Source organism: Paucisalibacillus globulus DSM 18846, assembly GCF_000482485.1.
Lineage (GTDB): Bacteria > Bacillota > Bacilli > Bacillales > Amphibacillaceae > Ornithinibacillus > Ornithinibacillus globulus.
In genome coordinates, this window is the sequence record NZ_KI519438.1 from 200,457 (window position 1) to 258,127 (window position 57,671).

60 protein-coding genes (1 of these 60 only partly in view) are annotated in these 57,671 nt (G+C 36.3%); 15 read left to right on the top strand and 45 right to left on the bottom strand.

The features are described 5' to 3' along the window. The first annotated feature begins 151 nt into the window (after positions 1-151). Complete coding sequence (locus K332_RS0118155) at positions 152-739, top strand: TetR/AcrR family transcriptional regulator (protein ID WP_026908754.1); 588 nt, start codon at positions 152-154, stop codon at positions 737-739. Between the two features lie 141 nt (positions 740-880). Here the strand turns inward: K332_RS0118155 and K332_RS23375 are convergent, their stop codons facing one another. From K332_RS23375 to K332_RS0118180, 5 genes are all read right to left on the bottom strand, one after another. Next, on the bottom strand, positions 881-1,690 hold the full coding sequence (locus tag K332_RS23375) for a DUF4097 family beta strand repeat-containing protein (RefSeq protein WP_026908755.1): 810 nt from the start codon (positions 1,688-1,690) through the stop codon (positions 881-883). Continuing rightward, positions 1,683-2,243, bottom strand: coding sequence for an HAAS signaling domain-containing protein (locus K332_RS0118165; RefSeq protein WP_026908756.1), 561 nt, complete (start codon positions 2,241-2,243; stop codon positions 1,683-1,685). The genes K332_RS23375 and K332_RS0118165 overlap by 8 nt, the downstream gene beginning before the upstream one ends. Continuing rightward, positions 2,236-2,559, bottom strand: coding sequence for a PadR family transcriptional regulator (locus K332_RS0118170; RefSeq protein WP_026908757.1), 324 nt, complete (start codon positions 2,557-2,559; stop codon positions 2,236-2,238). Before K332_RS0118170 ends, K332_RS0118165 begins: the two co-directional genes overlap by 8 nt. A gap of 255 nt (positions 2,560-2,814) precedes the next feature. Further along, on the bottom strand, positions 2,815-3,327 hold the full coding sequence (locus K332_RS0118175; RefSeq protein WP_026908758.1) for a DUF2812 domain-containing protein: 513 nt from the start codon (positions 3,325-3,327) through the stop codon (positions 2,815-2,817). A 1-nt stretch (position 3,328) separates the two neighbouring features. Then, positions 3,329-3,664, bottom strand: a complete 336-nt coding sequence (locus K332_RS0118180; protein WP_026908759.1) for a PadR family transcriptional regulator — start codon at positions 3,662-3,664, stop codon at positions 3,329-3,331. A gap of 245 nt (positions 3,665-3,909) precedes the next feature. On the opposite strand from K332_RS0118180, the gene K332_RS0118185 reads away from it, so the two are divergent. From K332_RS0118185 to K332_RS0118195, 3 genes are read left to right on the top strand one after another with little or no spacing between them, the layout of a single operon-like run. Further along, the gene (locus tag K332_RS0118185; RefSeq protein WP_026908760.1) at positions 3,910-4,665 is read left to right on the top strand and encodes a GTP cyclohydrolase II; all 756 of its coding nucleotides are present in this window, start codon (positions 3,910-3,912) and stop codon (positions 4,663-4,665) included. After that, on the top strand, positions 4,658-5,764 hold the full coding sequence (gene ribD, locus K332_RS0118190) for a bifunctional diaminohydroxyphosphoribosylaminopyrimidine deaminase/5-amino-6-(5-phosphoribosylamino)uracil reductase RibD (RefSeq protein ID WP_026908761.1): 1,107 nt from the start codon (positions 4,658-4,660) through the stop codon (positions 5,762-5,764). Before K332_RS0118185 ends, ribD begins: the two co-directional genes overlap by 8 nt. Continuing rightward, on the top strand, positions 5,761-6,318 hold the full coding sequence (locus K332_RS0118195) for a 5' nucleotidase, NT5C type (RefSeq protein WP_026908762.1): 558 nt from the start codon (positions 5,761-5,763) through the stop codon (positions 6,316-6,318). The genes ribD and K332_RS0118195 overlap by 4 nt, the downstream gene beginning before the upstream one ends. 46 nt (positions 6,319-6,364) lie before the next feature. Here the strand turns inward: K332_RS0118195 and K332_RS0118200 are convergent, their stop codons facing one another. The 6 genes from K332_RS0118200 to K332_RS0118225 all read right to left on the bottom strand — a co-directional run bounded on the left by K332_RS0118200 (position 6,365) and on the right by K332_RS0118225 (position 11,493). After that, complete coding sequence (locus K332_RS0118200; RefSeq protein WP_026908763.1) at positions 6,365-6,823, bottom strand: MarR family winged helix-turn-helix transcriptional regulator; 459 nt, start codon at positions 6,821-6,823, stop codon at positions 6,365-6,367. 156 nt (positions 6,824-6,979) lie between these two features. Continuing rightward, positions 6,980-9,091: a heavy metal translocating P-type ATPase gene (locus K332_RS0118205; protein WP_026908764.1), complete on the bottom strand. Its 2,112-nt coding sequence runs from the start codon at positions 9,089-9,091 to the stop codon at positions 6,980-6,982. After that, positions 9,078-9,467 carry an ArsR/SmtB family transcription factor gene (locus K332_RS0118210; protein ID WP_026908765.1) on the bottom strand — a complete coding sequence of 130 codons (390 nt, stop codon included), beginning with the start codon at positions 9,465-9,467 and terminating at the stop codon, positions 9,078-9,080. Before K332_RS0118210 ends, K332_RS0118205 begins: the two co-directional genes overlap by 14 nt. Positions 9,468-9,668: 201 nt before the next feature. Next, positions 9,669-10,427 carry a GNAT family N-acetyltransferase gene (locus K332_RS0118215; RefSeq protein ID WP_026908766.1) on the bottom strand — a complete coding sequence of 253 codons (759 nt, stop codon included), beginning with the start codon at positions 10,425-10,427 and terminating at the stop codon, positions 9,669-9,671. A gap of 18 nt (positions 10,428-10,445) precedes the next feature. Next, complete coding sequence (locus tag K332_RS0118220; RefSeq protein ID WP_026908767.1) at positions 10,446-10,820, bottom strand: VOC family protein; 375 nt, start codon at positions 10,818-10,820, stop codon at positions 10,446-10,448. A 64-nt stretch (positions 10,821-10,884) separates the two neighbouring features. Further along, positions 10,885-11,493 (bottom strand): methyltransferase domain-containing protein, encoded by a 609-nt coding sequence (locus tag K332_RS0118225; RefSeq protein WP_026908768.1) that lies wholly within the window; start codon positions 11,491-11,493, stop codon positions 10,885-10,887. A gap of 213 nt (positions 11,494-11,706) precedes the next feature. On the opposite strand from K332_RS0118225, the gene K332_RS0118230 reads away from it, so the two are divergent. Next, the gene (locus tag K332_RS0118230; protein WP_026908769.1) at positions 11,707-12,864 is read left to right on the top strand and encodes an MFS transporter; all 1,158 of its coding nucleotides are present in this window, start codon (positions 11,707-11,709) and stop codon (positions 12,862-12,864) included. A 225-nt stretch (positions 12,865-13,089) separates the two neighbouring features. On the opposite strand, the gene copZ is transcribed toward K332_RS0118230, so the two are convergent. The 3 genes from copZ to K332_RS0118250 all read right to left on the bottom strand — a co-directional run bounded on the left by copZ (position 13,090) and on the right by K332_RS0118250 (position 16,070). After that, entirely contained in the window at positions 13,090-13,296 is a 207-nt protein-coding gene (gene copZ / locus K332_RS0118240) for a copper chaperone CopZ (RefSeq protein WP_026908770.1), read from the bottom strand. Positions 13,297-13,368: 72 nt separating this feature from the next. Continuing rightward, a complete protein-coding gene (locus K332_RS0118245; RefSeq protein ID WP_026908771.1) occupies positions 13,369-15,753 on the bottom strand; it encodes a heavy metal translocating P-type ATPase in 2,385 nt (794 codons plus the stop codon). Between the two features lie 14 nt (positions 15,754-15,767). Next, positions 15,768-16,070 (bottom strand): metal-sensing transcriptional repressor, encoded by a 303-nt coding sequence (locus K332_RS0118250; protein ID WP_026908772.1) that lies wholly within the window; start codon positions 16,068-16,070, stop codon positions 15,768-15,770. A 358-nt stretch (positions 16,071-16,428) separates the two neighbouring features. On the opposite strand from K332_RS0118250, the gene K332_RS0118255 reads away from it, so the two are divergent. The 3 genes from K332_RS0118255 to K332_RS0118265 all read left to right on the top strand — a co-directional run bounded on the left by K332_RS0118255 (position 16,429) and on the right by K332_RS0118265 (position 18,637). After that, a complete protein-coding gene (locus tag K332_RS0118255; protein ID WP_026908773.1) occupies positions 16,429-17,205 on the top strand; it encodes a transporter substrate-binding domain-containing protein in 777 nt (258 codons plus the stop codon). 62 nt (positions 17,206-17,267) lie between these two features. Further along, positions 17,268-17,912, top strand: coding sequence for an amino acid ABC transporter permease (locus tag K332_RS0118260; protein ID WP_026908774.1), 645 nt, complete (start codon positions 17,268-17,270; stop codon positions 17,910-17,912). After that, positions 17,909-18,637 carry an amino acid ABC transporter ATP-binding protein gene (locus K332_RS0118265; protein ID WP_026908775.1) on the top strand — a complete coding sequence of 243 codons (729 nt, stop codon included), beginning with the start codon at positions 17,909-17,911 and terminating at the stop codon, positions 18,635-18,637. Before K332_RS0118260 ends, K332_RS0118265 begins: the two co-directional genes overlap by 4 nt. A 143-nt stretch (positions 18,638-18,780) precedes the next feature. Here K332_RS0118265 and K332_RS0118270 read toward each other — a convergent pair whose 3' ends face one another. Then, the gene (locus tag K332_RS0118270; protein WP_026908776.1) at positions 18,781-19,851 is read right to left on the bottom strand and encodes a C45 family autoproteolytic acyltransferase/hydrolase; all 1,071 of its coding nucleotides are present in this window, start codon (positions 19,849-19,851) and stop codon (positions 18,781-18,783) included. Positions 19,852-19,970: 119 nt separating this feature from the next. Here K332_RS0118270 and K332_RS0118275 point away from each other — a divergent pair, with 119 nt between their 5' ends. From K332_RS0118275 to K332_RS0118285, 3 genes are all read left to right on the top strand, one after another. After that, on the top strand, positions 19,971-20,183 hold the full coding sequence (locus tag K332_RS0118275) for a hypothetical protein (RefSeq protein ID WP_026908777.1): 213 nt from the start codon (positions 19,971-19,973) through the stop codon (positions 20,181-20,183). 103 nt (positions 20,184-20,286) lie between these two features. Then, a complete protein-coding gene (locus K332_RS0118280; RefSeq protein WP_026908778.1) occupies positions 20,287-20,538 on the top strand; it encodes an AbrB/MazE/SpoVT family DNA-binding domain-containing protein in 252 nt (83 codons plus the stop codon). After that, complete coding sequence (locus K332_RS0118285) at positions 20,535-20,939, top strand: type II toxin-antitoxin system death-on-curing family toxin (RefSeq protein WP_026908779.1); 405 nt, start codon at positions 20,535-20,537, stop codon at positions 20,937-20,939. The genes K332_RS0118280 and K332_RS0118285 overlap by 4 nt, the downstream gene beginning before the upstream one ends. 245 nt (positions 20,940-21,184) lie before the next feature. On the opposite strand, the gene K332_RS0118290 is transcribed toward K332_RS0118285, so the two are convergent. The 5 genes from K332_RS0118290 to K332_RS0118310 all read right to left on the bottom strand — a co-directional run bounded on the left by K332_RS0118290 (position 21,185) and on the right by K332_RS0118310 (position 25,173). After that, the gene (locus tag K332_RS0118290) at positions 21,185-22,123 is read right to left on the bottom strand and encodes a nucleoside hydrolase (protein WP_026908780.1); all 939 of its coding nucleotides are present in this window, start codon (positions 22,121-22,123) and stop codon (positions 21,185-21,187) included. Positions 22,124-22,392: 269 nt separating this feature from the next. Continuing rightward, the gene (locus tag K332_RS0118295; protein WP_026908781.1) at positions 22,393-22,932 is read right to left on the bottom strand and encodes a cupin domain-containing protein; all 540 of its coding nucleotides are present in this window, start codon (positions 22,930-22,932) and stop codon (positions 22,393-22,395) included. Between the two features lie 111 nt (positions 22,933-23,043). Further along, entirely contained in the window at positions 23,044-23,706 is a 663-nt protein-coding gene (locus K332_RS0118300; protein WP_026908782.1) for an HAD family hydrolase, read from the bottom strand. Continuing rightward, positions 23,699-24,220 carry an NUDIX hydrolase gene (locus K332_RS0118305; RefSeq protein WP_026908783.1) on the bottom strand — a complete coding sequence of 174 codons (522 nt, stop codon included), beginning with the start codon at positions 24,218-24,220 and terminating at the stop codon, positions 23,699-23,701. The genes K332_RS0118300 and K332_RS0118305 overlap by 8 nt, the downstream gene beginning before the upstream one ends. A gap of 71 nt (positions 24,221-24,291) precedes the next feature. Next, on the bottom strand, positions 24,292-25,173 hold the full coding sequence (locus K332_RS0118310) for a hypothetical protein (protein ID WP_036689278.1): 882 nt from the start codon (positions 25,171-25,173) through the stop codon (positions 24,292-24,294). 204 nt (positions 25,174-25,377) lie between these two features. Here K332_RS0118310 and K332_RS0118315 point away from each other — a divergent pair, with 204 nt between their 5' ends. After that, entirely contained in the window at positions 25,378-26,721 is a 1,344-nt protein-coding gene (locus K332_RS0118315; protein WP_026908785.1) for a sodium-dependent transporter, read from the top strand. 230 nt (positions 26,722-26,951) lie between these two features. Next, positions 26,952-28,007: a C40 family peptidase gene (locus K332_RS0118320; RefSeq protein ID WP_036689281.1), complete on the top strand. Its 1,056-nt coding sequence runs from the start codon at positions 26,952-26,954 to the stop codon at positions 28,005-28,007. Between the two features lie 196 nt (positions 28,008-28,203). On the opposite strand, the gene K332_RS0118325 is transcribed toward K332_RS0118320, so the two are convergent. The 6 genes from K332_RS0118325 to yidA form a co-directional block, all read right to left on the bottom strand. Beyond that, positions 28,204-28,911 (bottom strand): FAD-dependent oxidoreductase, encoded by a 708-nt coding sequence (locus tag K332_RS0118325; protein WP_026908787.1) that lies wholly within the window; start codon positions 28,909-28,911, stop codon positions 28,204-28,206. 54 nt (positions 28,912-28,965) lie between these two features. Continuing rightward, entirely contained in the window at positions 28,966-29,337 is a 372-nt protein-coding gene (locus K332_RS0118330; RefSeq protein WP_026908788.1) for an iron chaperone, read from the bottom strand. Between the two features lie 81 nt (positions 29,338-29,418). Next, on the bottom strand, positions 29,419-29,811 hold the full coding sequence (locus tag K332_RS0118335; RefSeq protein ID WP_026908789.1) for an SRPBCC family protein: 393 nt from the start codon (positions 29,809-29,811) through the stop codon (positions 29,419-29,421). A gap of 3 nt (positions 29,812-29,814) precedes the next feature. Continuing rightward, complete coding sequence (locus tag K332_RS0118340) at positions 29,815-30,135, bottom strand: ArsR/SmtB family transcription factor (protein WP_026908790.1); 321 nt, start codon at positions 30,133-30,135, stop codon at positions 29,815-29,817. 240 nt (positions 30,136-30,375) lie between these two features. Further along, on the bottom strand, positions 30,376-30,957 hold the full coding sequence (locus K332_RS0118345; protein WP_026908791.1) for a DapH/DapD/GlmU-related protein: 582 nt from the start codon (positions 30,955-30,957) through the stop codon (positions 30,376-30,378). 87 nt (positions 30,958-31,044) lie between these two features. Then, complete coding sequence (gene yidA, locus K332_RS0118350; RefSeq protein WP_026908792.1) at positions 31,045-31,857, bottom strand: sugar-phosphatase; 813 nt, start codon at positions 31,855-31,857, stop codon at positions 31,045-31,047. Positions 31,858-32,037: 180 nt separating this feature from the next. Between yidA and K332_RS0118355 the strand changes: the two genes are divergently transcribed. Next, positions 32,038-32,931, top strand: coding sequence for a LysR family transcriptional regulator (locus tag K332_RS0118355; protein WP_026908793.1), 894 nt, complete (start codon positions 32,038-32,040; stop codon positions 32,929-32,931). 192 nt (positions 32,932-33,123) lie between these two features. Here K332_RS0118355 and K332_RS0118360 read toward each other — a convergent pair whose 3' ends face one another. The 14 genes from K332_RS0118360 to sigW all read right to left on the bottom strand — a co-directional run bounded on the left by K332_RS0118360 (position 33,124) and on the right by sigW (position 52,523). Then, positions 33,124-34,218: a PQQ-dependent sugar dehydrogenase gene (locus K332_RS0118360; RefSeq protein WP_026908794.1), complete on the bottom strand. Its 1,095-nt coding sequence runs from the start codon at positions 34,216-34,218 to the stop codon at positions 33,124-33,126. A gap of 76 nt (positions 34,219-34,294) precedes the next feature. Continuing rightward, positions 34,295-34,642: a bacillithiol system redox-active protein YtxJ gene (gene ytxJ, locus K332_RS0118365; protein ID WP_026908795.1), complete on the bottom strand. Its 348-nt coding sequence runs from the start codon at positions 34,640-34,642 to the stop codon at positions 34,295-34,297. A 126-nt stretch (positions 34,643-34,768) separates the two neighbouring features. Further along, positions 34,769-35,671 carry an ABC transporter ATP-binding protein gene (locus tag K332_RS0118370; protein WP_026908796.1) on the bottom strand — a complete coding sequence of 301 codons (903 nt, stop codon included), beginning with the start codon at positions 35,669-35,671 and terminating at the stop codon, positions 34,769-34,771. 24 nt (positions 35,672-35,695) lie between these two features. Next, positions 35,696-36,889: a hypothetical protein gene (locus K332_RS0118375; protein ID WP_036689284.1), complete on the bottom strand. Its 1,194-nt coding sequence runs from the start codon at positions 36,887-36,889 to the stop codon at positions 35,696-35,698. Then, positions 36,889-38,037: an ABC transporter permease gene (locus tag K332_RS0118380; RefSeq protein ID WP_026908798.1), complete on the bottom strand. Its 1,149-nt coding sequence runs from the start codon at positions 38,035-38,037 to the stop codon at positions 36,889-36,891. The genes K332_RS0118375 and K332_RS0118380 overlap by 1 nt, the downstream gene beginning before the upstream one ends. 629 nt (positions 38,038-38,666) lie before the next feature. After that, a complete protein-coding gene (locus K332_RS22870) occupies positions 38,667-41,954 on the bottom strand; it encodes an ABC transporter permease (RefSeq protein ID WP_051359524.1) in 3,288 nt (1,095 codons plus the stop codon). Beyond that, positions 41,951-42,643 (bottom strand): ABC transporter ATP-binding protein, encoded by a 693-nt coding sequence (locus K332_RS0118390; RefSeq protein WP_026908799.1) that lies wholly within the window; start codon positions 42,641-42,643, stop codon positions 41,951-41,953. Before K332_RS0118390 ends, K332_RS22870 begins: the two co-directional genes overlap by 4 nt. A 513-nt stretch (positions 42,644-43,156) precedes the next feature. Beyond that, the gene (gene glmS, locus K332_RS0118395) at positions 43,157-44,959 is read right to left on the bottom strand and encodes a glutamine--fructose-6-phosphate transaminase (isomerizing) (RefSeq protein ID WP_026908800.1); all 1,803 of its coding nucleotides are present in this window, start codon (positions 44,957-44,959) and stop codon (positions 43,157-43,159) included. Positions 44,960-45,476: 517 nt separating this feature from the next. Further along, positions 45,477-47,267: a S9 family peptidase gene (locus K332_RS0118400; protein WP_026908801.1), complete on the bottom strand. Its 1,791-nt coding sequence runs from the start codon at positions 47,265-47,267 to the stop codon at positions 45,477-45,479. 267 nt (positions 47,268-47,534) lie between these two features. Further along, a complete protein-coding gene (glmM, locus tag K332_RS0118405; RefSeq protein WP_026908802.1) occupies positions 47,535-48,881 on the bottom strand; it encodes a phosphoglucosamine mutase in 1,347 nt (448 codons plus the stop codon). Between the two features lie 75 nt (positions 48,882-48,956). After that, a complete protein-coding gene (locus K332_RS0118410; protein WP_026908803.1) occupies positions 48,957-50,201 on the bottom strand; it encodes a CdaR family protein in 1,245 nt (414 codons plus the stop codon). Then, a complete protein-coding gene (cdaA, locus tag K332_RS0118415; protein ID WP_026908804.1) occupies positions 50,194-51,015 on the bottom strand; it encodes a diadenylate cyclase CdaA in 822 nt (273 codons plus the stop codon). The genes K332_RS0118410 and cdaA overlap by 8 nt, the downstream gene beginning before the upstream one ends. Before the next feature lie 290 nt (positions 51,016-51,305). After that, complete coding sequence (locus K332_RS0118420; protein ID WP_026908805.1) at positions 51,306-51,944, bottom strand: zf-HC2 domain-containing protein; 639 nt, start codon at positions 51,942-51,944, stop codon at positions 51,306-51,308. A gap of 15 nt (positions 51,945-51,959) precedes the next feature. Beyond that, on the bottom strand, positions 51,960-52,523 hold the full coding sequence (gene sigW / locus K332_RS0118425) for an RNA polymerase sigma factor SigW (protein WP_026908806.1): 564 nt from the start codon (positions 52,521-52,523) through the stop codon (positions 51,960-51,962). A 271-nt stretch (positions 52,524-52,794) separates the two neighbouring features. Between sigW and K332_RS23755 the strand changes: the two genes are divergently transcribed. Next, complete coding sequence (locus K332_RS23755; protein ID WP_084288121.1) at positions 52,795-52,947, top strand: aspartyl-phosphate phosphatase Spo0E family protein; 153 nt, start codon at positions 52,795-52,797, stop codon at positions 52,945-52,947. Positions 52,948-52,987: 40 nt separating this feature from the next. On the opposite strand, the gene rocF is transcribed toward K332_RS23755, so the two are convergent. The 5 genes from rocF to K332_RS0118455 all read right to left on the bottom strand — a co-directional run. Next, entirely contained in the window at positions 52,988-53,887 is a 900-nt protein-coding gene (gene rocF / locus K332_RS0118435; protein WP_026908807.1) for an arginase, read from the bottom strand. A 156-nt stretch (positions 53,888-54,043) separates the two neighbouring features. Continuing rightward, positions 54,044-55,135: a phosphomevalonate kinase gene (locus K332_RS0118440; RefSeq protein WP_026908808.1), complete on the bottom strand. Its 1,092-nt coding sequence runs from the start codon at positions 55,133-55,135 to the stop codon at positions 54,044-54,046. Next, positions 55,128-56,120 carry a diphosphomevalonate decarboxylase gene (gene mvaD / locus K332_RS0118445; protein WP_026908809.1) on the bottom strand — a complete coding sequence of 331 codons (993 nt, stop codon included), beginning with the start codon at positions 56,118-56,120 and terminating at the stop codon, positions 55,128-55,130. The genes K332_RS0118440 and mvaD overlap by 8 nt, the downstream gene beginning before the upstream one ends. A 31-nt stretch (positions 56,121-56,151) precedes the next feature. After that, complete coding sequence (mvk, locus tag K332_RS0118450) at positions 56,152-57,132, bottom strand: mevalonate kinase (protein ID WP_026908810.1); 981 nt, start codon at positions 57,130-57,132, stop codon at positions 56,152-56,154. Continuing rightward, on the bottom strand, positions 57,129-57,671 hold the final stretch of the coding sequence (locus K332_RS0118455; RefSeq protein WP_026908811.1) for a hydroxymethylglutaryl-CoA reductase, degradative. It continues 747 nt past the right edge of the window; 543 of the gene's 1,290 nt are visible here — the last part of the coding sequence; the start codon falls outside the window, past its right edge; the stop codon is at positions 57,129-57,131. Before K332_RS0118455 ends, mvk begins: the two co-directional genes overlap by 4 nt.

Below are 57,671 nucleotides of genomic sequence, written 5' to 3' on the forward strand. Positions count from 1 at the left end.
TCGAAAAAGAGATTAAGAGTTAAGTTTTGAAATATTTTTACCCTTCTAGTTCATAATATAAAAAATACTGTTTGCAAGCAATAGTTTTTTGAATTATTTACATTGTTATATTTCAAAACTTTTATTAAACTATACTATGAGGTGAACAACAATGGATGGTTTTAAACGAAGAAGTGAATTAAAAAAGACTAGTATACTAAGTGCTGCACTAGATCTTTTTATGAAATATGGTATTAAAAAAGTTTCTGTAGCTGAAATTGCAAAAGCTGCCAGTGTATCACAAGTAACGATTTATAATTACTTTGGGAGTAAAGATAAATTAGTTGATGAGGTTATTACTTATTATATTGATGATGTATGGAATGAATATGAAGAAATAATAAAAAGTGATGTGGACTTTTCTAAAAAAATAAGCCAGTTCATTTTCAACAAAAAAATGTCAGCAAGCTCCATTCATAAAGAAATTTATAATTATATTATGGTAGAATTTACTTCAGGAGAAAAAAGTTACATTGAGGAGTTTTATACAGATAAGGCTCTTCCTGAAATGATTAAGCTATTTGAACAAGCTAAGAAAGAAGGCCAAATTGACCCAACCATTTCTAATGAAGCTATTTTAGCCTATATCCAGATGTATCGAGAATTTCTGCAACAAAAGGATGTCTATGAGCATATTTTACCGTTAACAGAGGATCTAACCAAACTTTTCTTTTATGGCATTGTTGGAAGTAGGAAATAACTCCATCATACGTTAGAAAAACTCGCATTCGCTCAGTCCCAAGCGAATGTGTTAGTTTTTCTTATGTCGGCGGAAAGTTTTTTATACTTTCCTAACTACTTAAAAAGGGTAGAGACCGACTTTTAGCCTCTACCCTTCATACTACTTTCCAACCGTTATACTACCATTTACGGTCTTTAAATTAATCTTATTCTCACCATCTCCAATAACAGCGGACCTTGAGTCATTCCCAAATAGATTCACTTTACCATTTACTACACTAACTTCAATCGTCGCATTCGTTGGCTCTTGTGCAGTTTGTACTGTTATTTTTCCATTAACCGATTCTAAATCGATAAAACGGTCTAAATGATTAGTAATAAGTGTCGTGCCACCATTCACAACATCACTTGTAATCCTGCCATTCACGTTTTCAATCGTAATACCACCATTTTCAGAACTTACAGTAGTCGACTTTGTTTCCAATTCCTTTAATACGATTCGACCATTAATTGTGTTAACCTCAACTTCATCAACAGTGATACCTTCCACATCAATTTTCCCGTTGACTACATCAATTTCTAAGTCTTCATATTGCTTTTCCGGTAAGTACACCTTAATTTTGGGACCAGAAAAGTCAAAATCAAAATCAAAACTCAAAAATTGTAGTGTCTTTTCGTCTAATTCTATGGAAAGAGATTCTCCCTCTTCTTCAATTTCTAATTTATATTTATTATATTTTGACTCTGTAGCTGTAAATTCCACTGTAATCTGGTCTTCATTCGTAGGCATTACTTCAATTGTCGCATTTGTCGATTCAACAGATATTTCGGTTATATCAGGATTATGAATCGCCTCTGTTTGGCTAATTTCCTCTCCTGCACCTGATGTCTTATACGTAAAGAGAACACCTACCATACCAATAATAACAAAACTAGTTGCAATAACTAGTAACAGTTTACGTTTAGGCATGCTTCATTCCTCCCTTAACCATTCTCATATTAAAGTTCAAATACTTCACAAAACCTTTGAACAACCAGCGGGTTACATAAAACATTCCGATTGCAATAAATATCCCTACCCCAGATAGAAATAAAGCAAAGAACAAATCATACCATGCAAATATTTCTGGATAGATTACGACATTAATCAGATAAAGTATCGGGGAAACAATAAACGACACTCCTGCAAGCCATCCAGATAACACGAATCCAGCTAAAGCAATGAATGGCCCTAAAACAATTACTAAATTAAAGAAGCCTAATCCAATAACAGCCCAAACTGCACGTAGCACATTTCCAGTAGATGCCGATTCCGTTACTTGCTCTAGTCGGTAAGTCGCAACCATTTCCTTAGCAATCTGTTGGGGAGAACCAAGCCCATTGGCAACTTCCTCTTCTGTCTTTCCCTCACTGATTCCTATTTCAAAATGCTCTCTAAAGTCCTGCAAAATATCTTCCCGTTCAGAAGAAGGTATACGCTTTAGAGCATCATTTAATTTGGCCAAAAACTGTTCTTTATTCATCCCTTACACCTTCCTTTATTAATTGATTCACACCATTCGTGAACTTCTCCCAATCGGCTAGAAGTTCCCCAAGGTAACTTCTTCCTTCTTCAGTTAGAGCATAATACTTCCGCGAAGGTCCCTCTGAAGATTCTTTTAAGTAAGTAGTAAAATATCCTTCTTTGGTTAACCTTCTTAATAATGGATACACCGATCCTTCCGAAATAGCTATTTGGTCCGAAATTTTCTGAACCAACTCATAGCCATACCGGTCTTGTTTATCTAATAAAACGAGCACACAAAGCTCTAATACACCTTTTTTGAATTGTACATTCAAGACTTTCACCTCTTTGATTTTTTACAAGCTTAACTATTATACATTATATAGTACTGGTCTATAATTTATACCTTTAGCTATAATTTAACATACACTACTGTTCATTGCAAGGTACTATTATAAAATAGTAGTATTAGAAAAACTCGCATTAGCTCAGTCCCAAGCGAATGTGTTAGTTTTTCTTATGTCGGCGGAAAGTTTTGTATACTTTCCTAACTACAAATAAATAAAAGGCCCGGGAAACTCCCCGAGCTTTTACCTCCTTCTATAAAAGTTAATCCGTTTATTAAACGCATAAAACATATAAAGATAAAGTGCTACAATTACTATATCCACTACAACCATCATGTATTGGAGAAGGTAGCCTTTCCATGTTATAAATACTCCCACTTGTGAGACAAGGAATAGAATAAATATTAACCAGTAAAATCCAAACATCCTTCTATAGGAGTCGTGTATCGATTCTTTATCCGAATATAACTTTGGAATAGTTGATTTTGTAGCATTTGTGCGAAAGTAGTAGAAAGAACTGAGTGCATTCGTCATATATTCCCAACCCGCATCTTCATATAATTGGAAATAGTCCTTTTTGGCATCTTGTCTAAAATCAATTTGGTAAACATATGATTTACCTGGGTCTTCCTCAAACACATACATAAAATATTGATATTTTATTAGATGTAGCCCTTGACGAGACATTTCATTTAGCCATTGCTCCTCCTTCTCAACATCTGGAGCTAAAAATAGCTTAAACTTTTTTACCGTCATATTACTTCCCCTCCATCTCCTTAATAAACACATTTGAATTTTCCACTAAAGATTTTAACCGTATAAATTCCAATTGTAAGACCTCTTTACCTAGTTCAGTAAGTTGATAATATTTCCGACGATCATCATCCTGTACCAAAGCCTTTTCAATGACCTTCTGTTTCTCAAGTTTACTTAATGCCCCGTATAATGTTCCCGGCCCCAAGATCACTTCACCCAAACTCACTACCTCTACATCCTGCATGATACCGTAGCCATGCCGCACTTCTCTAAGAGATAATAGAATATAGTAAGTAGCTTGAGATAATGGTAAAAACGCTTCCGGTTGCTTAGTCATAATTTCACCACCACTTTATATCACCTTCCGATGTATCTATTCACGATATATCGTATGACGATATAATAACATGAATAGTTTATCAGTACAATATGTTTTCAAATAATTTTCTTAGAATACAATCTTCCTAACGTAAGAAAACATATTTTAATACCAAATGACTAATTACCTTTAATTCCGAGAAAGATAAATTGAAGCAATTATCGTTTTTCATTATACTAGGGACAGTGAAAGGGGTAAGAATTATGGAACAAACAAAATTAGAATCAAAAGTACTGTCTGTTTTACAGAATAAGATACAATCCATCAAGACACCAGAGGGAGCTATTTACTTAGTAGGACCTATTCGCCTTCCTGTTAATTTATACGGAGAGACTGTAGAGTTTAAATGGTATAGTTGGCTAAACTGTGAGGAAGTGACCGATGATTATCAAAAAATCATTGATAACCTATCCGCTCAAAACTTAGCAGAATACCAACAATCCAGTGTATTAGTTTATGGCGATTTTGAAAATGATGATGATGCATTAATCCGTATGCACTCCATCTGCCACACTGGCGACATTTTTGGTAGTAAGCGTTGTGATTGTGGATTTCAACTAAAAGAATCCATGCATAAAATTAAAGAACACGGTACTGGAGCAATCTTCTATCTAGCAAACCATGAAGGCAGAGGAATTGGATTATTCTCTAAAGCAATGGCTTATATCTTACAGGAAAATGGCTATGACACAGTGGAAGCAAATGAAGCATTAGGTTTTGTGAATGACTCAAGAAATTATAGTGATGCTATTCAAGTGCTTAAACAATTACGTTCAAAGCCGGTAACATTGATTACAAACAATCCATTGAAACTGGAAGCGATGCAAAATGCTGGCCTGACACTATCTGGTCGTGTTCCTCTTTGGGGAGATGTTTCGGAATATAATGAACGTTACTTAAAGACGAAAGTAGAAAAATCAGGACATATGGAGGAGGAAAGGAACTGCTCCAATGACTAATCATGAATTTTATATGGATCTAGCACTACAAAATGCAACGGCAATGAAAGGACAAACTGATCCGAATCCTCTTGTTGGTTCTGTAATTGTTAATGATAATCGTATTGTTGGGGTTGGTACCCATTTAAAAGCAGGCGAACCACATGCAGAAGTTCATGCACTTAGAATGGCCGGTGAGAAGGCTAAAGGAGCTACTATTTATGTTACCTTAGAGCCTTGCTCCCACCACGGGCGTACTGGTCCATGTGCTGAAGCAATTGTTCAAGCGGGGATTAAAAAGGTTGTCATTGCTACTCTGGACCCTAATCCAATAGTAGCTGGAAATGGTGTAAAGATTTTAGAGGATGCAGGGATTGAAGTTGTCACAGGAGTTAGAGAACAAGAGTCCATTCAAATGAACGAAGTATTTAATAAGTTCATTGTGAAGAAGCAGCCATTTGTTACCATGAAGGCAGGAGTATCCCTAGATGGAAAAGTAGCAACACATAGCTTTAGTAGTCAATGGATTACTTCAGAGGAAGCTAGACTTGATGTTCATCAACTTAGAAATGAACATATGGCAATTCTGGTTGGGATTAATACAGTTTTAAAAGACAATCCATCCTTAACGACAAGAATTCCTATTGGACGTAATCCACTTCGAGTAATTATGGACTCTTCTTTAAGAACTCCATTAGATGCTAATGTCGTAACAGATAGGCAAGCTGAGACCTGGATATTTACTAGTAAGAATGTTGATGAAAGTAAAAAACAAGCGCTTGAGGGACATGGGGTTCGAGTATTTATGACTTCTAGCGAAAACACGGTTAATCCAAACGATGTGATAGCTATTTTAGGAGAACATCTTATATCTTCTGTATTTATTGAAGGCGGTGGTAATATCCATGCCACGTTCCTTGAAAATGAATTAGTAGATAAGGTTGTCCTTTATTTTGCACCGAAGCTAGTTGGTGGTAAGGATGCCCCAACATTCTTAGAGGGTACAGGTGTTGGCGATATGGCCGACGCTATCGAACTTTCGGATACGGACATCGAGAAGATTGGTAAAGACTTTAAGTTTACTGGTTATCCAGTATACAAGACCAGAGGGATATCATGAGGTTTGGATTTGATATCGATGATACGTTAATTAACTTACGTGAACATGCGTTTAATATTTATAAGAAGAAACTAAATAAAGATGTTCCTCAGAAAGAATTTTATGAATTAGATAGAGTGGAAATTCACGAACCATTTGGTTTATCGGATGATGAGGGTAGTGCAATGTGGAATAGTTCCCTTGTGGAGATTTATTACACCGACTGCCCCCCATTCCAAGGTGCTGTAGAAACGTTAAATAAGTTAGTAGAAAATGGTCATGAAATTTTCTATATAACAGCTAGACCTAAGGAGCATGGTGAAGGAACAAAAAGGTGGCTAAGGGAACAAGGCTTCCCTGTCCAAGATAATCATTTCTTCTACGGAATGCAAGATCATGAAAAGGTTCATATTATTAAGGATTTAAACCTAGATTATTATGTAGATGATAAGCCAGCTATTCTTGATACGCTATCAGAAGAACCTGTGAAGCTTTACTTAATGGATCAATCCTACAATCGTGCACATTCGTTTAATAGAATACTAAATTGGTCAGATTTTATAAAAGAAATATAAAGAAAAGGTATTGCTAAAAATGCAGCAATACCTTTTTTTCGAATAGTTACTCTAAGTTTTGAGCAAATAAACCTAGTTTCTTTATCTGGTTTACCGCTACTTTTTTCTCCTCAACGGAAAGGCCACCCATAATCTCACTCATTGCAGTTGCATGCTGAGGGAAAATTTCATTCATCAATTTCGTACCCTCTTCAGAAATAACTGCATATGTAACCCTTCTATCTGTTGGGCACGCTTCTCTAATTAAGTATTTCTTTTCTTCCAATTTATCAACTACATATGTAATACTACTACTTGCAAGCAATACTTTTTGCCCAATTTTCTGGATAGGTTGTCCACCTTTATGATATAACAATTCAAGTACACCAAATTCAGTTAAGTTAAGTCCATAACTTTTAATATTTTGAGTAACCTGCTTTTCAATTGCCTCAATTGCTCTTGTTAAAACCACAAAAAGTTTCAACGAAAGCTCTTGGTCTTCATTAAAATGATTCGAAATGACCACAAATATCAATCCTTTTACTTATTGTTATTAAGTTGAATATAGTATATCCTATATTGTTAGGATTTTCTATGAATTTAATAATAGCTAATTTCTTACTTTGTTCATGAAAAAAGGAAATTTATTGACCTTTAAAAGGATATACTACAAGGGCCAGCCCTATAGTACATCCTTTTTGATTAGTCGCATAGAATTAAGAACAACAATTAGTGTCGCACCCATATCAGCGAATATAGCAATCCATAAGGTTAACCATCCTGGAATAACTAATAATAGTGCAATAATTTTTAGGATTAAAGCGAATGTGATGTTTTCTTTAATAATAGATAATGTCTTTCTGCTTAACGAAATTGTAAACGGTAATTTTTCTAAGTCATCAGCCATCAAAGCAATATCTGCTGTTTCAAGTGCAGCGTCCGTTCCCGCACCACCCATTGCAATACCAACATTCGCAGTTGCAAGTGCCGGTGCATCATTGATTCCATCTCCAACCATCGCGACATTGCCGTATTTCTCTGCTAATTTTTTGATTTCTAATAATTTATCTTCGGGTAATAGCTCTGACTTTGTTTCTGTTAAACCAAGACTTAATCCAATTGCATTTCCAGTTAACTTATTATCACCTGTTAACATAACGGTCTTTTTGATTCCGAGTTCATGTAGCTTTTGAATGATGGATTTGCTTGATTCTCGAATTTGGTCAGCTACAGCGATAAGGGCGTCAACATTATGTTCTGTTCCTAGTAGCATGACTGTCTTACCTTCCGATTGCAGATATCTAATTTTTTCTTTCACTTCATTATTCATATCTAACATACCCTCAAATAGGATAGGACTTCCAATGAAATATTCTATTCCCAGTACAGTAGCCATTGCACCTTTTCCAGTGATAGAAGTAAATCCATCCGCCTCATATGCTTCTGCATGAATCCGGTTCGCTTTCCGGGCAATTGCAGAAGCAAGCGGATGTTGAGAAAATTGTTCAATTGCCTGTGCAATGTTTAAAACCTCTTGCTCACCTTTATCGGTTAACAAAACAATATCAGTTACTTCCGGTTTCCCTTCTGTAAGTGTTCCTGTTTTATCGAAGGCAATTGCTTTAATTTGTCCTGTTTCCTCTAAATAAATTCCACCTTTAATCAATACACCGTTCCTAGCAGCATTACCAATTGCGGTTACAATTGCAACAGGGGTTGAAACAACTAATGCACAAGGACAACCAACCACTAATACAGCGAGACCACTATAGATCCACTCAGACCAGACACCTCCAAATAATAGTGGAGGAATGATAGCAACTAATAAAGCAATTACCATAATAGCTGGGGTATAATATTTTGCGAATCGATCAACGAACTGCTGGGATGGAGCTTTTTCAGCTTGTGCCTCTTCAACGAGATGGATTATTTTAGCAATTGTCGTATCTTCTACTCGTTTCGTAACGCGAACTTCCAATGATCCTTCCTCATTCATTGTTCCAGCGAATACTTCATCACCAGCTGTTTTATGAACAGGAATAGATTCCCCGGTGATGGCAGCTTGGTTGATAGAAGATTGGCCTTTTACAACCTCACCATCCATCGCTATCTTTTGACCCGGTTTTATTAACAAAATATCACCTATCTGAACCTCTTCCACATCAATTTCCATGGTCCTATTACCACGCCTAATGATGGCCATCTTCGGAGCGATGTCCATTAATGACTTAATGGACTGACGAGCCTTATCCATAGAATAACTTTCTAAAGCTTCACTCAAAGCAAATAAGAATACAACTACCGCACCCTCTGCCCATTCTCCTATAATTGCTGCTCCAATAATTGCAATCGTCATCAACGTCTTCATATCAAACTGAAGCTTAGCTAGGTTTTTTAATCCAACTTTGAATAGACTATATCCACCTATAAGAATTGCGCCTAAAAATGATCCAACTGTAGCCGGGTGGCTTTCGTCCATTACAAAGAAAAAAATATATCCTAAAGCAGTAAATAATAACGATATCAACGTAGTAATGTTTTCACGTTTCTTCCATATGGATTGCTTTTCCACAGACTCACGACGATTTTCTGGATATACTTTGATGCCATCAAATGCTCCAGCTTTTTCTAATTGTTCAATGGTTGCCAAACCTTGTACCGTTAACTTCGCAGCCCCAAAGTTCAATTGAACATCTTCTACACTCGTGATGCCCCGGATGTTTTTTTCAAACTTAGCTGCACAATTAGTACAGGAAAGTCCCTGAAGCCGATATACTTGTTTATTTTCCTCCAACAAAGACACCTTCCTTCGAGTGTTCCATCGCAACAGAGACTAGCTGATGAACGTGATGGTCCTTCAACGAATAGAAAACTAGTTTTCCTTCTTTGCGGTATTTTGCTAGCCCCATATTACGAAGGAGTCTCAAATGATGGGAGGCGGTCGCTGTTGTTGAACCGATAATATTGGCAACATCACAAACACATAATTCCTCTTCTAGGGTAAGAGCATACGTAATCTTCAAGCGTGTTGCATCTGATAATGCCTTGAATATCAATTCGACCCCAGAAACTTCTTCTACTTGTGGTTGTATTCGATTGACCTTTTCTTCATCAAAACAAAATGTATCACATGTGTCTTTTTCTACTTTCTTTACTTCTGTACTAGACATGTTATCGCCTCATTCTAATATTCGTTTGATTATTAATATTATATGCTTTGTATGAAAATTTTGCTAATCATATTATTCTAATAATCACTTGAATATAAAAGTGATATGAACCTACCATCTTAGTTTGACCTATAGATTAGCTTTAACTAGGACTGTAGACTTTAAGTAATGACAAAAGGACAGGTTCCCCCTGTCCTTTTGCTACTCATTATAGACTTTCAGGACTTCATATTGAAATCCCAAGTATTGATAATTTTGTCTCTGATACATCTCTCTAGGGGTATCATCCCCATCAGCAACTAAAATAACTTTTCTATCTTTATAGGTATCCATGACGAATTTCTGCAATATGCTGCCAATTCCTTTTCGTTGGAGCGATTCCAATACAAATAAATTATCAATTTCTGCAAATTCCTCTGTTAGGATAACATCCACTGCACCAGCAGGCATGTCCTTATAGTAAGCGATAATCTGTATGACATTTTCATTGTTATAATTGCGTTTCATTAGATCTTGTTTCTCATTAGCAAAGTTCTCACCATACTGTAAATCCAGTTCATACTGTATTCGTAGATATTCCATCAACCTCACTGAATCTACCTTTTCAACACAAATATCTTTATCCACTTTGACTTCTGGAAATTCACTTGGATTGATCACATATAACTCATTCTTTTCAATAGAGTAATCCTGATTGTTCAGATGCTCAATTAATTCAACCGCTATCTCCTTATCCTGAGGAAAAACAAATTCAACATGATATTGCCCATTTTTCAAATGAAAGTCCCTCATAAACTGTTCTGCTTCTAATAACTCATTAAGCGTTGGCATTATTTTAAACTCGATAAAATTGCTAGAATACCGACTCAACATTTCCGGGTAGTGATAGTGTTTGTATAGCTCATTCTCATTAATTACATTCCCTATAATGTCAATATTCTCAAATGATATATTCATCATTATCTCCTGTTCTCCTTATTATCCTGTACAAACCATAATAACGTTCCCGTCTGGGTCACGTACTGTAAAAAATGAAAGATCATCAAATCTGATAATTTCAGAGTTGATATCGTAGTTTAATTGTTTAATATAATCATAGGCTTCGTCAATATCATTCGTGTGGAAGTTAAACAACGGATAATCTAAACCACCAAGTCTTTTAGATCTGTTAGCCGGACCAGCATCCAGAGTGATTCCTACTTGTTGGTTCACTTGTAAGTTATACACCGGTCTTTTGACTGAAGACAAATCGTAAACCTGTCCCAACAAATTACAATACCACTCCACTGAGCGTTCCAAATCACTTACATGAATGAAAAAAGTGTTTACCTTACTTAGAATGGGGCTTTTCATACAATCACTCTCCTCATCAAATTAACCTTACTTTATCTATTCGACAACTTCTTATAAATTCCTTTTAAAAATTTCTAAGTCGATAAATTAAAAACCGTTCATTTGAATTCTTTTTATAAAGGTTAGGTATCTTAATTTCCCGGAGTAGTTCAAAAGCAGTGTCATTTTCTAAATAAAAAATATATTCCATGGAAGGATAATACAAGATTATATCAACTTCTCTTGGAAACGCCTCTACTGATAAAAGTATTCGATTTACAACCTTTTGGAAAATGTGGACAGAGAATGGATTAAAGAAATAAAAACAATTATCTATGGGAGTGATTTCATATTCCTCTGCACGGCAACATCTAAACTCAATATTTTGTATGGGATTCTTCGTATTTCTAGCATATTGTTCCCGGTTTCGGAGTGCCTTCCTATGAGATATTTCATTCATCTCAACACCAACTACGGATGCATGATGGAAAAAGTGAATATAAAAATTTAATCTTCCTAGACCACAACCAAAATCAACAACATGGTCACTGCTTTTCACTTCATATTGTTCAAACAGCGTCTCTAACGCTACATACGGTGTTGGCTCGTAGGGATAATAATGACTAAGCTGAATAGGGACGCCCTGCCCGTTTGTATGTATGTTTAGAAGTTTATCGTAAGTGTATTCGTTCATTTAAATTCATCCTAGTTCGTCTATTTATAGTCTCATATTACGATGGCTTTCTTGTTAATACAAGGGCTTAGGAAAAGCTTGTGATTAGTTTTCCTTGTCTTCTGAGGAATTAGGTCAACCTTCATAATTTTCCTATTTTCATCCCTATATTAAACTTGTTTTCCTTCTTCAACACCGTTATCATTAAAATGGTATTTAGAAAGGACGTACTTCATGGACAAACGTGTTTACTTTTTAATGATTGTTTCATTTATAGTTGGAATGGTTGAGTTAATCATCAGTGGATTATTAGATTTAATTGCGGAGGACCTTAACGTAACCCTAGGGGCCGCTGGTTTCTTGGTAACCATTTTTTCATTAATATTTGCAATCGCTTCACCAATTCTCTTATTAGTGACTGCAAATATTGAACGTAAAAAATTAACATTGAACTTTTTGATTCTATTCTTAATCGGAAATATAATTTCCGTAATTAGTCCGACGTATAGCATTCTTTTAGTTGGTCGCATCATCTCTGCTTTTAGTGGGGCACTACTAATCATTCTCTGTCTAGTAATGGCACCGAGACTTGTAGAACAAAAATACCGTGGACGAGCAATTGGAATTGTATCCATGGGGGTAAGTGGTTCATTAGTACTCGGTGTACCAATCGGATTAATGCTAGGGGAAATGTTTAGTTGGCGTGCTCCTTTTGTATTAATCGCCATTTTTACGGTGCTTTCTATTATTGGTGTTTATTTTTGGATGGATCGGGTAGAGCCAAACCCACCTGTACCACTAGGTGTACAGCTCGCTACTCTGAAAAACCGTAAAATACTTTTCGCTCATATAACGACGTTCCTATATATGACCGGACACTCTGTACTTTATACTTATTTAAAGCCTTTTGTACAGGAATCGATGGATTTAGGAGCAACATGGATTAGTGTTATCTTTTTCATTTTTGGAGTTGCAGCAGTAAGTGGTGGCGGAATTGGTGGTACATTTGCGGATACCCTTGGCACAAAGAGAACCGTGGTTTCAGCAATTATTACTTTTGGTGCCATTATGATGGTTATTCCTTTCACAACCAGTATAATGCCGATATTCTTAATTGCATTAATCATATGGGGAATCATGAGTTGGGCCATTTCACCAGCAATGCAAAGCTATTTAATTGAAAGCTCGCCCGAAACATCAGATATTCAACAAAGCTTAAGTAATTCCTCCTTACATTTTGGAATTGCAGTTGGTGCTTTCTTCGGAGGCATTATCATTGGACAATACTCCACTAATGCCAATGCATTTATTGGAGGAATATTAATTATTGCATCACTTGGAACCATGTATATATCAATGAAAAGCAAACAATTAAGTCCTTCTACTAATTAACTTTTGAGTAGATAACAGCCAGTAAGTCCTAGCTGTTATCTATTTTTATTATTTATTCATTTGTGAGTTGGGAATTAGTAGTGAAATGACCCTTGGGAACGTGTTACGAGTCATTTCGGATTGGATTCACTGTCAATATGACCCGCAAGGCCTTCATAACAAGGATGATAGTTATCTACAAAAAAAACACCCATAAGAGGATTTCTCCTCCATGGGTGTCTCACATTATGCTACATCATAGCCTTGATCTTCAACCGCTTCTTGCATTTTTTCTAATGTAACTTTTGATTCGTCGTATGTTACATTTACTTTACCAGTAGCTAAATCTACTTCAACATTAGATACACCTTCTAATGTATTAAGAGCACCTTCTACTGACATTTTGCAATGACCACAAGTCATCCCTCTTACATCTAGAGTTAAAGTTTGCATGAATTATATATCCCCTTTCTAAAAATTCAAGTATAGTATTGGGGACTGGACTTGCTACCGTCCCCAATACGCTTATATTTTAACTCGCTTCAAACGAAGGGAGTTTGTAACAACACTTACAGAACTAAATGCCATCGCCGCACCTGCAATCCATGGAGCTAGAAGTCCTAAAGCCGCAATTGGAATCCCGGCTGTATTATAACCGAAAGCCCAGAACAAGTTTTGACGAATATTTTTAATTGTTGCCTTACTGATTTTAATTGCTTGTGGAATTAAAAGTAACTCACCACCTAAGATGGTTACATCAGCCGCTTCAATTGCAACTTCTGTACCAGTACCAATCGCAATACCAATATCTGCTACCGCAAGTGCTGGTGCATCATTTACACCATCACCAACCATCGCTACCTTTTTACCTTGTAATTGAATTTCTTTAACTCGGTTTGCCTTTTCTTCTGGCAATACTTGTGCAATGACACGGTCAATCCCAACTTGCTTGGCAATTGCTTTTGCCGTTCGTTCGTTATCACCGGTAAGCATGATTACTTCTAGACCAAGTTCCTTTAATTCTTTAATTGCTTGTGTGGCAGTTTCTTTCACTGTATCTGCTACAGCAACAATTCCTTTGAATACGCCATCAACAGCGATTAACATTGCCGTATTACCGTTTGTTTCATATCCAACAAGCTCTTTCTCCACGTCGGCGACTGAAATTTGATGGTCATTCATTAATTTTCTAGTACCCACCAATACATTTTTGCCGTCAATGACTGCTTCAATACCATGGCCAGGTATTGCATTGAAATCATCTGTTTCTACAATAGGAACGCCTTTCTCTGTTGCATAGGCAACAATTGCTTCTGCTAATGGATGTTCAGAACCTTTTTCAGCACTAGCCAGCAAAGATAGTGTTTCTTCATCTGCAGTATAGTGTGTCACTTCCGGTTTACCTTTAGTGATGGTTCCCGTTTTATCAAGAACGATTGCATTTAATTGGTGCGTACGTTCTAAGTGTTCTCCACCTTTAAATAGTATTCCACTTTCAGCAGCACGTCCTGAACCAACCATGATAGAGGTTGGTGTTGCTAGTCCTAAAGCACAAGGACAAGCAATAACTAATACTGCAATCGAGGCAACCAGTGCTGGTTCGAACTCTCCCGGTGTTACGAAAATAATCCAAACTAGGAATGTTATAAACGCGATTCCTACTACAATTGGAACAAAATATCCTGAAATCACATCGGCTAAACGTTGGATTGGAGCTTTAGAACCCTGAGCATCCTCTACTACTTTAATAATTGATGCAAGAGCTGTGTCTTTCCCAACTTTTGTTGCTTCCATTTCAATCGTACCGTTTTTATTAATAGTTGAACCAATAACACTTGCATTCACATCTTTTTCAATTGGAATAGATTCCCCGGTAATCATCGATTCATCAATGGAAGTTCTGCCTTTTACCACAATACCATCCACCGGTATTTTCTCTCCTGGTTTTACAATTAGTCTATCGCCAACGATAACCTCTTCAATCGGAATCATCATTTCTTCCCCGTTACGTAATACCCTAGCTTGCTTAGCTTGTAAGTTGAGAAGCTTCGATATCGCAACAGTTGTGCGACTCTTTGCACTTGTTTCTAAATACTTACCAAATAATATCAATGTAATTAAAATGGCACTTGTTTCAAAATATAAATGTGGCATATATCCTGGATTACCAATTGTTTTTAACCCCTCATATAGACTGTAGAAATAAGCAGCACTAGTACCCAAGGCAACTAGAACATCCATGTTGGCTCCGCCATTACGTAAATTCTTATAAGCCCCAACGTAAAATTGCCATCCGATAATAAATTGGACTGGTGTTGCAAGTGCAAACTGGAACCATGGATTCATGAATATAGCTGGTATATTCATTCCACCCAAATGAACGAACATCGTTACTAATAATGGGGCAGATAATACAGCAGAAATAATTAGCTTTGTCTTCATTGTTTGAAGTTGCTTTTCCTTCTGCGTTTGTTTTTCCTCTTTATCCGCTTTTCTCTTTGCATCATAACCTAACTTTTGAATCCTTCCAATTAAGTCTAGTTCTTCAATAAGTCCAGGATTGTATTCAATGGAGGCACTTTCTGTAGCCAAGTTTACAGTTGCATGCTTGACACCTTCTTGTTTATTTAATACTTTTTCTATTCGAGTTGAACAAGCTGCACAAGTCATGCCATATACATCAAATTCAACCTTCTCCATTTCAACACCGTATCCAAGTTTTTCAATCTTAGTAGTTATATCTTGAACGGAGACTGCCGCTGGATCATAATCAACAGTTGCCTTTTCCGTTGTTAAATTAACCTGTGCTTCCACACCATCCATTTTATTTAAGACCTTTTCAATTCGATTAGAACATGCTGCACAGGTCATACCGGTTACACCAACCGTAATATGTTGTGATTCATTCATTAGAAATACCCCCCTTACTTAGAGAATTGCTTCATAATCTCTATTAACTCATCTATCGCTGCGTCACCTTCACCCGATTTAACAGCACTACTTACACAATGTTTCATATGTCTTTCGGTAACCTGGTAACCAACCTTTTTTAAGGCTGCATTAATTGCACTAATTTGAACTAATATATCTGCACAATAGCGATCATCTTCAATCATTTTCTGTATACCTCGAACCTGTCCCTCGATTCGCTTCAGTCGATTGACCACTGCTTGTTTCTCTGAGTCTGTTCTTGGTGTAACTGGGTGATCATGCAAAAAGTGATCCATGTGAACACCTTCCTTCGTTAACTTTAATTATACTATACCCCCCTATAGTATAATTGTCAATATAAAGATTTGATTCTACTTCGGAGTAATTACTTAAGCTATTACAAAATCAGTATACCCCCCTCAGGTAAATTAATTCCTATAAAACATAAATTTAACTAGTATCCCTGTCTGTTGAAAATATCACAAATAATTATTTCAACGTTTTAACATACCTCCAAAACCCCTGCAATTTAAAGCAACTAATACTGGTATTACATTCCCTATCTCTTCCTTTTAAAGGAATTTTTCACTTGTATTTATTCATATAAAATACTGGACATGAATACGTTTTAATAAAACGAGGGAGGTATTATACATGAAAAAAGTTATATTACTGGGGCTAATAATTACATTTACTCTCCTACTTGCTGCTTGCGGAAGTGACGATTCAGAAACAGACTCAAGTGGTAATGGAGATAGCACGATTTATACAGTTGGAGTTGATGTTACATATCCGCCATTTGAATTTCAAGAGGACGGTGAAATGAAGGGAATCGATATTGATTTAATAAATGCTATAGCTGAAGACCAAGGTTTTGAAATTAAGATTGAAGCAATGGACTTTAGTGGCATCATTCCTGCAATGCAAGCTGGTGAACTTGATATTGGTATGGGGGGAATGAGTATTACAGAAGATCGTAAAGATACGGTGGATTTTTCCGATCCTTATTTTGAATCTGGTTTGTCGTTAGTGGTTGCTAAAGACAATTCGGATATTTCTAGCATGGAAGACCTAGAAGGAAAAACTATTGCTGTTAAAAATGGAACAACTGGCGCAAATTATGCCAATGAAAATAAAGATGCGTACGGATATGAGGTTATCCAAGTTAAAGACAGTACGTCCATGTTTCAAGAAGTTGCAAATGAGAATGCTGACGCTTTATTAGAAGATTACCCAGTAATCATGTATGCCATTGCCACAAGTGACCTTGAACTACAAGTTGCAGGGGATAAGTTAAATGGAGATAACTATGGAATCTCCGTATTAAAAGGAGAAAATGATGAGCTATTAAAGAAAATAAATGATGGCTTAGCTAATTTAAAAGAAAGTGGAAAATACGATGAAATTATTGAAAAGTATTTAGGCGAGTAAGAAACATGGATTCCAGCGCGCACGTTTTTTAGCGCGCTTTCTTGTTTAAAGGAGCTGAATAAATGGAAGCAATAATTAATGCCCTCCCATACCTCTTGGAGGGATTAAAAGTAACTATCTATATATTTGTTATCGCTATTATTCTTGGTTTTATTATAGGCCTTATTATTGCGTTATTCCGTCTATCACCAATAAGAGTATTAAATTGGATTGCTAAAATATTTATTGATGCCATTCGTGGAACTCCTATACTAGTCCAATTATTTTTCTTCTATTACGGTCTAAATTCCCTTGATTTTATATCTTTTGACCGTACGACAGCAGGTATTATTACCGTTGCCATTAATGCAGGAGCCTATTTTGCTGAGATAATTCGTGCTGGTATTCAATCCATGGACAAGGGGCAATCCGAAGCAGCACGGTCTTTAGGTTTAACGAGCACCCAAAACATGCGCCATATCATACTCCCCCAAGCTTTTAGAAGAATGCTCCCAACCTTTACAAACCAAGCAATTATTAGTTTAAAAGATACATCATTACTTTCTGTTATTGGGATTGCTGATTTAACACAACAAGGTCATATAACGATCGCTTCCTCATTCAAAGCTTTTGAAATATGGTTTGCAGTAGGTGCTATGTATTTCATGATGATTTACTTATTATCGCTATTAACTAGTTTCATGGAAAGGAGATTTGAACTACGATGACAATGATTACAGTGAAAAACTTAAGGAAATCTTTTGGTAATCTAGAAGTCTTGAGAGATATTAGTGTAGAGATTAAAGAAAAGGAAGTTGTCTGCGTCATCGGTGCATCTGGTTCTGGAAAAAGTACATTTCTTCGTTGCCTAAATAAACTGGAGGATATTACAGATGGTCATGTGATAATAGATGGCCAAGATATAACTGCAAAGGAAGCCAATATTAATAAAATACGCCAGGAAGTGGGGATGGTATTTCAGCAATTTAATTTATTCCCACATAAAACGGTACTAGAAAATATCATTTTGGCACCCATGAAGGCACGAGGAACAGTAAAAGAGGAAGCCATCGAAACAGCAATGGAATTACTGGAAAAGGTAGGGTTAAAAGAAAAAGCAGATAGTTATCCTGGTGAATTATCTGGCGGCCAGAAGCAACGTGTTGCTATAGCAAGAGCATTAGCAATGAACCCAAAAATAATGCTATTTGACGAGCCTACATCTGCCCTAGACCCTGAAATGGTCGGGGATGTGCTAGCAGTCATGAAACAGCTTGCCCGAGAAGGAATGACAATGGTGGTAGTAACACATGAAATGGGCTTTGCCCGTGAGGTTAGTGATAGGGTATTATTTATCGATAATGGTATTATTGCAGAGCAAAATGTGCCTGGGGAATTATTTGCCAATCCAAGGAATGCGCGTACACAGGCTTTTTTGAGTAAGGTATTGTAATAACTATTCTTATAGACAGAGTTTCGGATTTTCCACTAACTCTGTCTTTTAGTATCAGTCTTATAGACAGAGTTCCGGGCTTTCCCATCAACGCTGTCTTTTATACATTCTTATATGAAAATCCACTATGTTTCCAGATCATTTTACATCATAATACTGGGACTTTCGAGAATCTCCATGTTAACAAATGAAGAATTTGAATTAAGCTTCCCTTTTACTTTCTTAATAAATACCCTTTCCCCATCTAGCCACTTACGAAAATCAAAAATCACCGGCTTCTGATTTCCACCTATAGAAAACCAAGCTTTCATTTCTCTTGGAAAATACGCAGCGGTATGTAAAGTCCCTGCCCATGCACCATATTTCTCGGAAAACACCCCTTTTTCCGTATCATTCATCATTTTAAATGCAGAATAAGCATCCTGTACATTAGCACCTTGAGTACGTATGGCTTCCTGCCTGTTCATGGACTCATCCATTCTATATCGATTTTCTTCTATCAGTTTTTCAAAATGATTGGTACAAACATTGCCATAGTGTACATCGACTCTACGTGGCGAAGCTTCAATTACATAGGTTTGGCCTGTTTTATCCAAAAGTACATAGTTAAATGAATGCCTATGGGGTATCTCTTTTAACAGATCCACTGCTTCTTCAACTGATGCACAAGTCTCCAAAATAATTCGTCCAAGCATATTACACACAAAACCACTACCCGACTTTTTTCTATTAACAAAGTTGTATCCCATCGCAAGTCCTTTTTCATTTAGTCCATCTATCCTACCTGTTATTTGCATCGAAGGACCCACAACAGCATACCCCCGGTCGGTCGGTAGATAAAACATATATCGCCCCTCATATGAAGCAGGATGGTTATCATAGTTCCGAATCATATAATCGTTTCCTGTAAAAATAGAGCAACCGCTTCTACCATACTCCATATAATATCCACCAAATTCACGGATAGCATCCTGCAAATTCATTTCTAGCGCATCAGAGAGCCCCTCTATTTCCTCCCAAATTCCAGGGGAAAACTTCAAAATAACATCTTTCACTTCCCGTTCTTCGATTGAAAAATGATACTTCCTTTTTGACCCCCATTGTTTCTCACGATTAGAGAGAATGGGGGACTCTTTTAATAATTTCCCTTGCATATGACCAAAGTCAAAATGGCTACCACGAAACTGGATAATATCACTATATACTTGTTTCACCTTGGATCTCCCCCTCTCATTTACCACTAGTTTAGGTTATTTTTGATGAGATATAAAAATTTATGCCTAACCGTATAAAAGAATCATCATAAGACAGTCTACTTATTGAGGTGATAAGAATGACAAAAGAAGATGGGAAAAAGAAATTTGAAGTGCCAACCCAGGCAAATATAGACGGAGAATTTGGCGTCCAGAACGGACTTCGGAAAAATTACCCTTTTGATTATCAGAACAAGATGGTCGGAGATTCTGTAAAGGAACACAAGGAACTTGAGGCAGCTAATAAAATTATTGCTGAAAAGGAAATAGGACAGAGTTTTAATAACTCATAGATAAAAAATTCTCTCAAGGAAAGTTGTTGAGGGAATTTTTTGTCCTTGTAACACCGTTATAATATGTTATAATGATTATAACAGTATTACAAGGGGTGTTATAATGAGTATGCATGAGAGAAAACTAACTAAGATTGGTAACAGTTACGGAATTACTTTTCCCAAAGAAATATTAAAAGAAGCTGGAATAACGTATGGGGATAGTGTACAGATGGAATTTAAAGAAGGCAAAATTACCCTTCAAAAAAAAGAGGAAATTATCCTTCCGGAAGGTGTAGATCAGGAGTTTATGTCTGTATTAACTGATGTCATCAAAGAACATGATATCGCATTCAAAGGACTGGTGGACAAATGACGGATGAAAAGGTTATATACTTAAATTCAAACCAGGTCATTGCCATTAACACCATGCAAATAAAATTGTATTCACCGGCCGAGCAAATTGGTGTTAAAGAACCAGCTTTATTAGATTCAGCAATTAACCGTCCTAAACAAACTATATTTGGTAAAGACGCATATCCCACCATCTATGAAAAAGCTGCGGCATTAACGGAATCCTTAGCGAAAAATCATGCATTCCACAATGCAAACAAACGTACAGCACTAGCAGCGTTAATTATCTTTTTAAAACTAAATCAATATGAATGGACAATGGATGTTATTAAAGAACAGGATTTCATTGTAGATTTGGTTACTAATAAAATTTCGTTTGAAAAAATGATATCTATCATTCAAGAATACACTGAAAAACTCTAAGTTCATCAGAGTTAGCAAGGTACGAAATAAGCTACATAAAAAAACAAAATGGTGCCTAGTCATAAGCCAAAGCACCATTTCTATTTCTTCTATTTTAAAGTTCACCCATTTTCCACTACAAAACGGTTAAATTTAATTGGACTTCATTCATCCTGCTAATGATAATGTCTTTAACGTTCAAACCACACTAATACGCGACCCCACTTAGTGGAGTCTCTTAGTTATATTCTTAATCATTCATTCTATTAACCCTTCAAGACTTCTAATAAGTCCACCTTAAATCCTTCTCTATCCACTACTTCACAAACTCTCACATTAGGTGCCTTCCCACTACGATTATTAATATCCACCATATTATAGCCTCTTGTAATCTCACCCTTTGTTTCCACATCCACATAATACATATTCGACTTGGTCATCAGCTTTTCATTCGCCGCAATTGCAACCAATACTGTATCCGGATGTGTCGTACCGTTAATCTTATGTACTTCCCGGTTAAACTTAAGAACAACCCGGTTAATATCCATAAAAAATTTTGAGCGATCCGTACCTAACTTTTCGATATCCCTATGATCTTCATCAGCCATAACAGAGAACTGTGTACACATATCCCAGCCAACCATAGTAATAGGAATTCCAGAATGGAGCACTATCTTCGCTGCTTCTGGATCCACATAAAAGTTATACTCAGCCGCTGCAGTAATATTTCCAAGGGAATTATTTGTACCTCCCATAATATAAATATGTGGAATATCTTTTGCAATCGAAGGATCCTTCTTAAGTGCCATGGCAATATTGGTAAGTGGTGCTATCGCTAATAATTCTATCACTCCTGGATTCGCTTTAACGGTTTCAATGATAAAATCTACCGCATGCTTTTCTTCCGGAAGTTGCTTCGCCTTTTCAAAGAAAGAATCTCCCATACCATCCTTCCCATGAACATCTTCTACAGTAACATGCCCCTCCTGGTTCCCTAATATTGGACCTTCATATCCTTTAAAAACAGGGACATGATAATCGGGATTGAATACCTGGATCGTATACAACGCATTTTCAACCTCTTGATCAAAATCCACATTTCCACCTGTAATCGTCACGCCTTCTACTTTAAAATGATGAAGTGCCGTCAAAATAGCAATTGTATCATCACCTGCAGTATCCGTATCAATAATAACTCTTCTCATCTGTCTTCCCCCTATGCCAGCCATGGTTAAAGTACTTTTCCCCGTTATATTCACTTACTTAAATGGTTACCCTGATTTTACACAATAATTATAAACTACTTTCATTTCATAATGCTAGTGAATATATTTTTAAAGAAACATTAGAAAAACTAACACATTCGCTTGTCCTTTTGCGAATGTGTTAGTTTTTCTTATGGCGGCGGAAAGGTTTTTATACTTTCCTAACTACTAAGAAAAAGCACAACTCCTAAGAATTGCGCCTTTGTTTACTACTCTTCTTCTGTCATAGCCTCTGCTTTAGTTCGTTGAACCGTTCCATGTGGATGGTGAGGTGGAGCATAAATAGTATAAAGCTTAATCGGCTCATTACCTGTATTAATGACATTATGCCAAGTTCCTGCTGGCACCATAATTGCCGAGTCTTCCCTAACCCTTCTCTCAAAACTTAAGTTATTTTGACTCATACCCATTCGAACAATACCTCTGCCCTCTTCAATACGTAAGAACTGATCTGTATCATGGTGAACTTCTAAACCAATATCTCCTCCTACTGGTATACTCATAACAGTAACTTGGAGATGCTTACCAGTCCATAGCGCAGTGCGGTAATTTTTATTCTGCTCGCTCGCCGCCTCAATATCTACAACAAACGGATTTGGTCCATAATCATTAAATTGAACTCTAGCCTTTAACTTTTCTGCTTGCCAATAACCCCATCTCATATCTGGAGATTGATGGTTCCCTAGATTTGTATATGTTGGAACATAATATGGGGCTGGGTATGGATAACCATATGGAATATAGTACATTTTTTTCCATCCTTTCATAGAAATACTAAACTATTCTATGCAAGAAGATGGGTAAGTGTACTACGATGTTTTCCTTCTCCCTGAAATACTATATTTACTAAGTGTTCCTAGTTATCCGTTTAGCCTTTCCAGTATCATTGGAAGCTCACTTAAGTCATCAATGACAAAATCTGCCCCAACAGAATCCCTGTAATTTTCTTTCTTCCACACTCCATACATGCCCACAGCTTGTGCACCCTGTACATCATTTTCTGGATGATCACCTACATACAAACTCTCATGCGGTGAAACCTCCATTTGTTTTAAAGCCCTTCGAAAAATATCCGGATTAGGCTTTTTGATTCCTTCCCATTCAGAGACCAGTATCGTATCAAAATAAGTTACAATCCCTAATGCCTTCATATTCTTTATTTGAAAAAGTCCTCTTCCATTCGTAATGATTCCCAAACGACACGATCTACTCTTCACACTTTCTAACATATTGAACAAATTAGCAAAAGGTATGCAGCAATTTTGGAATTCGTCTATGTAATCTTGAAGTAATTGTTGCCAGGTTATGTTTATATTGAATTCTTGCACTAACTGTTGGTAAACCTTATCTTTCCAGACATACCCTTTAGCGTCCAACTCTGTGAATCTAGAAATATAAAGTTCTTTCGGTATATGTCCCAGCCATTCATGTAACCTATGATATTGCCATTCTATAAATTGTTTGACAGAAGCGTCCCTGTTCAATAGTGTCCCATCTAAATCAAACAAAACTGCCTTAATTATTTTCTTCTACCTCCCGCCTTCCTATTTGACGAGTAGTCTTGACATCCCACTTATCATAACGTTCCGCTTCTATTCCTAGATTTTGGGTCTTCATCCAATCAAATGCCTTCAATACTAGTGGTGAAGCATTATCCGATGATACCTCATATTCTGAAACCCACAGAGCACCAAGCGAATCCTGTCCCTCAAATTGTTCTGGGATACTTATCTCTCCAACGACTTTCCTCACTAAATAATAAACAGCCGTATGGTGAACATGAGTATACCCTTTCCAATCCCAAGGTAGCATAAAGTCAATGACACCAATATTCCTGATGATTTCAATTTCAATTCCTGTCTCTTCTTGGAACTCCCTCTTCATCGCTTCAGCCAAGCTCTCCCCTTCTTCTAAACTACCACCAGGTAGGTCAAAGCGATTCTTATATGGACCACCATTCTTATGAATAACCAAAAGCCTATTATCATCCTCATAAATCCCATAAACACCAAAAGCACGATGGTATTTCTTCATCATTAATCATCCCCCTTTAGAGCCGCGGGGACAGGTACCTTGGCTTCAGCCGAGGTACCTGTCCCCATGGCTCTTTATAAATAGCAAAGAATGGATTTTTCTATCCAATACATAAATTCTGTAGTTGGAGATTGTTTTTCATGTTTCTTCATTTTTAAATACATGTCGATTCCATCGGAAACATCGTGCCATAAATCTGTGAATACGAAGTCGTATTTTCCATCATGCATTTTATTTTGTGCATATTCGAATGCATCTGTTTTAACAATATTAATCTTATGAGAGTTTTCAAATTGAGGTAATATATGGTTTTTAAACAGATTGATCACATCATCATTACTATCTACTATCGTAACACGTTCAACATTCTTCTTCTCTGAAGCCATATAGGCAAAATAACCAAGACCAAGTCCGTAAGTAAGTACATTCCCAGAAGCCCGCTCAATTGGTTCTTTCATTGTCTCCACTTCATTCGGCGTAACAGTCATCCAAATCCGGCCATTCTCTAGAACCGCCGGATAAACAAACTCCATATCAAAGAATCCTATTTGTGGAATCTGTCTACCTTCCCTTGTTTGGATAATGTCATCGCAAACAAATCCTTCAAAGGGCTTGTACCTTTCATATTTCAATTCACTACTACCTATTTTTAAAGTTGGGATCTTTATATTCTTATAATAAGGATTGCTATTATATTCTGCTTCATCTAGATGATGAATCATTTTCTCAAAATAGTGGTTAAAAAAGGTCTTGTCCTCCGCATTATCCACAATATCAAGTCCAAACGCAGCAGCTAGAATGACGGAGAAAGCATACTCATAAGAAATACCACCCTGAACAAACTCGTCCATTTCCTCTTTTTCCACATAGTCAGGTGCATTGTTTAAATAATTGCTTAACAAAGAAAATACTTTATTGTTATCATTTTTAGCTTTTTCATCTAATAAGTTAATCATTTAATCGTTCTCCCGTTCCAACATTAATGGGACAGGATTATTGTCCCTGAAAAAACTGACAATATAAGGTTCCTGTTCCTTAACCCAAAAACTAAGGTTTACTATATATCCCATGATATCCAATTTGAAAGCAGATTTCTATTGACAAGAATCCCTCTTATCATAGAAAATTGGAAACATTACTACAGTAGGAGGAATCATATTTTGGATCAACGAGAGCAGTTTTCTACTAAATTGGGATTTATTTTAACTGCAGCTGGTTCTGCAATTGGACTTGGTGCAATTTGGAAGTTTCCTTATATTGCCGGTCAAAATGGTGGTGGAGCTTTTTTAATTATCTTTCTTTTATTTACCATTATTCTTGGGCTTCCACTTCTTATGGCGGAGTTTACAATTGGAAGAACCGCCCAGAAAGACGCTATTTCTTCCTTTAAGCACCTAGCACCTGGGACAAAATGGTACTATATTGGAGCGTTAGGTATGGTTACCTGCTTTATTCTACTATCATTTTATAGTGTTATTGGTGGTTGGATTATCACCTACTTGATAAAAGCAATCACAGGAGGATTGAGCAACCTTGACGGTCAACAGTTTGAATCTGTGTTTAATGAAACCATTTCGAACCCCATTGGTAGTTTAACAGTTCAATTCGTGTTTATATTATTCACTATTATTGTTGTAGCAAAAGGACTGCAAAAAGGTATTGAACGTGCGAGTAGCATTATGATGCCAGCTTTAACTATCCTATTTATCATGCTAGTCATCCGTTCCGTTACATTAGACGGCGCTGCAAACGGGATTTCTTTTTTATTTCAACCTGATTGGTCAAAAGTTACATCAAAGACCATATTAGAAGCAATGGGACAATCATTTTTCACACTGAGCATTGGCGTGTCAGTAATGATTACATATAGTTCTTATTTACCAAAACATCAAAGTTTACCTAAATCTGCATTATCCATTGTGGGTATGAATATTACCATTGTACTTTTAGCAGGTTTGGCAATTTTCCCAGCTGTATTTTCATTTGGTCTCTCACCAGATGCTGGACCAGTACTACTTTTCAATGTTCTTCCTACGATTTTTAGCCAGTTGCCGTTTGGTATGTTATTTTTTGTATCTTTTCTAATTATATTTCTATTTGCTGCATTGACATCTGCCTTCTCGATGTTGGAAATTATCGTTTCTGTCATAGCCAAGGGAAACAAGGCTAAACGAAGTAAAGCATCGTGGATAATCGGTATTTCTATTTTTATTTTCGGTATCCCTTCTGCGCTATCATTTGGACCATTAAACGATTTTACTATATTTAACAAAACCTTTTTTGATCTTGCAGACTTCACAGTAAGTAATATTCTCATGCCAATCGGTTCATTTCTGATGGCTATATTTGTTTCATTTAAAATGAAGAAGTCAGCTCTGTTCGAAGAGATAAAACGTGGTAGTAAAATTAATCAAGCAATTTTTCACATTTGGTTTATCCTAATACGATATGTTGCGCCAATTTTAATCCTAGCAGTAATGCTTGATGTTTTAGGAGTTTGGTAGGACTGAGAATGTTCTTGTTTTCAATATAAAGCACATGTATGAGAAACACCTTTCTTTTACATGTGCTTTATTTCTGTTTTTTTAGTGGATGCTTTGCAAGATACTATGTAGACCGGCACCTTCAAAAAAGAACTAAATTTATACACATAGATTAGAACAATGGGGAAGAATAAAATCAAGGTCGAAAGCCATCATGACCTTTAATCCATAAAATTAATAAGGAGGAAACAATGAAGAAGTTTCTACAGATGACCACTGTTTTAATATTGGTGTTTGGCATTTGTTTAAGTGGAACTACAGCTGCAAACGCACAAATTGATTACGTTCCTAATGCAGGTGTCTATATCAATGGGAAATTGGTCAATGGAATTAATCCAATTATTGAAGATGGCGTGTATTACTTGCCATTCGTCGACCTAGCAAAAATATTGAATTATAACAGCGTTAAATTTGAGGAAAAAACAAAAACCTACGAGATAACAGACGGTTCAACGGTTATCCGAGTGACGATGGGTGGGACAAGAGCAAAAAAAGGTAACGAATATATAAACATTAAGCCTCCAAGATGGATTAATGAATCAGCATATATTTCTTTACATGCTGGTGGTGCTTTGTTCAACTCATATATTACATTTAAAAAGGAAAATGGATCGATTCAAATCCAAAATCCTGCCACAAAGTATGCGGTTCATAAGGGCGATACATTATACAACATTTCTCGCATTCACCATATCAGCGTTGATGAATTAAAACGTGTGAACAATCTTTCATCAAACGTGATTAAAGATGGGCAGATATTAAAGTTACCTAATGCTGATACATCTAAAGGAGAAATGGAACCTATAAAAGAGAAAGAGCCAGTTAAGAACAACAGCAATGCGTCCATTCAGGATCAAGCAAATAAAATACTTGAGGAAGCAAAGAAGTACATTGGTGCAAAGTATAAGTTTGGAGCAACTCTTGCAGAAGCCCCTAACTTATTTGATTGTTCTTCCTATACACAATTTGTATTTGGAAAAGCTGGTGTTCAGCTTCCAAGGGTTTCTAGAGACCAAGCAAGTAAAGGGGTGGCGGTATCCACTTCTAACCTAAAGGCAGGGGACTTATTGTTCTTTACAATGAAAGACACATATACCGACGGAAGGGTAGCCCACGTTGGTATTTATATGGGCGATGGAAGTATGATTCATGCTTCAACATCAAAAGGTGTTATGATCACCAGCAATGTCTTACAAAATCCTTATTGGTCAAAGAACTATCTATTTTCAAAGCGTATTCTTCAATAACTTTTGCTTCAATATTGTTGCATAGAGAACTCTAATCAGAGTTCTCTTTTTTCCAATAAGATAAGCATTGGAATGCCCCGATAATAATTTTATATATATAGAATAAGGGACATTTAATTATCCCCTCAAAAGGTCAGGAGCACGACAATTGCTCTTCTCACCACAATAACATGAATATAGAAGTATACACACCAAACTAATAACCAAAAAAGGAATCCTTTTTAATGTTCCGTTTTGAAATATTATCTTTCTGTAAATAACTTGAAATAGACTCTACCATTGACTTTGGTCCTGCGATAAAATACTTGCCTTCGTTCTTATATTTGCTGGTAAACTTATCTATTTCCTCATGCAAGTCATCCCTTGAACCAAGATAAGTTACATGTACTGAATGGTTGTTAGCTATTTCATTAAGCTCATCTTTAAAAATATAGGAATTATTGCTATCCAGATAAAGGAGAGTTATTGGTTGAACAGCCCCTTTTCCTTCCGCTTCTATTTGTTTTAAGATTGCCCGAAATGGTGTTATTCCAATTCCACCTGCAATCAGGAGTGAAGGGATGTTATCAGTCACACTAAAACTCCCTACTGGCCCAGCTATTCTAATTCTCATACCCGGTTTCAATTCTAACAATGCTTTCTTAAAATCACTTGGTTCCGCACTAATAGTAGTTGTTATTCGAACAACATTCTCTGTGGGTGCTGATGCTACACTAAATGGCCGGGTATTGTTTTTTATTTTTTTATGAATAATCGTAAACAAACCATATTGGCCAGTTTTCCAAGATAATGTCTTATCTTTTTCGAATAGAAATGTATACACATTTTCTGTTTCCTTGTAGCTTTCTAGAAATAATAGATCTTTCTTCTTAAACATGGATAATGCGTCTTGTATAAACCCCATTTTTTCACTCCTTTTTAAAAAGTATGATATATTTTCTAAGACAAACCCATATTCCTATTTCCGCCAAAAACTCGAACAGTTTGCCTTGTCCCAAATATTGAACTCAATAATTTTCTCAAGTAAAGAGTAGTCAACCTTACTATTCCAAGGGATACGTATTAGCTCCTTTGTATAGTCATATCCTGCCTTCACAATATCATCTTCAACATGTGTAATCGTTACACTTTCAGGGGCAACTGCTAGATGCTTTTTGGATAAACTAAAGCCAATAATGAATGTCCCGTGATCCGTGAACATTGGTTGGTTCCATTTTATTTCTGTTTTCAAATTTGGATAGTTATTGATTATCCAAGTAATCACTTCTTGTGTTCTTTCGCGGTGTGAAGGGTTGTCAATCCCCATTAAAAATTCAGCAAATGCTTCCATTTTGTGCCCTCCTTGAACAGTGCAGAATGCATAGTCCTATCCTTAGTAATTTGTAACCTTCCATACATTAACAAACTAACGTTAGAGCTTTTCCCCTAATACATTTTTAAGTTCTTCAACTTTGTACGACCAGCCACTTTTCGCACCCTTGAAAGCATAATCTTCTTTCTCAAATCCAGTATGTTCAAGATGTAGATAAGTTGTTTCTCCCTCTTGTTTTAATGTCCAAGTAACTACCGTGTTTATTGGTCCACCAACCCATGTGTAAGATAGCATGTTAGGCTCATCCACTACTAATACTTCACTATCTACTACCAAGTCAATTGCCTCGTTATGAAACTGACATTTGTACCCAACAATTGGTTTAAAATTATTTTCCATTACCCATTGTGCTAGCGTCTCCGAATTCGTTAAGGCCTCCCATACCTTATGAATGGGACTCTTAAATTGAAAATCTAATGATAAATCTGCCATCGTTTATTCCTCCAATATATTCTTTAGTAATAGTGCTTTTTCATTCCAAAACTTCTCATAAAAGGACAACCAATCTTTTACTTCCTGTAATGGGGCTGGGTTAAGTCGATACCTTGTCTCCCTACCTATTTTACGGTTCGTTACTAAATCAGCTTCCTTTAGAATAGACAAATGTTTAGAAACAGCCGTACGCCCCATTTGAAATTGAATAGTTAATTCATGAAGAGGTAGCTCCTCTACATCTGCTAACAAATGGATTAATTTACGTCTTGTTGGATCTGCAATAGCAATAAAAACATCACGTTTTTGATCAGTACTGTTCATAATCCTCCCCCTCTCTCAAATGGACACTGTTTGGTGTCATTATTATACGACACCAAACAGTGTCTAGTCAAACATTATTTTGGTGGAACAATGATTTACAATCAGATAGGTACCTCCAATCTATTCTTTCTCATTTTGCCTATAATCATAAATCCGAAGACCAGCCCGGGGAAGTACCGGATAAGTCTTCGGATCTGGAATGTACTTTTATTCAAGAGATATATGTATACAGGTCAAAAATCACTTTACATTATGATCAATTCTTTTAATAAATTTTGCTGGCACTCCTGCAACAACTGTATTCTCCAGGACATCCTTTGTGACAACTGCTCCTGCTGCAACAACAGCGTTATTTCCAATTGTCACACCAGGTAGAATTGTTACGTTTGAACCAATCCATACATTTTTTCCAAGTACAACTGGTAAGGGATATGTTGTATTTCTTGTTTCTAAAGGTAACCCATGGTTAAGTGTAGCAATCACAACATTCATACCAATTTGAGAACCATCACCTATCGTAATTCCACCTCTATCTTGGAAAGAACATCCTGTGTTTAAAAATACATTTTTTCCAATTGTAATGTTTTTACCAAAGTCTGTATAAAATGGTGGAAAACACATGAATGTTGAATCAACCTTGGTACCGGTTAGTTCACTAAAAATCTCTACTATCTCTTCTTTTGAGTGAAAAGATGAATTCAATTCCATTGTTATTCTCTGAGCTTCATAACTACACTGGGTTAACAACCCATGTAATTCTTTATCCTCACCCGAAATTGGATTACCATTCTTACAAAAATCTATAAACGCATTCATATCCATCTTTTTAAATCACCTTTCTACTTGGAAATTACATTTTGATGCTTAATGACGAATTGAAGTGGATTTAATTCCCTGTTTGCATTGGACTTATTTACTTAATATCAGTTTATCCAAGGCATAGGCAACACCATTCTCATCTTTTGATAACGTTTGAAAATCAGCTGGTTTCTTTACTAATGAAGTTGCATTTCCCATGGCTACACCGCAGCCAGCATATTCAATCATACTTAAATCATTTTCACCGTCACCTATACAAATAACCTCTTCCCTTTTAATAGAGAGTCTATTTGCAAGCTGTTTTACCGCATTTCCTTTACTTACAATCGGATTAAGAATTTCCAGAAAGAATGGTGTACTCGTTACCATCATATACTTTTCCTTATATGCCTTTGGTATTGCCTCAATAATATTATTTAAACGTTCCTCGTAATCGATAAACATCACTTTGGGAACCATGATATCCTCTGGTGTTTCGTCTAATGGTCGATAGTGGATTGGAAGTTGATTAGCAAAAGCCTCATAGATGGTATATAGGTGTATCTTTTTATTTGGTGTGAACATATCGTCTAAATCGAAATAATGCATATGCGAATTAACGTTTATGCTTAATTCATGTAAATCCATTAAGTCTTGGTAGGTTAAAAGGTTCTGTAAAATTACTTCTTCAGTATTAGTATTTTGTACAAGAGCACCATTAAACGTTATGACAAAATCCTCTTTATCATTTAATTCTAATTCCTCAACTAAATGGTGGACACCTCCAATTGGCCTTCCAGTACATAGCACAACTTTCACACCTTTTTCTTTAACCGCTTGAATGGCATTACTAACTTCTTTGGTTATTTCCTCACGACTGTTGAGAAGTGTACCATCGATATCTATTGCAACTAACTTATACAATCTAATTCCTCCCTAATTAATCGAAACATTTTATTATATTGTAACGTCTTCGAGTGATCCCTCCATTACTAATTCTAACGTGTTTGATTTGATACAACCAATACTTATATCTTATTTCATGATATGCTTAATAGGCATTTCTAAACTTTTATAAACTCTCCACCAAAGGAGGCATCGCACATGGAGTTAAGAGTATTACGCTATTTTCTTACTGTTGCAAGAGAAGGAAACATAACTGGTGCTGCTAATCTTTTGCATATTACGCAACCAACTTTATCCAGACAATTAAAAGATCTTGAGCAAGAATTAGGAACAAAATTATTTAATCGCAGTAGCCACAGTATCATTCTCACTAATGAAGGGATGCTCCTACGAAAGAGGGCAGAAGAAATCATTTATTTGGTTGATAAGTTAGAGGCAGAATTTAGCTCTATGGAAGAAACAATTAGTGGTGATATTTACATAGGTGGCGGAGAAACTGATGCCATGAAACAGGTTGCACGGGTTGCAAAGGATTTACAGTTAAAGTACCCCAGTATACGATTCCATCTCTATAGCGGAAATGAAGATGATGTGACGGAACGGCTCGACAGGGGTTTGCTTGACTTTGGTATATTAATTCAACCAGCAAATATATCAAAATATAATTATATCAATATCCCAGCAAAAGATGTTTGGGGAGTCATTATGAAAAATGATAGTCCTCTCGCATTCAAAGAATCCATTCAAGCAGCAGATTTATTACATGTTCCACTAATTTGTTCACAACAGGTTTTAAAAGAAACTTTTTCAAAAAATGAATTTGCGGATTGGTTTGGTGAGGATTTCAATACACTAAACATTGTATCAACATACAACCTTGCATATAATGCGTCGATTATGGTTAAAGAGGGCATTGGTTATGCTATAACTCTTGATAAAATAGTAGATACATCTAGTAATAGTAATCTTTGTTTTCTACCACTTGAGCCAAGACTTGAATCTGGCTTAAGTATTGTATGGAAAAAACATCAAGTATTTTCTACAGCTGCTGATAAGTTTTTAAAAGAAATACAAGAAAAATTATCTTGTTAACATCAAATTGTATGATATAAAAATAAAAACTAACATATGCGCTCATCTTTTTGAGAATGTGTTAGTTTTTATTATGGTAGCACGAAAGACAATTTTAATATATCTCTCATCCTTCCATTATTTAATAGAATGATGTATTGTCCTCTCCAAATCTTCTATACAAGCATCCTCAGCAATATCTGTATTCTACTTTCAATTAACTTCCGATAGCAAGATTCGATATAACTTATCGTCATTCTCCTGAGGATTTCCACGGCCATCTGTATTATTGCTAATAAAGTATAGATAGTCACCCTCTATGAGTACATCTCGAACTCTACCAAGGCCATTTATGACTTCCCGGTATTCACCCAATTCAAGGTCAAATTCTAAGACGGCAGTTCCCCTTAATGCTGCAGCATATAGTTTCCCATTATAATAATCCATTCCAGATGGCGCCCAAGTTGAATCATCTCCAGAAGTAAATACTGGCGTGACCAACCCATCTTGTTCTTCATCCCCTTCAATAATTGGCCATCCATAATTTTGGCCAGCTTCTATTCTATTAATTTCATCATTTGCATCGTTTCCATGTTCACTAGCATATAATACTCCGTCAGGTAACCAGGTAATTCCTTGAGGATTTCGATGTCCATAGCTATAGACGTAGGAATCAGAAAATGGATTATCATTTGGAATCGATCCATCTAAATTCATTCTTAAAATTTTCCCTCCTAACGAATTAGGATCTTGTGCGATTTTACGGTCAGATGCATCCCCAACTGTTGCGTACAGTTTTCCATCTGGTCCAATTTTAATCCTACCTCCGTGATGGTAGGTACCACTTGGGATATTATCAAGAAGTATTTTCTCTTCCCTCCAAACATTATCTTCGAAGCGAAGTGTTATCAAACGATTAAATTGTCCGGAACGATCCTCAAACGTATAATAAGCGTACGCTAGATTCGATTGCTTGAAGTCGGGAGCAAGCACAAATCCAAGTAATCCCGCTTCTGAAGCTGTTGCAAGTTCTTTCTTAAGCTCTACAGTCTGCCTCTCCATTTCACCATTTTCTATTTTCACGATGGATCCAGACCGTTCTGTTAGATAGAAAATATGATCACTTTTTTCAATTGACCACGGGATATTGAGATTTTCCGCTAGTACTTCTAATTCATCATTTTCTTGTTGGATTAGTGGTGTGTTGTGTTTGTCATTGTTATTCAATGCATCATCTTGTTGTTTATTTGAGGAACAACCAACTAATAAGAGAATAAGCATCACAAATACAACTAAGACTCTTTTCAACAAAATCACCTCTCCTTTAGATAGTAACCAAAAAACCTGTCCTTCATAACGATTAACTACAGAACAGGTTTAAAGGCTACAAATTATTAAGCACTTCTTCTATTGCATGCACTTTTATTTTTGAATGGGAGGTATGCCATAGTACCTTCTTATCCTTAAAGAGAAAAATCTGTGGTGATTCATGCTTAACACCTGTATCCGCTTCAATTTGATTAGATACAACTCTAGTCTTTTGTACCTTTACCAAATAACTGCCTATCTTTTCCTCATCTGAATTCTCCAGGAACTCTTGATATTGTTTGAGGGCCCTTGCACTATTAGAGCAAGATGTACTATGTTTAAACAATAATATAGGCTTGTTCGCAGATGTTTCCATTGCATCCTCTAAATCTTGGTGATTTAAAATTTCTATTATTTTCTCCATTGTATTACCTCCTTAGCATGCTTATGATTATTGTATTTCAACGTATTATAAAATAAAACGCCCCCGTACTGTTCTTCTATAGGTTGACATCCTTGATACAATGATACAAGAAGTATCTGTAATTAGTTATGAATTATAATAAATACTGTATCTGTCCAATAAATCGAGTACACCTATTTGCAGATTAACTTGGGAATTATTAAGGTGATTTTGCACTTTCAAAAATTGATCCATTGAAAATTGATCCATATTCATAATAACACGTTCATTACTGAGCTCTTCATACTTAAGTTCCGGTATAAATCCCTTTAGCTCTTTAACTAATTTACTATTATTCCTAGAGCTGAATTTCAGATAACTTTCTTCTTGCAAAACTGTTTCTCTGTAATCTCTAGAGTAGATAAAATCCCCATCCTTTAATAGAAAAATTTTATCTGCATACTTCTCAAGATTTTCTAAAAGGTGAGAGGCAATAATAATAATTTTTCCCTCTTTCTTTTTTTCTTCCAAAAGTTTTGATATAAGTTCAACATTATCTGGATCCAATCCATTCATTACTTCATCCATCAGCATATATGGTGTATTAGCTACAATTTGCATCGCCAAACATAATCTCTGTCTCATACCTAGTGAGTATTGGTATGTTTTGTTCTTAACATAATGAGATATATTTAATCGTTCTATAACCTCATTTGGATCAATTGACGTTTGACTCCACATTTGACGATATATATGTAAATGATCCATACCAGTTAAATGATTATATAAATCACTCTGGTCTGGCATCATTGATATTAACGAACGAATATGTGCTTCATTTTTCTTATTTGTGTACCGAAACTTATTATCAAATACTACTTCACCTTGATTCGGAATAACATAATTCATTAATACGTTTAATAAAGTAGATTTACCTGTTCCATTAGGTGCAACTAAACCAATAATCTCTCCAGGATTTAAAGTCTTTGTAATACCATTAAGTACCTTTTTCTCCCCAAATTGTACAACAATATTGTTTAACTGAATCATTTTGAACCCTCCTACTTATTTCTGTTATATTGTCATTTTTTTCTTCTTTATAACTAACCAAATAAGCAAAATTATCAGGATGGAAGTCGAAAAAAGTACCATAAAACCTTTTTCAGTAGTAATTGAATCTGTAAAAAGAGCATAATTTCTATAACCACTAATGACATCACCAATTTGAACATAGGAAGTAGGTAGATAGCTTAACCAATCATCGAGAATCTTTCTTCTTTGATAGTAGGTTATTTCTATAAAACAAATAATGCCGATTGTTAGATTAAAATATTCATTCTTCAATAGAATGCTTATTAAGAGTACTAAACTGATAATTAAAACAAACCATAATAACAACATGACTACATATTTAGACAGAAACATTCCCATTGAAATGCTTTCGTATGTTCCATTATTTAAAAAGGCAAAATTATATACTACTGCAGGTAAATCCAATGTTCCAAATCCATCACGAAATCCAATAATGAGAAATGCCGGAAGTAATATTGCAATACTTGTTAAACACCCAATTAAAGCAACAAGTCCCTTCAGCATCATTCGTTTGAATGGTGTCATTGGAAACCCGTTTACAATACTAGGGTGTTTTCTATCTTTCATAACGATATCGTTACTCAAGAGTAGGCATGTAAGCAGTAGTATGTATGGAAGACCTGATTCTAATAGTCTTTTAAGGGTTTGAAGGGCCGTTCGTTCTTCAAAAATATTTAAATTTAATTCATAATTCGCTGATGCATACTGGCTGTATCTTTCAGCAGAGTAAAGATAATTGTAATGTCCATCTTCTTTAGCATGCTTATTACCATAAGTATAATATCTAGGGTTATAACGGAGAACATCATACGGATCTGTTTTTATATTCTCATCCGCATATAAGTACCATTCATGTGTTGCTTGAGCATAGGAATATAAATCTCCATTAGCTAAAGCGGTTAGCCTTTCACCGTCAAGTTCATTCCATTTTGGATATACTAGAGCAGCGAATATAGTAAGGGGATGAGAACCGTTCCTAACCTCTACATTATCTAGGAATTCTTTTCGATCTTCATACCTTGCCTCAACTTCTTCTTTATTGACAGATTCAATTGGTTGATAGGCTGGTGCGATATAAAGAGCATAATAGAGACTAGCAATTAATAATAGTGCAAATATAATTAGGTTTTTATGATTGCTAAAAAACCCTTTTAGCTCCCACTTAATATAATTCATTATACGTTCCCACCCCCTATAGTTACCATTTTACTTTGTTTTATTTGACTACGATAAAACTGCCAATAGATAAAGAGAAACATAATAACTATAGTAATGACTAAAACGATGAATCCATTGTTTAACGTAACCATCTGGTTCCCAGTAATTTCTGCAACCTGGCCATTTATTACTGATGAAAAGTTCAAATAGTTAAAAGGTAGAAACCAAAACCATTCTCCCAGAGCTGGTATTAATTGGGGAACGAAAAATAAAAAGAAATGTACAAAAATAGCAATATAAAGGTTTTTAAAGTAATAATTTAATATGATAGAAATTGTTAATGCAGTAAGAGATAAGCAAATAAAATATAGGAATGCTAATCCTAAGTACTCCCAAATAGCAATCGTAAAATAATCACCGTTAAATATTGCAACAGGATACGTGAGATCTATACCATATTTAATAGAAGCAACAATAACTGTTATTACAAAAGTGATAATTAATAAACCAATCATGTAAACCAGATAACTAAACACTTTGGCAGACAGTTTTGAGGCCATCGTAAACGGATAACCATTTACAAGTGATTTGTGATCTTCTTCATCTAGCAAAATATCCGAAGAAAATATACCTACCAATAAGTACCACCCAACACCTAATACTAAAAGTAACAGAATTATATACGTGGGAAAGTTAGAATTCTCCACTAAAAGTCTCTCATTTTGGTCGTCTATGGCTGTGTAAAGTACATGATCTAATTGATTTTGACGATAGGTTGGTATGAATTGGGATACATTATTATATCCATCCATTGAATAGATTTCATGACGCACCTTTGTTAGTTCAATTGCACCTTGTATATAGGTTGTATCATCATCCATAATAAGGCCTAAGGATCTATAGGCTAATTGATTGGATTGGACATTTAAATTCCGATAAATTGGTGTCGAAACCTCTGGATCGGTAGCGTCTGTATTTCTAAATAGATCAAGCGCAGTATTTTTCGCAATAACTTCCGCTGCAGTCGCGGCCTCAAGCTCTCTAAATTGACTATTTTCCAAATAAATAAAAGAACCAATTATAAAAAGAATTAGCACAGAGAGGATAGACCTAAATTTTAAATTCTTACGCTCTACTAAAAATATTGTTTTCATTAACCTAAACACATTTATCCCCCTCAAAATACTGGACAATATACTGCTTAAAAGAGATAGCACCTTATTTTTTCTCTTGTTTACAGGTTTTTCACCCATTATACAATCCATTCAAAACTATATATTTTACTATTATACATAATAATTTTCTGAATTTATATAGTAGTCGATGTTTTGTAAGTTATTAATATTGAATACTTACTAGTCTTGATTCTTTTTTTCTCTAGCTATATACCTTTATACCAACTAATTTGGACAAAAAAAGGTCTGGATCATTGTTGAATCCAGCCTAAATTTTTAATGCATTGAGATGGAACATCCCTATTTGGGTGGTTAATGAATAGCCATCAGAATACATAACGTTTCCCCAATACCCTTCCCGACTCATGAAGGAAAACCGGGCAAAGACCAGCCCGATCTTTTTCTGCCTGCTAAAAGCTAGAGAACATCCGTTATTTTATATTCATGGCCATGTATTCATTTGTATACTCCGTATAAATTTCCCCTCCACATTGTTCACAGCTAAATCTTGTTGTATAAAAAGGCACAATAAGCAGAATATGTCCGCTTATTGTGCCTTCTTTCCTTGCAAAACTTCCGATTGTCCCTTAAAGAACCGTCCCCATGCATACTCTTCAAAGCTAGTCAAAACTAATCAAAACTCCATAGCCGAGGGTTCTATTTTTCAATTCTAACCCGTAGCTTTCCATCCCTTCAGGTACTTTAAATTCTAGTACGGCGTGTATTTTTCCATCTTCTCGTCCAAGCAACCATTCTTCGTTCTCCCATCCTTCTACTTCTAATATGGTAACTTTTTCTGGAGAATAGGTTTCTTCACTATTAATCAGAGTAAAGTAGCTCTTTGGTTTTATATCGTAATCCGAATCACGTGCTTCAAAAGTAAATTCGATTGCGATACCCTTCATTCCAGATTCAGCTATAACTAACGTGCTCTCCACTTCTTTTGCTGCGTAGAATAACTGATTACCCCATCCAACATCTTCACTAGTTTGACTAGAGTTAAACTGGAACAAATAATCATCAACACCTATTAGGGTAATCTCGTCATCCGCATCATCAGCGTTCACATTTTGCTCATCCGTATCCTTTGGCTCCTTAATCGAAGCTTCTCCTTCTGTTGGGCTGAATGCGTACTCTACTTCATTTCCATCGTTTGCTTGTTCAATATTAGGTGCAACCTTGATCATCGTCATCAAAAAGGTCCCCACTAATAATACAGATGTTGAAATGACAACCCATTTCAATCGTTTTTCCACTGCTTTCCGATTGGTAATATTTCCTCCCATCCCTTGATTAGGAATAATTCGAACTGCTCGTTCCGCCGGGAAGATTGTTCCAATAACCCCAATCACCACCGGGATTAATCCAGTTGCTAAAATAAATCCAATTTCTTCTGTAGGGAAAGCTCCATATAGTCCCCACATGATTAAAAATGCAAGGCTTAGACCGATTAATGCCGCAAATAATCCACTAAAGACTCCTTCGGCCAAGATTAACCTACGAATACTCCACCTTTTCCATCCAATAGCCTGTAGTAGTGAAATTTCCTCGCGTCTTTCGGATACATTTTGCCACATGATCTCCGCTGTCGTTAAAATGGCAATGCTCAAGGATACAAGGATTGCAACGTAATGGGCTGGTCCTATTTCTAATGCAACATATTCCCCTAGTAAAGAGGTATACATAATGCCTCTTAATCGGAATGTAATGTATAAAAACACAGCCAAGAGCGCTGTTGGTAACGCAATTGAAATAACCGATAAAATGCTTCTCTTCCATTTTCCAATAAAATGATTAAAAGCCATCCGATTAATTCCTTTAGTTTGGAAAATCCGCTTACTTATACCCGAAATTTCTCCAGTTCGCATTGCTTCGTAAGGGGAAATATTACGGGTTAGTAGCATTGGTATGAATGATCCGAACACATATACAATGAACCCAAATAACCCAGTCCACAAGAAACGATTAAAGGATAGGCTTGCATCACTCGAAATATAAACAAATCCGAGCATCATCCAAGAAGTTACCGCTACAAAAATACCGATGATACTAGATTCAAAGAATAATAACCGACTCAACTGATTTGGTCGCCAGCCAATAGAAAGTAATACAGCAAATTCTTTTCTTCTAGCAAGTAAGTTGACAATTCCAGAAGCCCAAACATAGACAATTGCAACAGCAATAACACTCCCAACAACACCGGAAAAGCTAATTTTTGTTTCTTTAAATATAGAAATGGAAGAACCTATATTTACCCATGGTTGCTGTAACCACCCAATGTCCTCCCCTCCATTTAATCCCGGAACATAAGAGAGTGCTAATTGTGGTGATGAACCAAGCGTGATATCCGTTATAAGCCCTGTTCTATTCTCAATCTCGTTAGCAACTTGTTCTAATATTGCTTGACTTTCATCACTTAAATCCGCAACTCCTGCGACTTTAATGCGGATTGCCGAAATCGGCTTTTCACCAAGTATATTTGCAGCTGCCTCTATCGTCGTTAACATTCCTGGTGGATCGGTTAAAAAGCTATACGGATCCCCTGTAGGCTTTAATTGTTTTGGTGGATTGATTGGATTTCCATTGACGTCCATGACATACTCAGCGCTTGCCGGACGATAGGTTTCCATTGGCAATTCCGTTGTTGGATCCATCGAAATTGCTAAATTACTGGCTTCGTAAAATCCAATCCAGTTAGGCTTCATACGTGGTTGATCCAAGAAGTTCTCTGCGATTAATATTGGCTCTCGAAATGTGTCCTTATTCTGATAGACCCCCACAGCATCATCACTATTTTGGAAAGGAACGACTTGATAGGTATACGGCCATCGATCAGCATAAGGACTTGAGATTTCTTGATACTCTAGTGGGCTCGGCTTAAATACAATTCCTGTAACATCTTCATCTACTTGAGTGATAATTTCTAGTGGATCCTCGTCTTCATTGCTCTCTTCCTCTTCGTCTTCCTCTAATACAACAACCTCGCCCGTTTCCCAATCTACTCCAGTCATCCTGTTAATAAATGCATGGAAAGTCTCTTTTCCAGTAACAGAAAATGTATCGATTACTTCAGCACTTAATGTGTCCAGATAGTCTTCTCCGCCATTTTCCCTTACTTTTTCCATTACGGCATCTGCATTCTCTTCATTAATTTCGATGTCCAACTTTTCAAATGTAATCTGTTCCAATTTATCCACGTAGGCTGTTTGATTAACAATAATCGGTATTTCGTGATACCCTTTCCCTTCATCGAAATAATACGTATCCGTATCAACAAAATACCTACTCGTTCCTAATTCAATGATGGCTTCATCTAATCCAACTAACTTCGCTTCTTGTTCTGGATCAATTCCAGCCAAAAGGGAATGGCCATTAACTAATAAATCTAGATATGGGGCAGCAACCCCATATTCCGGCCCCTTATTCCTAAGATCCCAAACGTTAATTGGGAAGTAGTAATTATTTATTTTTGTTTCCTCACCTATTCCGTTATTTACCGTTGTCTCCATCATTCTTCTATAAATACCGGGCTCAGTTAATTCAACTTGGCCATAATTCACTGAATATGATGCATATCCAATCATCGCAATCGGAGCTGCAACCTCTATACCCGGGATAGCTTTAATTGTTTCATATTGTTCAAGACTAATTCCCCCACTTAAGCCACTTAAGTAGTTCGGTTCTAATAATTTCCTTTCCTCAGTAACACTCCGGGTTCCTTCTGGTCGAACCACAATATCATACGAGGCAGACCACCTTTGTTGTAAGTTGTCTACGATGGTCCCTTTATTCGATTCAGACAATCCAATTAAATAAGTCAATCCAGCACTAACAATAAAAGCACCGATAATTAACAGAATAAACCGTTCCTTCCGCCTCCACCAATTCTGCCAAATAAAGCGAATCACGAAGTAACACCCACTTTATCGGAAAGTACTACTCCATCCTTCATAGTTATGATGCGATTCGCTTTGGCTGCCAAAGCTGGATCATGGGTTACAAATAATACACCACATCCCTCTTGTTCATTTAATTCTTTTAATAAATCATAAATCCGTTCTCCAGTCTCCGTATCTAGATTTCCAGTAGGTTCATCCGCAAGTAACCAGCTAGGTTTATGTACAATTGCGCGGGCAATAGCAACTCGCTGTTGTTGTCCACCTGATAATTGGGATGGAAGTGAATTCATCTTATCTTGAAGCCCTACTTGTTCCAAGGCTTCTTTTGCTCGCTCTAGTTTATTATATGGGACTTTTCGGGAAAACAATGGGGTAAGGACATTTTCTAGGGCTGTTAATGTTGGGAGTAGATGAAATTGCTGAAAGATGAAGCCTATTTCTTGGAAGCGAAAGTCTGCTAATTTACTTTTGCTTTTCTTTAATATTTCTTCATTGTCATAGGTTATCGTACCCTCACTTGGCTTATCTAGCGTGCCAAGAAGACTTAGTAATGTAGATTTTCCGGAACCAGATGGACCAATGATGGCAGTAAACTCTCCTTTTTCAAACGCCAAATCAACATTCTTTAATGCGATTGTTTTTGTTCCATCACCTTTAAACGACTTCTCAAGATGCTGACATATTATCTTTTGAATCATATTGCTCCCCTCTTTCATACATAATCTTTTTCTTATTTATCATTACAATACACTATATTACAAAAATGTGTCAATTTATTATTTAGACTTTTCAGATAATAAGCAGAACATCTTAAGGAGGGAGGAAGTTAACATTTACAATTCTAAAACGGCTCTATTAAAGCTTAATGTTAATGTAAGTAAAAAATTAGAACTTCCAATTATCTGGAAGTTCTAATTCGTAATATAGCCTTATTTAAAATATCCCTTATCTTTAATACTGAGAGTTTGTTTGTAACAATATGTTAATGAATAAATTGCATATAAACCAATACATTCAGTATAATATTATAAAAATAGCCACGCTAAGTGTTCTGATAAATCCATTTTTACTCAAAGTTACAAAATAAAAAGGGATAAAGTTTATTACTCTATCCCTTTAGACACTTACCAACTTTAGTTGTGATTTACCATCTTTATTCGCAATTTCCCAACTTAATTGTTCACAACAACACACTTATTAAATTTAACACCCTACTCCACCGTAACACTCTTAGCCAAATTCCTCGGCTTATCAACATCACATCCGCGATGTAATGCTGCAAAATAAGCAATTATTTGTAGTGGAATTACACTTGCCAATGGGGTAAATAATTCATGAACCCTTGGAATGACAAATGCATCATCGTCTTGTTCAAGACCCTTCATACTAATGATTAGAGCATTTGCCCCACGTGCTACTACCTCTTGCACGTTACCACGAATAGAATAATTAACTTGTTCTTGCGTTACAAGAGCTACAACAGGAGTCCCTTTTTCTATCAAAGCAATCGTACCATGCTTTAATTCGCCACCTGCAAAGCCTTCTGCCTGTATATAGGAGATTTCTTTCAACTTTAACGAACCTTCAAGGGATACATAATAATCCAGACTACGTCCAATGAAAAATGCATTTCGAGTAGTCGCCAAATAACTTCTTGTTATTTGTTCAAGCTCTTCTTTTTGATCCATTAATACATCCATTGCATTTGCCACGATTCCAAGCTCTTGGAATAGATCAAATTCCAGATCAACTCCTTTTATCTGAGCTGTGTCTGCTGCCAAGATTGCCAATACTGCAATTTGTGCGGTATAAGCTTTTGTTGATGCAACAGCAATTTCAGGTCCTGCATAAAGATGTAATGTGTAATCAGCTTCACGAGAAAGGGTGGACCCTGGCACATTTGTAATCGTTAGTGCTGGATATCCCATTTCTTTTATTTTTACTAATACTGCACGACTATCTGCTGTTTCCCCACTTTGGGAAATAAAGATAAATAATGGTTTTTCCGAAAGTAATGGCGTATTATAAGAAAATTCACTGGATACATGTACCTCTACAGGAACACCAGCTAATTTTTCAATTAAATTTTTTCCAACAAGACCAGCATGGTAACTTGTTCCTGCTGCAATAATATAAATGCGATCGCACTCTTGCATTGCAGCACGAATATCTTCATCTAATGTTAATTCACCATTTTCATCTTGATACTCATTGATAATTTTACGAATAGCAATTGGCTGTTCATCCATTTCTTTTAACATAAAGTGTGGATAAGTACCCTTTTCAATATCGCTCGCATCAATTTGTGCTGTATATGGTTCACGTTCCAAAACAGTACCATCAAGGGTTTGAATCAAGACAGAATCACGTTTGACAATTACAATTTCTTTATCATGAATTTCAAGATATTGATTTGTTACCTTTAATGTCGCCATAGCATCACTTGCCACAACATTAAATCCGTTACCCAAGCCTACAAGAAGTGGGCTTTTATTTTTCGCAACATAGATTGTTTCGTTATCCTGATTATCAATCAAAGCAATTGCATAAGATCCATTTAGAAGCTCTATGGCTTTATGGAAGCTTTCTAGCGTGTTTTGTTCTTCTTGATAGAGTTTATCAATTAGTTGAACGACTATTTCCGTGTCTGTTTCACTTTTGAATTCTACACCTTGAAGATAATCATGCTTTATGTCTTGGTAATTTTCTATAACTCCATTATGCACTAGGGTAAATCTTCCTGATGCACTTTGATGTGGGTGTGCATTATCGACACTTGGTTCTCCATGTGTTGCCCAGCGTGTATGTCCGATACCCATTGTCGCATGAACATTTTCATCTACCTTATCTCTTAAGGTAGCAATACGGCCTTTTACTTTAAAAAGATTTAAACCATTTTCATTTAATAAAGCAATACCAGCAGAGTCATAACCGCGATATTCTAATTTCTCTAGTCCATTTAGTAAAACTTCTTTTGAATCATTCTGTCCAATATATCCTACAATTCCACACATTCGTTTTGTTCCTCCTCGTAGGGGCAACAAACGACCAATAAAAGGACAAAACTTTCTACGGGGCGTTATATTGCCCCTTTCTCGTGTTTTATCATGCTTACACCCAACTTTTTTCCTTTGTGCAGTGGATTACCCCACTGTTTTATGAAAAAAGCATTACGACTGGAGTGTACAATCGGAAGGCACCCGCCGAATACTTCGATAACCTTCTTCCTCGTCAACTATTTTCCAGTTCCGTGCAGAAAATAGTCCTGGCGCTTTAATTTTATTTGTTTACTATCCTCCTTCTATCGATATTGACCAATATATTCTTAGCATATAATTTCTAAGAACACCAAGTTATTTTACACGATTAGTTATAAATTGGTCAATGATAAATTATGCTAAAAAGCATATAAATAGTATATGGATAGTTTTGATTATTCGTTCTTTTATTACCCCATAACCTTTTATCACTGCTTATATAAATAAAAAAGCACATGGAAATAGAAGGAATTTCCGTGTGCTTCATTATAGTTTATCCTTGATGTTTCTCCAAGAAATCTAACATTAAATTATAAACTTTAATCTCATTTTCTTTTTTAGAGAATCCATGTCCTTCATCTTCTAATACAAGATATTCAACATTGCGTCCCTTTTCTTTCAATTTAGCAACAATTTGATCTGATTCCTCTTTAACTACTCGAGGATCCTTTGCTCCTTGGATAACAAGCATCGGTTTTGTCATTGTATCAAGGTAAGTAGTTGGTGAATCCTTAATAAATCTTTCTTTGTCTCGTTCCGGGTCACCAACCCAACGTTCCATCATCGGCTTCCAATGAGGAGGAACAGAGTTTACAAAGGTAAATAAATCAGATGGACCAAATATATCAACAACAGCTTTGAAATATTCTGGATGTCGGCCATGCAGCAGTAATGCCATATATCCACCATAGCTTCCACCAACTAGGAAAAGCTTATCTCGATCGGTCACATTATTGTCAAATAACCATTCAATACCTGCTACGCAATCAAGACGTGGACCATGACCCCAATCCTGTTCGACTAACTTCACAAATGAAGAACCATATCCAGTAGATCCACGGAAGTTCGGTGCAAAAATAGTATACCCTCTGTTTAAGGCACTTTGGAACATCGCACGGAACATTTTACGTTCAGAAGCTTGCGGCCCACCATGTGGCCAGAAAATAGTATAGCCATTGTCATTTTCCGGCTTAGCCCTGAATAATAATGCCTCTATTTCCATTCCATCAAATGATTTATAGGAAACAACTTCCGGTTCCACCATTTCTTCTTGGCTAACACCAAGTACACGATTATTAGTTAAAGTTTCCCAATTATGTCCGTCAGTACTTTTATAAATATTAAAAGGAATGGTTGCACTACGACCTAGAATATACAGATTACCACCCTTTGTAACAACTAGCTTTTCAAGCACATCAACTGGTGTAGCTAACTTCTCCACCTTATTTTCTTTGAGGTGATATTGATAAAGAACATCTTCCACACCTTTTTCTGTAGCAAAATAGAGATAATTATTTTCTTTATCATATTGAAGACCTTCGATACTTTCATTTTCAATACGAACAACTTCTTCAAACTTCTTAGAATCTAAATTAAATTTGGCAACGTAACTATATTCATGTTCATAGTTTGTAGTGAAATATATATCCTTATCTCCAACAAAAACAGGACTAGAAGCAACATGTACTTTATCCGGATCAGGTGTTAAACTAACCGTTTCATCGCCATCTTTAACAAATAGCTGAATATAGGTATTCGCCAATAAACGCATATAGACAAACACATCTTCTTTTTCCGATACACCAGTTAAGTAGGTAGGACCAGTTTCTCCTTCGTTTAATAACGTATCCGAATTGTCTTCTAGATTTCGAATTCGGGTGTTTAAAAAGTTCGGATTTCCTTCTGATGTAACATAATATACTCTTTTTCCATCATCACTTAAATGTACATAGTAATACTTTTCTGATGGATCCCCCGTGATTAAACCTTGTGGTTCGCCACCCTCGCTAGAAACAGCATAGATATGATAATTTTCATCCCCGTCATTATCATAACCAGTTAATACATAGCGACCTTCAGGGTCAAACGTAATAAAATTTGAGGATTGATCCTTTTGGGCAAATAAATACGGGAATGTACTTGGCAAATCCATTGCCCATAAATTCATTTTTCCATTTAGATTCGTATTATAAACTAGCCGCTTCTCATCCTTGCTTACCGCAAAGTTTGAAATGACATATGTACGTAAAAATTGTTCTACAGTTGGCTTAGAAAACTGTATCATTCTATTCCCTCCCTATGTTTTTTAGATTGTTTACCTGTGAATAGTATACCGTATTTTTTATTATCTGACACTTTGAAATACACAACCGAGAGAAATAAAAATAAGACACCTTTATAAATCATTTCAACCACAAAACCAATGCAAATCGATCTGCAAGCCAAACTTATAAATCATTTTACAACAACACTAGCTCAATATGCCCTACAACCATCAGTTAATAAAAACCCATCAAAAAAACCATCCTCAACCCGAGAATGGTTTTCGCACTTATTCCTTTATACCAAGTAAATCATCGATTACTTTAGCAATTTGGTCCGTATATTTCACACATTCTTCTTTCGTCGGTGCTTCCACCATAACACGTACTAACGGCTCAGTTCCAGAAGGTCTTACAAGTACACGGCCATTACTTCCAAGTGCTTCTTCTACCTTATCAACTTCTTGTTTAATGGCAGGATCATTTAAAGCCTTTTCTTTGTCAGTTACTCGTACATTTTTTAATACCTGTGGGAAAATAGTCATTTCGCTAGCTAATTCGGATAATGGCTTTCCAGTTTCTTTCATCACATTAACTAATTGAATGGCTGATAACATTCCATCACCTGTCGTGCTGTAATCTAGAAAGATAATATGACCGGATTGCTCACCACCAAGGTTATAGCCACCTTTGCGCATTTCCTCCATCACATAACGGTCACCAACAGCTGTTTTGTCACTACGCATGCCGTGCTCTTCTAATGCTTTATAGAACCCAATATTACTCATTACAGTAGAAACTACTGTGTTATGACGTAGGAAACCTTTTTCATTCATATATTTTGCACAGATGTACATGATCTGGTCTCCATCTACAATATTACCCTTTTCATCAACAGCGATTAATCGGTCACCATCACCATCAAATGCAAGACCAATATCTGCTCCTTTATCAAGTACAAATGATTGAAGAACTTCAGGGTGTGTAGAACCAACCCCATCATTAATATTTAAACCATCCGGGGAAGCACCAATTGTATAAATATCCGCTTCTAAGTCAGCGAATAAATGAGTTGCTAGACTTGAAGTAGCTCCATGTGCGCAATCAAGTGCAATATGTATACCTTCGAAGTCATTATCAATAGATTCTTTTAGGAAAGAAAGATATTTGTGTCCCGCTTCAAAGTAATCGGAGACAACACCTACATCAGCCCCAACTGGGCGTGGCAGATTATCTTCTCCATCCAATAAATTTTCAATTTCTTCTTCTTGTTCATCAAGAAGCTTAAAACCATCCGGTCCAAAGAACTTAATTCCATTATCTTCTACTGGATTATGCGAAGCAGAAATCATGATTCCAGCTTGTGCACTTGTTGCTTTCGTTAAGTATGCAACCCCAGGTGTTGATATAACGCCTAAACGCATAACCTCTGCACCAATTGATAATAGCCCTGCAACTAAAGCACCTTCTAACATATTTCCAGAAATACGTGTATCACGACCAATTAATACTCTTGGTTTTGGGGTTTCTTTCGTTAACACATAACCGCCAAATCTACCTAACTTAAAAGCTAATTCAGGTGTTAACTCCTTATTTGCTACACCTCTAACACCATCAGTTCCAAAATATTTACCCATTGTAGTACCTCTCCTTTACATCCTTAACTTTACGGACGTTATTTAAGCACGGATGAAATAAGTTACCTTACTTCATTAAACTTCTTCTATTTCAATAGTTACTTCTTCAACCTCTACATCTATCGACACGTTATCTGGTCCTTCCACTTCAACTGGAACAGAATTTCTACCAGTATCTAGACCATTTGCATTAATAAATACACGAATATCCTCTGCACTTAACTCCCTAACATGTTGTTCATTTCCTGTAACAGTTATACTTAGCCGCCCATTACTTGGCTCAACAAAGTTAGAATTGTACCCATCTTCTAGGTTGTCCACTCCAATTGGTACATCGTCAAATACCTTTTCTTGCTCAAGATCTACAACAATTTCTAATTCTTTAACACCTGGGGCTTGTACCTTTTCTGGTAAAACAAGTCCGACCTTAATTGTACCTGATTGTTTCAGTTCTGAAAGGTTTACTGGTTCTGTTGTAACTTCATCAAGTGTTTCCAGTATCTCAGAAATAGCAAATACCTCGACTTCCTTAGTTACCAATTCCATAGAAACCAAGGAAAATCCTTCTGGTAGTTCACCTGAAGTTGCAATACTTACTGGAACCTTCTTACTTGGATTCTCAATTTCTGCAGAAATAACGACGGTTGCTGGTTCCACCTTAACAGCTAATTCATTACCTTGACTATCATATACATTAACTGGGAGTTCTCGATTTTTTATTGATTCCTTCAATCCAGCAACATCAACATATACTTTAACAATGGCTATCCGATCAATAATTTCCTTAGAACTAGTAATCGTTACTTTTTTAGAGTTTAACTCATAATCACTGATTTGATAACCCACTGGAAGTTTATCTGTATTAATAAAATCTACCGTTACATTAAAATCATTTGAGGCTCGTTCTTCAATCATGACATCTATCGTTTTCGGCTCAATATAGACCAATAGTTGACCCGAAACCTCTTCATGTTGGATCTCAACTTCATGTTCTCCTTCTTCTAACCCTGTTAAGTCAATAAACGCCTTAATGTTTCGCTGTCTAATAACCGGTTCTAAAGCACTTGATGGGCCTTCAAGGGATACTGTCACAGTCTCCGGAACCCCACTAACTACAAATCTTTCACTATCAATACGTATATCTAATGGAATGTCAGTCAATTTTTGAGTTTGTGTTGAGCCACCAAAAAGAGTTGTAAAAGAAATTGGGCTTTCCTTTTCTGTATCGACCTCTTCAATGGAAACAAAGACATACAATAGAATTGCAAAGCCTAGAGAAATTCCTCGGATAAACCATTTACTTCTAAACCAATTATCCATTCTTTTTCCCCCTTATCTTCCAGGTCTTCTTCTCAGAAGTTCTCTGAACAGGAGCTAAATTCTCAAGCAAAAAGTCTCTTAATCCATCCTGACCCATATCCCTACGTAATTCACCATTTTTGGTTCCTGAAATACCACCGGTTTCTTCTGATACGACGATAGTTAAAGCATCTGTTACCTCACTTATTCCCATCGCAGCTCTATGCCTTGTTCCTAGTTCCTTTGAAATAAAAGGACTTTCAGATAATGGGAGGTAACATGCCGCAGCAACAATTTCATCCTCTTTAATAATGACAGCCCCATCATGAAGTGGGGTATTCGGTGTAAAAATGTTAGTTAATAACTGATGTGTTAAATTTCCATTAATCGGTATACCTGTTTCAATATATTCACCAATACCTGTCTCACGTTCAATTGTAATTAGTGCACCAATTCTTCGTTTGGCCATATAATTACAGGATTGAACAATATCCGTGACAAGCTTCTCAAATTTCTCTTCCTCGGATTTTGTGCTCCTTGAAAAGATGTTCCCTCTACCAAGTTGTTCTAAAGCCCTTCTCAGTTCTGGTTGGAACAAAATGATAATAACAAGCACACCCCAGGTAATAATTTGATCTGTTGCCCACATTAATGTTTTTAATTCAAACATCATACTGAGTAACCTGACAACAAAAACAACAACGATGCCCTTGAGTAGCTGAATCGCTTTTGTTCCTCTTATTAACATGATTAGTTTATATAGAACATACCAGACGAGACCTATATCTACGCCTATTCTTAGTAGGTCTACTATACCGAAATCTCCATTAGGCATGTCTGCACTTCCTTTTATACATCGAATTCTCTTCCTGTCTTCACAAGAGAACGTAACGTTCACTTTATGTAATAAATAGCGCGTACGTATGAAGGATTGTAATTATATATACCCTCCCTCGCAAAAATGTCGTTTCCATTATACCATATTTTATATCGATATACGCTACCCATCTAATCTCCATTCTTACAAAATTCTAGGTAGTTTATAACACATTATATTCATGTGAAATTAATTACCTTCCTAACTATAAAAAGAAAAGTAAAAAACCCGGGTATCCCCAGGCTTTACTACTCAATAGAAAATATACCTTTAAACAAGTTTTGAATATTATACCATACCCATTCAAATACACGGTCTACTTCTTTAAGCTCTCCATTAACTCCACCTACATCGGCCATTAAACCAGAACCATCTATTCCTTGCTCCTCAACTAATTTACCATTAATAAGAGTAACATTTCCATCAACATTTCCATCTATCTTTAAATTTCCATTTTGTACTACTAAATCCCCTTCAACTGTAACTCCTTCAGGAACAATGACTATATTATCCTCTATAATTAGATTTTCAGGGTTAGATACCATAAGTTGAGAATCTTGTTCAAATGCAGATAATAACCCTGTAAACATAAAGATAAAGAATATTGCCGCTGCAGTAAGTATTGGATGCACCTTAAACCAGCGTAGATACTTAACATGCTTTTTCTCTACTGGTAATTGTTGCATTAAATTCTCTGCAAAGTTATCAGGGGCATTCAATTTTTCAGCACTTTGTATTAATGTTATGGTTCTTTTCAATTCATGAAGATGCTTTTGGCATTCCACACATACTTCAAGATGATTTCTTAATTGGGATTCTTCTTCCCTTGTAATATCACCATCTAAATGCTTATGCATTAATTCTAATGCTTCTTTATTACAATCCAACTGGATTCACTCCTTTTACACATGACGAAGCTTTTTCCTTAAGGCTTCCCTTCCTCGATGGATTCTAGTTTTTACTGTTCCAATCGGGATATCTAATATTTCACTTATCTCTTGGAGAGAGAAGTCTTCTAAATAGCGCAGCATAATTATACTACGATATTTTGGCGGAAGCTCAGCAATCTGCTTTTGTATATAATTTTGAAGTTCCAGTCCTTCTATTTCATCCTCTGGAAGCCTACCCTCTGCCGCTAACTGCGAATACATATCCAATCCTTCTGTTCCCTTCACTTCCGCATCTAAATAGTAATCTGGTTTTCTCTTCCGTAATCGGTCAATAGTTAAATTTGTTGCAATTCTATATAACCAGGTTGAAAACTTTCTGCGTTCGTCATAGGAGTGGATATTAACATACGCTCGGATAAATGCTTCTTGAGCAATATCCTCTGCTTCATGTTTGTTGCCAAGCATTCGGTGACAATGTTGATATATTTTGTCCTGATAGAACATGACAATATCTTCAAACGCGGCGTGGTCTCCCTTTTTAACTTGTTTAATTTTGTCTCTAATTATTAATTCCATACCTGTACCTCCGCCTGCTGCGGTATTAAACCTTACGTTTCATCCTCAAAAAGGTTTCACTTTTTCTTTAAAAAAATATTAAATCCGCTTTTTATTATTCATTAATGTTGAAAAGTTGATGATTTTTTTCATTGCGCATCAACAGTAAACATTTTCCAACTATATTATAACGTATAATCCATAAAAAATATCGACTTTTCTAAATTTACTATTGCCAATATTAATTTATCAGGTTAATATAGTTTAATGTATGGTAATAGGGGGTATAGAAATGGATAAGCTTTTATTACAAATAGAGCAATGTAGAAAAGAGATGATTGCTCTAAGTGATACATACAAATTAACATCCGAGGCAGTTGTGAAAACTAGTAAAAAATTAGATAACCTGTTAAATCAATACCAACTAGGGAATATAAACAAATAAAAAGGCACCAATTAGTAAATTAATGCCTTTCTGTTTAGATTTATTTTAGTTTTTCACCAAATAAAGATCCCATTAAACCAACAGCTAATGTAGCTGTTTTATTTTTTTCATCAAGTATTGGATTTACCTCAACAACTTCAAGCGAGGTAATCAAATCTGAATCCGCTAACATTTCCATTGCCAAATGACTTTCACGATAAGTCATACCACCTAATACCGGTGTTCCTACACCCGGTGCTTCCGTTGGATCTAAACCATCTAAATCCATACTTAGATGAACAGCATCTGTATTTTCTTTAAGGTATTGAATTGTTTCTTCCATTACCTGAGACATACCCATTCGATCAATTTCATGCATCGTATAAACCTTAATACCTTTTTCACGAATTAAGTCTCTTTCTCCAGGGTCTAATGAGCGTGCTCCAATAATGACAATATTCTCAGGCTTCACTTTAGGTGCGTAGTTATATAGGTTTGTAAGTCTTTCATGTCCAAGGCCAAGACTAGCAGCTAACGGCATACCATGAATGTTTCCAGATGGAGACGTTTCACTTGTGTTTAAGTCACCATGTGCATCATACCAAATCACTCCAAGGTTCTTATAATGCTTCGAAATACCTGCCAAACTTCCAATAGCGATACTGTGGTCTCCTCCAAGAATTAACGGAAATCTGTCCTTCTGAATCTCTGCATCAACCATTTTAGCAAGTGTTTCATTTGCAGCAATAACTTGTTCTAAGTTTTTCAATTTACTTCCGTCATTCATAATTGTGTCCGGACGATTAATAGCAATATCACCTAAATCATCAATCGCATATTTCAAATTTTGTAATCGTTCTATTGCTCCTGCATAACGAAGAGCACTAGGACCCATGTCTACCCCACGGCGACTTTGACCTAAGTCCATCGGAACACCTATTAAAGAAATTTTATTTTTCATTATATATAGCCACCCCCACTCATCATTGTACCTTAGATTATTGAAACGACTCAACTCGACAATTTTTTGAATATTTATTCACATTTCTTGTGTAGGAGAAAGAAAATTTTACTACAAAAAACGAAAATAGGTATCGTCACATAAGACGATACCTATTTAAAGAGTTTCATTTGAATATGGTTGAAGTGTTAACTGGATGATACCTTCCTTTTTCCAAGCCTCCACTAGCTGAACTGCACTATCTTTAGTTGGCATAAAAGCTATACCACAGTCTCCTCCGCCGGCTCCTGATTGTTTTGCAGCTCCACCAAAGTCTTCAGCAAGATTACATAACTTAGTTATCATAGGTGTCTCTAATTCTGTATTTGCCTCTTTTCCAACCTCAACTAATGCAATTCTATTCTGTTTTATTCCCGTTAGCAATTGTGGGATATTATTTTCATGAATACCGTTAAGAATATTATCCACTGCTTCTTCACTATGTTGCAAAAATTCCTGATATTTATCTGAATTCGTCTTTTTTAATTCTTTTATCCGCTCTACCAAGTTCCCTGTTGATGCTGGACTACCTGTCCAACCAATACATAGATATATATCTTCAGGAAGTTGAATTTGTCCTACCTGAAAATACTTCCAATCTAATCTTAGTAACTCCATCAATGTATGGGATTCTTCATATTTTTCTCTTAGCCACTCTGCTTGAAAGGATGAATATTGAATAATTCCACTATATGAAGAAGCCGCTACATCTGCTCCTGATCCATTACCTTGAGCTGCTACATGTGAAATAGAGGCAAGCTTAAAAATAAGTTCACGTGCTGGTTCCTCGTCAAGATGCCACTTTAGGATTGCAGTTATCACACCTACAGCAACAGCCGCACTTGAGCCTAGGCCGAACTTTTTACCAGAAACTTTATCATCTAATTCACTTTTTATATAACCCTTAAAACTACGGATGGGAATATTATTTTCCTTTAAATATATGCACGCGGTTGTCATTGCTTCCTGAACAAAATTAACACGAATATCAGTTGACTCAATGGTGACCCGATTATCTTTAAATTGCCATGGTAAGTTTTCTAGTTGAAATTTTTCTAGTGTGATTTGATTTATTTTGTTCGCTTCGATTTTCACATAAACGAATCGATTGACTGCCATCGCAAGTAATTGATGATTTGGCTCCAATACCGCAAATTCACCAGCTATCATTAATTTCCCGGGTACTCTAACCTCAAGCGAATTAGACAAATTTCTCATCCTCTAAATACGATATCCCTTGTCCAACGCGGCTCAATTTCACATCGGATACACCTGGAATAGTACGTAATGTTTCCTGTACCTTTTCCTCATGTTCCGGCAAATAAAGTACTTTCACATTCGGACCGGCATCAATTGTGAAATAAGCAGGAATACCTGAATCACGTAATTGTTGAACAGTTTGCATGACGGAAACAGTTGTATCTAACCAGTAAGTAAATGGTGGGTTAGCTCCTAGTGTTGTGGCATGCATCTTTAAACAATTTGCCTCAGCGATTGCCCCAACTTTTTCGAAGTCCTTGTTGTTAATTCCATCTTTAATTACTTCTAAATCTTGAGGAATACTTTCTACCCACCCTTTAAAAAAGGGTGATGTCTCAACTGTTCGCCTCATCCCAGCTCTACTGGAGACCTTTTTCATTTTGGAGGAAAGAACAACAGCTGCAACCCGAATATCCCAGTGTTCCTGTGGTGCAATTGGAACTGCATAGGAATCAGAACCGTCTTCTTCTTCTCCCTTTTGCCACTCTGCAAACCCACCAAAAACAGATCGACATGCAGACCCAGAACCTTGTCTGGTTAGGCGTGATAATTCAGTCTCCGATAAATTTAAACCAATAGCCTTTGAAGAAGCTGCAGCAAGTGCAGCAAATCCTGACGCAGAAGAAGCGAAACCCGCCGCTGTAGGTACAGCATTAATAGAAGCCACTTCTGCAAATAGTTCTTTCCCAGCAAGGTCCCGAACTAAATCAAGAAACGTTGTTACCCTTTGAAATTGCTCGCCTTCTACTGCAATATCATCGAGTAGGAAACGATCTCCAGTAAGTTCCTCTTTGAACTCAACTGACGTAGTGCTATAAAAACCATCTAATGTTATCGACAAACTATTATTTGTGGGTAAAATCAAAGCTTCATTTCGTTTTCCCCAATATTTAATTAAGGCAATATTTGTATGCGCCTTTGCAGTTGCTTTCATGACAATCCCCTTTTCAAAAAGCCGACCAGCTTTAATCTTGTTTTCTTAATACAAATGGCCACACAGCCTGAGCGCCGAATTCTTTCAATTTTTCAGCTAGTTGTCTGGAATGGATTTCATTTTTTGCAAGTGCAATTATGCAGCCACCATTGCCTGCACCAGTTAATTTGGCTCCTATTGCTCCTTCTTTACGAGCAAAGTTAATTAAACGATCTAACCCCTCATCACTCACTCCGAGAGCAGAAAGTTCTTTTTGTGCCTCATTAAGCATTTGACCTAATAAGTTTTTACCAGCCTTTTCTAATGCATGTTTGGCTAGATGAGTAAGTTCTCCAATCCGTTCAATCTTGGATTGTATTTTCTTTGGAGCTTTTTTTAATAAATGTGCAACTGATTCCACCGCAGAACGCGTATCACCAATTCTGCCAGAATCCGCCACGATAAAATGAAAGTCCTCTACAGGACTGATATAGCCCACTGGTTTTTCTCTTTCAAACCACACTGGTGATTCCGATGTAATGGTTAATGTATCGATACCACTCGGCGAACCGTGTGCAAACTTTTCAGCTATATTTGCAAAATGTAATAATTCTTGCTCCGTATAATCCACTTTTGCATATGAGAATAAAGACCGTATAATTGCAATTGCCACAGAAGCACTTGAACCTAATCCTTTGCCAAGTGGGATAGATGATTTGACTTGAATAATCATGTCTTTTCTTGGATGCCCAAGATATTTTAACGTAGCATGAATAGCATTTACGATGCCTTCTAAAGCAAGTGGAGCAGCGTCCATGTTTCCATGGTAAAACGCACTATCGAATTTCATTGGACCCGGTTTATATTTAATAACTGATTCCACACCAACCAATGGAAAAGGGATTGCGATTGCAGGTTGTCCGTGTACAACTGCGTGTTCGCCAATTAAAATTAATTTGCTATGGGCAATTCCAATTCCATTCTTTTCTGTTGCTATAATGTTGTCTGTAATTGTTACCTTTTCAGCACTCATTTTGAATATTGTTCCACCAATTCTTTAGCTTTACCTACACGGATTTCCTTTGATTTGACTAATTGCTCAGCTATAATATCAATCATCTCCCCAGTAGCGCCAGCAGCTATTGCAACAGAGCGTGAATGAAGTGCCATATGACCCTTTTGAATCCCATCTGTTACTAGAGCTTTCAAAGCACCAAGATTTTGTGCTAACCCAACTGCTACAATAACTTGTGCAAGCTCTGAAGCAGATTCTGTTTTTAACATTTTATGCGCTAATTGTGAAATTGGATGTACTCGAATTGCTCCACCAACCGTTCCGATGGACATTGGTAATTCTAATTCGCCTATTAAATTGCCTTCATCATCCACTGACCACTTTGTCATCGAACGATACCTTCCAGTACGCGAAGCATATGCATGTGCACCTGCTTCTACTGCACGCCAGTCATTTCCTGTTGCAATAACAACTGGATCAATTCCATTCATGATTCCTTTATTATGCGTAACAGCACGATAAGGATCAGAATCAGCGAATTCAAATGCATGGACAAC

Coding starts and splice junctions, on each gene's coding strand:
- K332_RS0118155 (WP_026908754.1), top strand. CDS start 152: ATGGATGGTTTTAAACGAAGAAGTGAATTAAAAAAGACTAGTATACTA.
- K332_RS23375 (WP_026908755.1), bottom strand. CDS start 1,690: ATGCCTAAACGTAAACTGTTACTAGTTATTGCAACTAGTTTTGTTATT.
- K332_RS0118165 (WP_026908756.1), bottom strand. CDS start 2,243: ATGAATAAAGAACAGTTTTTGGCCAAATTAAATGATGCTCTAAAGCGT.
- K332_RS0118175 (WP_026908758.1), bottom strand. CDS start 3,327: ATGACGGTAAAAAAGTTTAAGCTATTTTTAGCTCCAGATGTTGAGAAG.
- K332_RS0118180 (WP_026908759.1), bottom strand. CDS start 3,664: ATGACTAAGCAACCGGAAGCGTTTTTACCATTATCTCAAGCTACTTAC.
- K332_RS0118185 (WP_026908760.1), top strand. CDS start 3,910: ATGGAACAAACAAAATTAGAATCAAAAGTACTGTCTGTTTTACAGAAT.
- ribD (WP_026908761.1), top strand. CDS start 4,658: ATGACTAATCATGAATTTTATATGGATCTAGCACTACAAAATGCAACG.
- K332_RS0118195 (WP_026908762.1), top strand. CDS start 5,761: ATGAGGTTTGGATTTGATATCGATGATACGTTAATTAACTTACGTGAA.
- K332_RS0118210 (WP_026908765.1), bottom strand. CDS start 9,467: ATGTCTAGTACAGAAGTAAAGAAAGTAGAAAAAGACACATGTGATACA.
- K332_RS0118215 (WP_026908766.1), bottom strand. CDS start 10,427: ATGATGAATATATCATTTGAGAATATTGACATTATAGGGAATGTAATT.
- K332_RS0118220 (WP_026908767.1), bottom strand. CDS start 10,820: ATGAAAAGCCCCATTCTAAGTAAGGTAAACACTTTTTTCATTCATGTA.
- K332_RS0118225 (WP_026908768.1), bottom strand. CDS start 11,493: ATGAACGAATACACTTACGATAAACTTCTAAACATACATACAAACGGG.
- K332_RS0118230 (WP_026908769.1), top strand. CDS start 11,707: ATGGACAAACGTGTTTACTTTTTAATGATTGTTTCATTTATAGTTGGA.
- copZ (WP_026908770.1), bottom strand. CDS start 13,296: ATGCAAACTTTAACTCTAGATGTAAGAGGGATGACTTGTGGTCATTGC.
- K332_RS0118245 (WP_026908771.1), bottom strand. CDS start 15,753: ATGAATGAATCACAACATATTACGGTTGGTGTAACCGGTATGACCTGT.
- K332_RS0118250 (WP_026908772.1), bottom strand. CDS start 16,070: ATGGATCACTTTTTGCATGATCACCCAGTTACACCAAGAACAGACTCA.
- K332_RS0118255 (WP_026908773.1), top strand. CDS start 16,429: ATGAAAAAAGTTATATTACTGGGGCTAATAATTACATTTACTCTCCTA.
- K332_RS0118260 (WP_026908774.1), top strand. CDS start 17,268: ATGGAAGCAATAATTAATGCCCTCCCATACCTCTTGGAGGGATTAAAA.
- K332_RS0118265 (WP_026908775.1), top strand. CDS start 17,909: ATGACAATGATTACAGTGAAAAACTTAAGGAAATCTTTTGGTAATCTA.
- K332_RS0118275 (WP_026908777.1), top strand. CDS start 19,971: ATGACAAAAGAAGATGGGAAAAAGAAATTTGAAGTGCCAACCCAGGCA.
- K332_RS0118280 (WP_026908778.1), top strand. CDS start 20,287: ATGAGTATGCATGAGAGAAAACTAACTAAGATTGGTAACAGTTACGGA.
- K332_RS0118285 (WP_026908779.1), top strand. CDS start 20,535: ATGACGGATGAAAAGGTTATATACTTAAATTCAAACCAGGTCATTGCC.
- K332_RS0118290 (WP_026908780.1), bottom strand. CDS start 22,123: ATGAGAAGAGTTATTATTGATACGGATACTGCAGGTGATGATACAATT.
- K332_RS0118295 (WP_026908781.1), bottom strand. CDS start 22,932: ATGTACTATATTCCATATGGTTATCCATACCCAGCCCCATATTATGTT.
- K332_RS0118305 (WP_026908783.1), bottom strand. CDS start 24,220: ATGATGAAGAAATACCATCGTGCTTTTGGTGTTTATGGGATTTATGAG.
- K332_RS0118310 (WP_036689278.1), bottom strand. CDS start 25,173: ATGATTAACTTATTAGATGAAAAAGCTAAAAATGATAACAATAAAGTA.
- K332_RS0118320 (WP_036689281.1), top strand. CDS start 26,952: ATGAAGAAGTTTCTACAGATGACCACTGTTTTAATATTGGTGTTTGGC.
- K332_RS0118325 (WP_026908787.1), bottom strand. CDS start 28,911: ATGGGGTTTATACAAGACGCATTATCCATGTTTAAGAAGAAAGATCTA.
- K332_RS0118330 (WP_026908788.1), bottom strand. CDS start 29,337: ATGGAAGCATTTGCTGAATTTTTAATGGGGATTGACAACCCTTCACAC.
- K332_RS0118335 (WP_026908789.1), bottom strand. CDS start 29,811: ATGGCAGATTTATCATTAGATTTTCAATTTAAGAGTCCCATTCATAAG.
- K332_RS0118340 (WP_026908790.1), bottom strand. CDS start 30,135: ATGAACAGTACTGATCAAAAACGTGATGTTTTTATTGCTATTGCAGAT.
- K332_RS0118345 (WP_026908791.1), bottom strand. CDS start 30,957: ATGGATATGAATGCGTTTATAGATTTTTGTAAGAATGGTAATCCAATT.
- K332_RS0118355 (WP_026908793.1), top strand. CDS start 32,038: ATGGAGTTAAGAGTATTACGCTATTTTCTTACTGTTGCAAGAGAAGGA.
- ytxJ (WP_026908795.1), bottom strand. CDS start 34,642: ATGGAGAAAATAATAGAAATTTTAAATCACCAAGATTTAGAGGATGCA.
- K332_RS0118370 (WP_026908796.1), bottom strand. CDS start 35,671: ATGATTCAGTTAAACAATATTGTTGTACAATTTGGGGAGAAAAAGGTA.
- K332_RS0118375 (WP_036689284.1), bottom strand. CDS start 36,889: ATGAATTATATTAAGTGGGAGCTAAAAGGGTTTTTTAGCAATCATAAA.
- K332_RS0118390 (WP_026908799.1), bottom strand. CDS start 42,643: ATGATTCAAAAGATAATATGTCAGCATCTTGAGAAGTCGTTTAAAGGT.
- glmS (WP_026908800.1), bottom strand. CDS start 44,959: ATGTGTGGAATTGTAGGATATATTGGACAGAATGATTCAAAAGAAGTT.
- K332_RS0118400 (WP_026908801.1), bottom strand. CDS start 47,267: ATGATACAGTTTTCTAAGCCAACTGTAGAACAATTTTTACGTACATAT.
- glmM (WP_026908802.1), bottom strand. CDS start 48,881: ATGGGTAAATATTTTGGAACTGATGGTGTTAGAGGTGTAGCAAATAAG.
- K332_RS0118410 (WP_026908803.1), bottom strand. CDS start 50,201: ATGGATAATTGGTTTAGAAGTAAATGGTTTATCCGAGGAATTTCTCTA.
- cdaA (WP_026908804.1), bottom strand. CDS start 51,015: ATGCCTAATGGAGATTTCGGTATAGTAGACCTACTAAGAATAGGCGTA.
- sigW (WP_026908806.1), bottom strand. CDS start 52,523: ATGGAATTAATAATTAGAGACAAAATTAAACAAGTTAAAAAGGGAGAC.
- K332_RS23755 (WP_084288121.1), top strand. CDS start 52,795: ATGGATAAGCTTTTATTACAAATAGAGCAATGTAGAAAAGAGATGATT.
- rocF (WP_026908807.1), bottom strand. CDS start 53,887: ATGAAAAATAAAATTTCTTTAATAGGTGTTCCGATGGACTTAGGTCAA.
- mvaD (WP_026908809.1), bottom strand. CDS start 56,120: ATGAAAGCAACTGCAAAGGCGCATACAAATATTGCCTTAATTAAATAT.
- mvk (WP_026908810.1), bottom strand. CDS start 57,132: ATGAGTGCTGAAAAGGTAACAATTACAGACAACATTATAGCAACAGAA.